Here is a 55,908-nt window from a genome sequence, read left to right on the forward strand (position 1 = left end):
CGGTGGGCTGCCAGATGAGGATCGACTTCTCCCGCAGTGTGCCCAGCACGGCCGGGATCTGCCGGGCCGGGAGGTGGGCATCGGCGCAGACCTGCCGGGCGGTCTCGGCGTCGAAGCTGCCGGCGAAGACCGACAGCCGGGCCCACAGCAGCCGCTCGGCGGGAGTGCACAGCTGGTGGCTCCAGCCGATCGCGGTGCGCAGGGCCTGGTGCCAGGGGGGTTCGGCGTCGGTGGCGACATCGTCGGTGTCGCCCAGGACGGCGAAGCGGTCCTCCAGCCGGGCGGTCAGTTCCCGTACCGGCAGATCGCGCAGGCGGGCCGCGGCCAGTTCGATCGCCAGGGGCAGTCCGTCCAGCCGCCGGCACAGCCGGACCAGCTCCGCGCGGTCGGCATCGGTGACCGTGAAACCGGGCACCGCCTCCGTGGCGCGCAGAGTCAGCAGGACCACCGCGTCCGCCGTGCCCGCCCGCGCATCGTCGGCCTCGGGCACCGGAAGCGGCTCGACCGTGAGCACCCGTTCGCCCACCACGTCCAGGGTGCGGCGGCTGGTGGCCAGGATCCGCAAGCCCGGCGCCGCCCTCAGCAGCACCTCGGCGGCGAACGCGCAGGCATCGGTCAGGTGCTCGCAGGTGTCCAGCACCAGCAGCAGGTCCCGCTCGGCCAGATACTCCGCCACCACATCGATCATCGGGCGGGTGGTCTGATCCGCCAGCGGCAGGGCTTCGGCGATGACGTGCGCCAGCAGCGCGCCCTCGCGCAGCGGCGAGAGCTCCACCAGCCACACCCCGTCCCGGAAACGGGACTGAAGCGCAGCGGCGGCATCCACCGCCACCCGGGTCTTCCCCACCCCGCCGACCCCGGTCAACGTCACCAGCCGCGCCGGCGCCGCACCCGGGGCACCCTCGAACATCCGGCCGATCTCCGCCGCCTCCGCCCGGCGATCGACCATCTCCGTCCGCGGCTCCGTCAGATTCCCCACCCGCCGCTCCTCCTCCGCCAAAACGAACTGACCTCCCGGCTCGACCTGCACTCACTCTGCACTCACTGCGGATGCTGGAGACCAGCCTTCACCCACATGCCACGCTCCGTAACCGGTGACGGAAAATGCCCGGAAGGACCACCACACGGACCCCAATGGATCGGATGATGTGTCTTCAGCAACGCTTGATGCCCCGATGGATACGCCAGGGGGCGGGGCGTTTCGTCCGTATGGGGGATGCCAGCTGCCGCTCCGCGCGGCATTCTGAGGCCGCGCGGCCGCGTGGAGGGTCAGGCGCTGCCGAAATCTCCATTCCTCAACGGCCGTCCCCACGGTCACTGCCCGGCAACGTCCTGCGCGGTCGCGTTGATGGACAACGGCTGCCCCCTCTGGCACTCACTCAGGAGATGGGTTATCCAGGCGCTGGGTGGGGCCACAGGCCTCTGTGGGCCCAGCCGGCCGTCCCAGCGGGCCACCGCGCGGGTCACGTCAACGGCAGCCGCGCCGGTTCGAAGATGTCACTCAGGTCCTGCTCGCCGCGTCTTTGGCGTACTCAGTCTTTGGCGTACTCAGGCGCTGCTAGCTGGGGCTCCGACTTGGGCTACGGCTCGATAAACGGCACGGCCACTGCGGCCAGCCTGGTCTGCAGGTTGATGTCGCTGGTGGCGACGAACCACGCAGACCCGGGGTGTTGGGACTGCAGCAGCAAAGTGGAGGCGACGAAGCGGTCGTCCGGCACGGCCAGGTCCAGCCAGTCAGGCAAAGCATCGGACTTGGGTTCGATGTGCTCGAAGACGACGTGGACGTCGCCGGCTACCTTTACGCCGCGGGTGACGTCGCCGTTGCTGCGCAGTCCTTTCAGGCGACGATCGGCCTTCTCAGCGGCCTCGCGCAGCGCCTCATTTCGCCCGGCGCGCTTGTGGTCGTCCAACTCGCGCAGCACCACCGGCAGCAAGTGCGCCACGGAGCGGGGCCCGACCTGGTCGGTGGAGAGGGCGAGGTCCGGATTGTCGATCAGGGCGTTGGTGTCGACGCCCAGGCGCACCGGCCAGGGGTCGGTAGGCAGCAGCTCGGTCAGTTGTCGCAGGCTCTGCGCCGACGCCTGCAACTGCTTCACGGCCTGCGGAATCTGCCGTGGGATGGAGTGGTCGCTCCAGATGCCTTTACGAACCAGCCAACGCTCCAGGTGCTCCAGGGCGTCTCCGAGCTTCTCCATCGTCTCGGGTCGGGTGCGGGAACAGCAGGCAGAAGCGCGGCGCCCAGTCCCGCAGGCGCCGCAGCAGCTCCATCCGGCGGACTTCCAGTGCCGGAGAGCTTGGACGCCAGCCCCGGTCCGCGGCACCGACGGTGTAGACAGAGTCGTACGGCCCGTTTGGGTTCACGTATTGGATCTCGGAATCATTCAGCACGGCGACGTAGTCGCTCTCCCACGCGTCCAGCTCCTCGATGAGGCGCTGGACGTACGACGGCGGCAAGGGCTTCTTCTGCGGCATCCACTGATGATGGCCCGCCCCACTGACATCGCGGCCTCTGTGTCGAGCGGCTACGGCGCGTCTTCCCAGGCGGCTGTGTGCGGTATCGGGGTGGGTCAGCCGAGCCAGGTGATGTCGATGACGTACAGGCGGCCGACAGGCCGGTTAATCCAGTAGGTGACGGTCAGCCGGCCGATCGCGGCGCCGCGCAGATCTTCGCCCTCGGGGTCGCTGCGGTCCCAGGCAGGCCGGCCCCGGGGGCCGCGGGAGGCGAGCTCCAGGACGTCACGGAGCATTACGCGAGCATGTCGGGCAGGCTGTCACGTTCAGCCTGGGCCTGGGGGAGAGCCGGGCCGGCCCGGCGTTGCGCACCGGCGGGGCCCGGCGTCCTCGTCGAATTCGAAGGGGACGCCGTCGGAGTCGTCCGTGCCGGAGGCGAGGAAGGCGTCGACGGCCGGGGCGGCTTTGCGGCGGGCCGGCCAGGTGCGGACGACGTCGTGCAGCGGGGTGAGGCTGTAGCTGTGCCGGGAGTCCTCCAGTGCGCCGGCCCAGTCCCGCTCGAACGCCGGCACCCAGCGGTCGGCGCGGCGGTCGGCGCGGATGTGCGCGAGCAGCTCGGCGGCGGCCGCGGGTGCGGGCGCCGGGACCGGCGTCGGGGCAGGCGTCGGGGCAGGCGCGTGCTGTGGCTGTGCGCTCATGGTGTCCTCCGGATGGGTCCCCACCAGCCACGGTACGCGGCCGCGGTGGGGCCGGGGAGGGTTCTCGGCGCCTTGGACTACCAGGGTTCGGGGCCGGGTTTGTCAGGGCGCATCAGGGCTTGGGCTGCGGCGAGGGTGTCGACGATGGCGACCAGCTTCCAGTGCTGCCCGTCCCACCGCAGGACTGCGCGCGGCGCATCGGGGTCGAGGTGGGTTGCGCGGGGCGGGCCGGGGATGAGGGTGCGGGCGCGCATGCGCCCGAGTTGGTAGGTGCGCTGCAGCAGGCGTCGGCCGAAGCGCGCGTCGCCCCCCTCACTCATCGTCGCCGTCCTGGTCCTGGTCGCCGCCAGGTCTTGGATGGACATTCCGCCGATGGCATCACGTTCCTCTTCGGTGAGTGCGCCGTTGTGTCCGGCATCTTCCCGCCCCATGCCGAGCAGTGTCCCGCCGGCTGGGGGCGGCGCCAAGCCTGGCTCGCGCCATAGGGCGCGGCCACGGGCGTGATAGGTGTAGAAAGCGCGCGTCCCCGGCAGCTCCAACGCCGGGACGCACGCTTTATGAGACACACTCAACCGCCTTTTCCCTTATCGGAAAGAGCCGTAATTACTTGAATCGCATGTCGATGTAGTCGATATCGGTAAGAGAGCAAGGGCGTGGACGCCTCCGCGAGCTGCGCCGGCCCGCAGCCGGCCGGGGCTGTGCGGGCACACTGAGGCGGTGCGCCTGAGCTCCGCCATCGCGGCGGCGGTGCGCTCCATGACAGTCTGCGTACGCTGCCCGACGACTGTCGCCCCGAGCACGGGGGAGCGCCGACCGGTTCCGGTGCCGGCACCCTGGCCTGGACAGCAACATGAGGACGAAGAAGAACGCCATGCCTCTCACCCACCACCTCCTCCACGAATGGGCCAAAACCATCCTCGCCCAGCTCAATGCGCCGGCCGGGCACACCCTCACCGTCACCGGCCCGGGATTCACCACCCACACCCACACCGACACCTGCCCCGGCACCGGCACCGGCACTGGGGCAGGGGCAGGGGCAGGGACGTGTGCGGGCGCAGCAGACGATGCCGGGGCGGTGGAGAAGGCCTGGGCGCTGGAGAAGGCCGGGACGCTGGAGGAGTTCCGCTCTACGCTGTCCCTCGCCCCGGACGACGACCGCACCGGCGTTGCGGGCGGCGCCGGTTGCGGCGGTGAGGGCGTCGGGTTGCTGGTGACGCTCGCTTTCGCCGACGGCTCTGCCGTTGGTGTCCACTTCCAGGAGGCGATGGATGAGGCCGAGGCCTTGACCTTGCTGGCCGACCAACTCCAGGACGCGGTACTGGAGGAGACCGGCGGCGCACCCCACCCACCCTGCCCCAACCACAGCCACGGCCATCCGGCCGTAGCCCGCACCGTGAACGGCGTTGCCGGCTGGACCTGCCCCGCCGGCGGCCCGACACGGTCCATCCTCCCCACCTCCTGACCACACCCCGCGGGCCGTGCCCCAGCATCCCGGGGGGGGCGAGGCACGGCCCGGGGCGGGGGCGCCGGTGAAGCCCGGACCCGTAATGCCACCGCGACTGCGGGAAGTCCCCAAGGAGCTGCACGTCCGGTTCCATCAGGAAGTCGCGCCCGGCCCAAGCGGTGTGACACACCACCAGCCCTGACGTCAGCGACCCAACGAATCCTCACCACACTCCCACAGCCGCCTTCCTTTCCAAGACGTGAGGGCGCGGACACGCCTTCGAATACCCGCCGCCCAGGCCTCCACCGCACGCCACCCACCCCACCCCAGGCCTGGCTGCAGCAGGCAAACCGGAGGCGCACCAGCCTCCCCCGGGGGACTGCACGGCACCGACCGGAACCAGCGGCCCCACGCCTCACGCCCGACCGACGTCATGGAAGCCGTTGACGGCAGGCGTTCCCGCCGGTTACCCGTGCCTGTCCGGTTCGGCGTCGGCGACGGCGCGGGATCCGCCGAGATCTCGGGGTGGGCGAGGACGTCGCCGCGGTGTACGACTCGGACCGGCCCCGGGCCATCACCGGATGCTGATCCGCCGGCGTAGCGAGGCCGTGTTGGACGTTCCGCAAGACCGCCGTCGCCATCACCGCGAAGTCCGCCGGACGCAAGGTCTTCGGCCTCGCCACCACGGACGTCCTGTCGCGCTTGACCTCGTGCGCGTCAGTCCGGCAGCCAGTGCAGCTCGTGCGCCAGGGTTTGGGCGACGGCACGGATGCGGCGGTGCAGCGGCGACGGCTCGCGTGGCAGGACCAGGTGGATCGTCAGGCGGGGCGCGCCTCGCAGCGGTCGCCAGGTGAGACCGGCCGGTTGTGCCGTGGCCGCGGCTTCTCCGGCCGGGGCGAGGGTGACCCCGTCGCGCAGGTCGCGCTGCGACAGGTCGAAAGAGACTGCGGGCGTGCGGAACCGGGGATGTGGCCGGGTGTCTCGGAACAGTGCGGACAGCTGATCGTGGATCACGGGGTTGGCCGCACGGTCCGGGAGTCGCAGCGGATACGCAGCCGCGTCGGCGATCTCGATCTCAGGGTGTTCGGCCAGCGGATGGTGCTGCGCCAGCTGGACCCCGATGCGCGCACGCCGCAGCAGGAACCGGCGCACGCCACCGCCCGGCTGTTCACCGCGGGTGATCCCGGCATCGATGCGGCCGTCGGCGACCGCGGGGGAGATCTCCGGTGTCGCCATCGGGACCGCGCCGACCTCGAGTCCGCTGTTGCCACGCATCAGCCTGTCCACCAGGGCCGGTACCGTCTCGGCCCCGGTGCTGAGGCTGTATCCGATGCGCAGCCTGCCCAGTTCACCGGCCGCCGCGCTCCGGGCAGTGTCCCATGCCCGGTCCAGCGCCGCCAGCGCGGGCGGCGCGGACTCCGCCAACGCCACACCGGCCGTGGTCAATACGACGCTACGCGTGTTGCGGACAAGCAGGGCCGTACCGAGTTCCGCCTCCAAGCGGCGCATCCGGGCGCTGAGTGCGGGCTGTGCGATACCGATCCGTGCGGCCGCGCGGGTGAAGTTCAACTCCTGTGCCAGCACCAGGAAGTACCGCAGGCTCACCGTATCCGGCGCCACATGCCCTCCCTGCCGATTGATAACGATCCGTTCTGATTCTATCCCGTACCGGTCTTTCCCCCGCCCGCAGAACAAGCCCTAACCTGCGCATACGACGATCCAACCGACCGCCGTGCCCGTCACCGGGACCGGTCGGTCCAAGTGTCAGTGTCAATGCGAAGCCGGACGCGTCCGGCCGAACACAGGAGGTCTCCATGGCCAAGGGCTACTGGGTCAGTGTCTACCCCGCCAATTCCGACCCTGAGCGGCTGACTTCCTACGACCAACTGGCCGGCCCGGCTGTCCAGGCCGGGGGCGGGCGCGTCCTGTCCCGCCTCCCCTCCCGCGGCGGCCGAGTCGTCGCCCACGAGGCCGGAATCACACAACGCGTCGTACTGATCGAATTCGACAGCTTTGAACAGGCCGTCGCGGCATACGAGAGCCAGACATACCAGAAGGCGCTGGCGGCCCTCCCCGACGGCCTCGAGCGCGACTTCCGCATCATCGAAGGCGTCGACTGACCGGCGGGGCCAGCCATCGCTGAGCATCCGCAAGCCGGCCGCCCAGCCACACCACAGGCACCACCCTCACCCAAAAGCCCAGGCATGGCGTCACACACCGCACACCGTCGAACAGCCCCCGGACCTGCCCGACAGGCCCCCGAGAGATCCCGCACAATGCGCCATCCCACAACGAAAACGCCGAATCCGGGACGCGGCGGGGAGGCCCCCATGGCGACCGATCAACCCGCTTCGACTGCCGCCCGCTCGGGTGGTGCCCCTGCCCGCCCCTCCGTCCGCGTCCATCGCGGCAGTCGGGCGGTACCTCACCAGCGCGGGCAGCGCGAAATCCTCCGCCCGGATTCACCGGATCCCGCCGAGACATGGGGGGATGCTCGCCGGCGAACCCGTGCCGACCGGACCCGCCCGCAGGGGCACGAAGCCCCTACCGTCCCCGTGGGACACGGATAGCAGACCGGTACCTCCTGCCACCGTCTACAGCATCAGCAACAACACCGTGCCCGCTGCCACCAGACAGACCACAAGCAGGAACACAGGCAGCTTCGCGCGGCCTGCGCGGCGGTATCGGGGGCCCGGTAGCAGGTGATCGACGATGTCGGGGTGAGCGTTGGCGACAGGAGGGCTCTCGCGGGCCCCCCAAGTCCAGTCTCCATCTGCGGCCGGCTGCCCCTCCTGCAGTCCCCCGTCGCTGTGCTTGCGCCAACGGAGGCCAGCGGCGTCGGTGAATTCGATGCGCACGGCCAGCTGCAGCATGTCCAAGGTGGAGCGGCTGGCTGTGGAGGGGAGCGAGATGCGACGTGTCTGCCCTGAGGAAACATCACCGCACTCGTCGCTCACCGGGATTTCCGCTATGCACACAAGCAGCTCGCGGATCGGTTGGCTGCTCAAATTCGCGACCGTCACCTGGGGCGTGATCCAGTCAGGGTGCAGAGAGGAAGCAACTGGGGCGACAGACAGATGCACCATCGCGGCCTGAGCCAGCGTCTCCTGCCGTTCCGCCGCCTTGGCGCGCTCCTCCGCGCGGCGCTCACGCGCCTCGACTTCCCGCTCCCGGCCGTCCAGCTGCTCCGCGCGCCGCACCTGGTGCCGGTGGGCGCGGTAGCTCACGAGCAGTGCGCCCAGGGCGATGACGGCGCCAACGATGGCACCCAGGTCTGCCAGCATGACGTCACTGTGCCCCACTGCGGCACCCACGTCACCCTCTAGGAACACCTCCCCCGTACGTCCCGGATAGAGGAGGTACAGCCCGATCTCCGTCACAGAGCCAGGGCCAGACGCCACCCAGGGACGGAACGGGCCGGCAAGGAAGCGCCAGAGGCCCACGCCGTGGCGAGGTGAAGCACGCTGCCCGATGCACTCCCGGGACCCGGGATGACGGTCGCCTCCGGCGGATCTGCCCCAGGCTCCCCTCCCGGGGCGTGATCCGCCGCAGACCGCACCCGATCGCCTGCACCGGCCGGCCACCGAGGCGTGGCCGGCGCGGGCAGCGGTGAGAGGTCAGGAGGTTGTCAGGAGGTCTTGAACGTCCAAATGTAAGGCTCGCCGTCGTCCTCGGCCGACCAGTGCACGGCCAGTTCCTTCGTGCCCTTGGGGACCATGTAGGTCTCGCACAGCACGTGGCTGGCGCCCTTCTTCCAGTTCTCGATGTCGGTGTCCGACTCACAGCCCGGCGCGTCGTCCGCGGCGCCGATCAGAATGGTGCCGCGCCGGCCGTCGGCGTAGATCTCGGCGTTGTCCCCGACGCTGGGGTAGGAGGCCACGACGCCGCCGCCCTTGTTCGTGTACTTCACATGCGCCACCGCGGGGACGAACCCCTTGGCCTTGGCCGGATCATCGACCATCTTCTTGGTGTCCGCCTCGGTGCCCACGTCCACCTTCTGCGCCAGGACGTCGTACGTGATCTTGCCGTCGTCCTCCTTGAACGAGCTGGTGGCGCTCTCGCCGGTCGCCATCTCCCTGCTCGCGGGCTTGTCCTCCTGCAGCTTGCTGGTGCTGCCCTTGGCCTCACCCTTGCCGCCCCCACCGCAAGCGGTCAGTGCCAGCGCCAGAACAGCCACGGGCGCGGCCGCACGCAGCCACGAAGTCTTCCGGTTCAGCATGTTCGATCTCCCCGTTGATAACGATCAGTTGGCATGATCATAACCAGATATCCCGTCGACGATCACCACGATCCACCGCGGTGACCTGCGCTTTGTCGCACTCCGGCCAGAAAACGGCATTCGACCGGTCGGCAGTCGGGGCGCTATCCCCGGATCACCCTTACGCCCGCAGAATTCAGATCGGTCGCCAGGTCCTTGTGCCGGGGTGCGCAGAGCTCGATCGCCTCCCCGGTGTGCAGATGCACGTCCAAGGAGCCATCGTCCAGCCACGGCGCAGGAACGGTGTGCACCGCACCGAGGATGTCGGTCAGAGCGATGTCCAGGGCTGTGCCATTTGGGCCGCGAAGATGAAGGGCCGAGGCGGTGAGCGCCGCCGCGCCGAACCGGACGGGGTTGCGGTCCCAGGTGGTGGGTTCGGTGTCCGTGTCGTGGGCGGCGTCCTCGAACAGACCGAAGCCCACCGCGTAAGGGGCGGCTCCAGCGGGAAGAGCGGGCGCTGCGGCGCGGGCTCCCGCGCGCATGGCGCGGCGTTGGCGCCAGCGTGGCACCAGAAAGCAGGGCGACAGCAGGATGAGGATGCCCAGCGCCAGAGCAGCGACAAAGCCGAGATTGGCCGCAATGCGCGGACGAAAGACGGAGGCCGTGCCGAGGAGGACAACGACCGGGCCGGCCATGACAGTGAGAAAGAGCGGGATCGGCACCCCGCCCTGCTGACCGGTTTTCGGCTCGGTGAGTTGCTTCCGGTAGATGCCACGGTTCCGCCTGCGAACCGCCTCGACATCGGTGCGGTTGTCCGCGGTGGTCATCAGGTACTCCTTGACGTGTCGAAGGTGGCCGGGGCGAGTCCGGGCGCACGGCCGGTCGGCCAGGTCCGGCTCGTGCACACCACTTGGGCCTGGAACTGGGGGTGGGCACCGTGCCGGCCCCGCACACGGAACGAGGCTGCCCTGCGGCTCCCTCTTGACGTGGCGCAACCGTGGGGCCCTGGAGCACCTGCATCAGCGAGCAGGCCACATAGACCGCGATCGCGGCCAAGACCCAGACGTAACCTCGCCCCAAGTTGGAGGTGTCGCCGTCCTGCGTGCAGCTGAGCCGCCGCTCCGGGTTGACCCAGCCGATTACCGCGAGGACGGCCGCAAGGAAAGAGCAGGATGATGAGGCCGAGCACCGGCTTCCCCATAGAACGAAGGCCCCATACTTACCATCCGTAGCACCAGGTCAGGGCGGCAGGGCGGCAGGGCTACCTCGGTCTTGTGGCACAGCGGTCAGCCACCGAGCTAACTGACTGGGTGTCGATTAGAGGTCGTGCAATGGCTCGATGTCTGCGGGGTGAGGTCACTGCGGATTGCTGGCAGCGTGCACGTATTCGTTCGCTGCGGTCCGCGGAGGGGGCATCTGCGCGCAGGGACGGGTTGTACTGATCCGAAACGCTTTGTGTTCGCGCTCGCTGACGGCGTGTGAGTGATCTGGTGGGAGATGCGCGGACCTGGTCACCGGACGCGCAAGAAGCTGTGCGTTTGCCAGCGATATCCGCGCTGGTGCAGGGCCGGGTCCGGTCAGAAGTTGCTCGCCCTGTTCAAGACGTCGGTCTGGGCCGGGGACAAGTGGTGGGCGAAGTGGCAGGCGGGTGGCCGGGACGCGCTGCTGTCCCGTCCGCGGGGCCGGCGTACGGGTGATCATCAGGTCCTGTCCGAGGCCGAGCAGGCGCGCGAGGGAACGCCCCTCCGGATCCGACTCAGACCAGTCCCCGCACTGCGCCCTCACGGGCGACCGCGTACAGCGTGACCCGCAGCAGCGTCCACACCCGCTCCGATACCCGCAGCGGCTGTTCATCCGCGAACTGCTCGCCGAGGGACTGGGGACGTGACCCGATCCGTCGCTGGTCGTCGTCGCTGTCCCACCGCTCGACCAGCGCGTTCAACGCCTCGTCTCGTACCTGGTCAGGACCACGCCGCCGGGAAACGTGCGTGTCTCCACCAGGTTCAGGTTCACCCAGCTGTCCAGCGCGGTGAAGAACGGTGTGCCGTTACCCACCAGGACCGGATGGGTGACGATCGCGTACTCGTCGATCAGCCCGGCCCGCATCGCCGCCCCGGCGAGCGTTGCACCACCGACCCTCATCGGCCCACCGTCCTCGGCCTTGAGCCGAGTGATCTCCTCGACCGCGTCGCCGGTGACCAGGCGAGTGTTCCAGTCGACCTTGTCGACCGTCGAGGAGAACACCACCTTCGGTGTGTCCCGCCAGTTCCGCGCGAACTCGATCTGCGCCGGTGTGGCGCCCGGCTGCTGGTCGCCGGTCGGCCAGTAGGCGCTCATGGTCTCCCACAGCTTGCGCCCATACAGCAACAGGCTGATCGCCCGCTCCTCGTCGAGCCACCACTGGAACAGCTCGTCGCTCGGCTCGCTCCAGCTGAGGTCGTCGCCGGGCGCGGCGATATAGCCGTCCAGGGACAGGTTCATGCCGTAGAGCAATCTCCGCACAGCGCCAGCCTTCCGTCAGTCGGTCTCGGAAGTCTAGACGGGCCCTGCCCCCGAATCCCGGACACGGGTTATGCGGCTGGTGTGGGCGTAGTGGGTGTGTGGTGGAGGGCGTTCTCGAAGGCGATCGGTGATCGTTGTCCGAGGCGGGAGTGTCAGCGTTGGGTGTTGTAGCGGTGGAGCCATCGGAAGGTGTCGAGACGGGCCTCGCGCTCGTTGGGCCGGCTCTCTCGCCCTTGCAGGGTCTCGCGCTTAAAGGTGGCGTTGAAAGACTCAGCCAGCGCGTTGTCCGCGCTGGATCCGACCGCGCTCATGCTTTGCTGGACGCCTGCTGACCTGCTGGCCTGCTGGCTTCGGTGAAGACTCGGCTGGTGTACTGGGCTCCGTGATCGGTGTGCATGATCGATCCGGCGTCCGGCGAGCGGCCCGCGACCGGACGCCGGGAGGCGCGAGGCCACACGACCATACGTCCAGCGAGGGTCACACCGGGGTGCAGGTGACATAGGTGAGTTCAGCGTCTCCTCCGTCTCACCGGAGTCACCTGACAACAGGTCCGGATCACTCCAACTTGCGGCACGCGCGCCGTCGAGCTGCAGCCTCTCGACCGCGTTGTTCTGCGCGTCCACGAGCGCCAGGATGACGGTATGCGCGCTGTCCTCAGTATTAGCTGGATCTCTGGAGTCCAAAATCCACTGCGTGAACTTCTCGCTCTTCTCCATGGCGCGCGTGAGCGTCAGAGTCCCGAAGAACCCCGAACCATTCAACGCAAGGAAGATTCCTTGGGCTAGGCCCTCCTCGCCCTCCCCGTCGCTCTGCTGACCGACTACGCCCTCCTCGGCGCCGGCGCCCTCGGCTGGACCGTGGCCTGCGCTTTGGCCCTCGCCTCGCGGGCGTTCACCGCCGTGGCCCGCTGGTCCGAGCGAGCTCCGCAGGGGACGTAGGTTCAGTCGGCCGTCCGCCGATTTAGCCGGGCGCAGCCCACGATGCCCAGCGGGAGTGCTCTCGGCCGGCTGGTCTGCTCGGTCTTCTGCCGGGCGTTCGAGCACGGCTTTGTTCCGCGTCATGTGCGTACCGGCTTCACTTCGACGCGGCGGTGCAGCAGGAGTCGCTGAATGCCCACTGCGAAGCGGCCGAGCAGGCATGCGATCCCTGCGCTGCCGACGGCGATGCTCCAGCCATGGCCGGGCGAGGTGTTGAAGTACAGCCATGCGCCCAGTCCCAGCAGCACGGCGCTCACCGCGGCCAGGACCGCGCCGATCAGCTCCAGTCGGCGGCTGCGCCCCGTGGACTGCGTCAGCGGCGACAGCGGCGGCCACCACATCCGCACGAACCACACTCCTGCCGCGAAGAAGCCGGCCCCCAGGACGGTGAAACCACTGAGCGGCTGGCTGACCATGAGCCCGACACCGGACGGGAGACACACCAGCACCCCCCAGCCCATCATGAACCGCACCTGGCCCTCGGACAGCATGCTCGGCGGTATGTACGCCACGCCTTGTTCTCCTTGCATAAGACGACGAGAGCCGAATGGCCTCGCAAACGTTGCCCTAAAGGCGATCACGTCGCCAACTCAGCAACCGGGCCGACCGTCACGGGTGCCGGGCGGGCACATGCTGGTGGGTGGCAGCGGCAGTGGCCTGGCCCGTACAACGAACGTTCCGGAGCGGCACGACCTGAATACGAGCACAGGTACCAGACGCGCGCGGCGCGCTTCGCGGGGTACCAGGCAGTGAATGTGTACCTCAGCGTCCGCGTATGGGAAAGATCTTTGCCACCTTCGAGCCCGCTTCCCACCTGGTCGACTACGGACCCTCCGGCTCGCGTTGGGGCGTAACAGCCGAGTGGGTTCGGCGGGCGTTCCTCGCGCTTGTGATGGTGTCTGCCGCATTCCTCGTGGCGGTCCTTGGTTCGCTGCTCGCCCTGTCGTGCGACAGCTGCTCGGGCGGGATCGGCAACTCCCGGTTCGTGCACGCCGTGATCGTGTTGGGCTGGGTGGGGTGCCGTTGACCGCGGTGGCCACGCTCATCGGACTCTTCGTGCCGCGGGGCGGGCCCAGGATCGCCGATTACGGTCTGGGGACCATGGCAGGGCTGCAGGTCCTCATGTGGCTCCTGGGACAGACCCCAGCCCGAGCGCCGGAGGAGACCTCGCTGCTGAGTGCGGGCCCCCTGCCCCGTACGCTCGTTCGTCCACGGACGATGAGAGATGGAGAGGAAGAGCATGGCGGGGGATGCGAACGGTCACGGGCTCGCGGCAGGAGCCAAGCGAGCGGCTCAGCTGTCCGGGCAGGTTCCGCCCCGACGCCGTACCGGCCCGGTGCACTGGCTCGTGTTCAACAGCGCGTGCGTGGCGATCTCGGTGACCATGATGTGGCTCGGGCCGGTGGTGCCTCTGCCGGGCGTGCTGAGCTTCATGGGTTTCTTGCTCTCCGTGCTGCTGATCCCCATGGCGCTCCTTTTGGTTCCGGTCTTCTGGCTGCGACGTGTCCCGCGGAAGAAGCGGAAGGTGGCCTGGGAACTCATCATCGTCCTCATCGCCGCGGTCGGGCTCGCGTTCCTCACCTACGGGGCAGGCGAGGAATGGGCGCTGCAGGAACGCGGTCGCTGGACCAAGGCCGTCGTGGTCAAGGTCGAGGACCGCAAGAGCGACAAGTGCACCCTGCGCACCAGCAACGGCCAGGACATCACCCCGCTGCTGGGAGAGAGCGACGGCTGTGATGCGGAAGTCGTTGAGCCGGGCGATGACCTGACCGTGCTGTATGACCCCAAGGGCGCGGCCGGCCCGGCGGATGAGATGCCCTCCGGCTCCTACGCAGGGGTCATCGTCGGCCTGGCCGCCCTGATCATCGCGGCCGGCACTTGTGGCTGCGTACGCATGAATCGGTGGGACAACGCGTACACCGGGGGCACTCCCTAGCCACTCCCCCGGTGCATCGACAAGACGATGCCCGGCTGGGCTGTGTAATCGGGCGTGCCCGAACAGCATCATTCAGGCAGCCCCGCAGTGCTCACGTCAGAGAGACTGGCAGTCGATGTCGCTGTGGCGCCCAGCGGTCTCGTCCTCCCGGGGCCCCGACACGCCTACGGCACATACGAGTGGTGGTCGGTGTGTTGGTGTCGGGACGTGGGCCAACCTCGTACGCAACCTGTCATTCAGTGTCTCCCGGTCGGCGCCCGTCACCGACGCGGGCATTCAAATCTTGCGGGCGGTTGGCGGAAGAAGCCCTGTCCGACTGACTTTCGGCCCGGTCGGTCAGCTGTCGAGCCGGTGAGCCAGTCCAAGCAGCTCCGGCAGCCGCAGGACCCGCTCGCCGAAACCCGGCAGCGGCACGTGCAGGGGTTCGGTCCAGCGGTCGGGAATCGCCCCGGCCCCGTAACAGGCGCCCGCAAGGCCGCCGGTGACCGCGGCGACGGTGTCCGTGTCGCCACCGAGATCGATCGCCGCGCGCACGGCTTCCTCATAGCCGGTCGTCGTCCGCAGTGCCCAGACGGCGGAGCCCAGGCACGGCCAGACGGCACCGTTGAACTCGGTGGCGTCAGCGGGGTGCCAGTCGGCCGCCAGCACGACCGCGTACCGTCGACGGTGGTCGGGGTCGACGAGCCCGACCACCGCGGGCAGGGCGGCCAGGGGGTCGGCGCCGTCCAGTGCGACACGGACAAGTTCGTGGAAGACGGCGGTGCCTTCCCAAGCTGCGCGGTCCCCGTGGGTGAGGGCGGCGATGCGGCGGGCGGCATCCATGGTCGCCTGCTGCCCCGCCCCCGCGAAGCAGACGGCCGCAGTAGTCGCCCGCATCAGGGCACCGTTGCCTGCGGCCCGCTGGCGGAAGCCCGCGCGTCGGGCATATGGGCGGTGGGACCGCCTACAGCCTCGCACACCTGCTTGATGTCTTCCGTCGGCCAGACGTAGTGGCTGGTGAGCCCGAGCAGCGGCTGTCGTGATCATCGAGCAGCACCAGTCAGTCCGCGTGCTGGGTGTGGCCGGTGTCGAGGAACGGGGCGTAGAGCACCGTGGCAATGTCCCTGCGGCGGATGTGGCGCCTCCTGCCAGAGAGGCCGCGGTAATGGTCCTCTTTCGCTGTCACGGTGACGTGAGGGACCAGCGCGACGGTCAGCTCGGCCTGGCCACCGAGCGCCCCGGCACCAGGCGGGCCCAGGTTCACTTCGCTCCCGAGTCCCCCACGCTTGCGACACCCACCGGCATCGGATTTCCGTACGCAGGACGCACTGGAGGCGCTGTTGCGGCGGGAGACTGCGGGCGCGGTTGAGGAGTGGGGCCGCCGGCGCCATACATTTCCGGTTATCAATCACCTGGTGGTTCGCATCAGTTCTCTCTTCTCCCTCACAGCGGGGCTGGGAAAGACTCAAGTGACACATCCGCCCCACCCACATCCGGTGCGGGAACACTTCTGTCCTGGGGGATTTCATGCGCATTGCACGACTGCGGTCCGCTGCCGTAGTGACCACAGCTCTGACCGGCCTGGCCGCGGGAACCCTTGCCACGGCTCCGGCCGCATCCGCCGCTCCGGGGGCCTGCGTGCAGCCGGAGACCAAGGACTTCTACATCAAGAGCAAGTGGGTCAACCAGCAGGTGGACCCCGACGACCCGGCCTTCGCGAAGTACTCGGTACGCATCGCCGCCTGCCCCGATCAAGCCCCCTCCGCCTGGAACATCACCGAGGCAGCGAAGGAGTTGTCGTTCGAGGGGACCCTGTTCAACAAGGACATCTACGGGGAGCTGAGGCACATCAGCACCACCGGCAACGAGCGGGTCATCGACCTCACCATGAAGCTCAAGCAGTGCGGCCCCCCGCATCAGGCCCTGGGCGGTCCCTGCGCAGACGAAGTCATCTTCGCCAAGCGCTTCGTCCTGACCAAGGTCGGCAACGAAGTACAGGTCAAGCAGAGCGACTTCCCCACCACTGGCTGGGGCAGCTCCGACAAGTACGTCACCGAACTCCCCCAGCAGTGATGCGCAACCGCTCCTACGCCACGACGTGACGTGTGCGCAGGTGTGCGTGCGGTACCTCGCCCCGGCATCCAGGGCGAGGTACCGCATACATCCAGCGGGACCGCACGCCATGATCCGGTGACCCAGTAGTCGGGCTGCCTGGCCGCGCGGCACCATGCGTCCCCTCCTGCCTCTAGCAGGCAGCGGTCCTACCTGCCCCCGTCTCCCCCAGCATTCAAGACAGCACGTGCGGTCCGCAGTTGGCGGAGCTTGGCGGTTTTCAGAGCGCTGAAGTAGTGGGCGTGCTGACGGAGGGCCTTCTCCTGCAGGGTCTTCTCCGCAGTGAACCAGGTCTGGGCGAAATCGGTGCGCTGCTTGCAGCGGACGTCGGCCTTGGCCGTGGCGATCTCCTCGTCCGAGGCGCCGGCTGAGGTGTCAGCTTTCTCCTCCGAGGAGCCGGCTGCGGCGTCTTCCTTCCACCAGCGGGCGTCGTTCAAGGCTGCTTCCGGGCTGGTGTAGGGGTGGTGCTCCTCGCGCATGCAGGTGCGCCAAGCCTGTTGGGCCTTCTTCACCGAGGGGGCCGACCGGGACTGTTTGAAGGCGGTGGCGTCCAGGGTGTCAAGTTTTCGCTCGTCGGCGTCCGTGCCGCGCAGGAGTTGGCGGTCCGCGGTGAGCGCGCATCCGTGATGTGAGTCAAGGGCCGCCTTGCGTGCCTGGGGGGACAGGGCCGCCTCGCGTTGCTCCTCGCGCTGGACCACCGCCGGGTAGGGACTCAGGACGTTCTGGGGAGCGTGGTAGCCGAAGCGGGCGGCTACGGCGGTTTCGATGACGCCGTAGCGGCGGCGGTTCTTCCACTCCACCGCCTTGGCAGGGCGGTCGATCACGGGCCATTCGCCGCCGAGGCGTCCCAGGCAGGTGCGGATCAGCCGGTCCCGGGCGGCGGAGAGGGTGTAGTACTCGGCGAGGGAGAGCTGGTAAGCGTCGAAGGGGAGCACCAGACGGCGGACCTGCTGCGTGGGCGCGGGAGGCGGCCGGCCCTCGTGGCTTGGCGCAGGAGCGGCCGGCAGCGCGCAGGCTCCCGCCAGCAGAAGGGGGAGGGCGAGTGCCGGGCGGCGGGTGTGTGGGAGGGGCATGGCTTCTTCCAGACGGTGGCCGTACGGGCCGCCGGCGGTGCGTCGGCGGCGGCCCGTACGAGCGGTGCTGCTAGCGGAACCGGATGGCGCTGGCCTTGTTGTCGAACCCGTTGTTGGTCAGGTCGCGGTCCTCGGAGTGCGGCTTGGCGTAGTAGGTACGGCCGGTGTAGCCCTTGCCGTCGTAGAGGACGACCTCGTGCCCGGTCTTGTTCTTCATGGAGCTGGCGCCGTTGTTGCAGGAGTTCTTGGCGCCGATCCAGTCGTTGTTCCGCAGGTCCTTGTCGCTCTTGGTGACCGAGCAGTGGCCGCCCTTGAAGTCATCGTGTCGGTAGAGGGTGAACTTCGCGGCCGCAAGCGGCGCGGGGGCGGTGGCGGCGGTCGGGGCGGTGGGGACCGCGGCGACGGCGGTGGCGGCCGGCGTGAGCAGGCCACCGGCGCACAGGGCGGCGATGCCGATCGCGGTGGCGGTCTTGCGCTTCATAACTGGGTCCTTACGTCTAGGTGATCTGACACGTCTGAGTGATCTGACACGTCCAGGTGATCTGACGGTGCCGGGCGGAGCTGCGCCGCCTCGGTGTCACCAACTTGACCGGGGCGGGCAGTTGTCCGAAAGCGCTGGTGGCAGGCGACAAACAAAGCGAACAATGTGATTGCCGGGGCTTGTGTGGCCCAGAGGGAAATCGCGCTGAGTGACCAACTGCGCTGGAGTGACTGAGGAGTGTGCGTGACGGGGGACAGTCAGAACGGATCGAGCAGGCCGCGCAGGGCACGGCTGGGCCGGCCGGAGAAGCCGGTGGATCCCGCGGCCGGGCCGGTGGAACAGCTGGCGTGGGAGCTGCGCCGCTTGCGGGAGGAGGCGGGGTCGCCGAGTTACCGGGCACTGGCACGGACGGCGCACTACTCCCCCAGCACGTTGGCGGAGGCGGCGAAGGGCGAGCGGCTGCCCTCGTTGGAGGTCCTGCTGGCGTACGCCCAAGCCTGCGGAGGGACGCGGGCGCACTGGGAGCGGCGCTGGCAGGCGGCTTCCGCCGCGGCACGGGAGCAGGCGGGCGGCGGCCGGGCCACGAGCGCCCCCTGCCCCTACCCCGGGCTGGCGGCGTTCGGACCGGAGGATGCGGAGGTGTTCTTCGGCCGCGACGCGCTGACCAAGGAATTGGCCCGCTGCGTGGAACGCGGGCCGCTGACGGTGGTCCTGGGCGCCTCGGGCAGTGGCAAGTCCTCGCTGATCCGGGCCGGGCTGCTCGCCGGTCTGGATCAGCGGTGGCAGACGGTACTGCTGACTCCCGGGGCACGGCCGCTGGAGGAGATGGCCGGCGCGGTGGCCCCTGTCATCGATGCCGACGCCGACCCCGACGCCTTGCGGGCACGGTTCGCCAAGGAGCCGGGCGCACTGGACCTGGCGTTGCGGACCTGGCTGGCCGGGCGGCCCGAGACCACCCGGGCCCTGCTCGTGGTCGACCAGTTCGAAGAGCTCTACACCTCGGGCGCGCCGGAGGAGGAGCGCAGGGCCTTCCTGGCCGCGCTGGCCGACCTCGTCCAGAGCGCCGGCGGCCGGGCACATCTACTCCTCGGGGTACGCGCCGACTTCTATCCGCACTGCCTTGCCCACCCCGCCTTCGCCGCGGCCGCGCGCACGGCCGCCCACCTGCCGGTGGGGCCGCCGACCCGGGAGGAGCTGGCGGAAATCATCACCGCCCCCGCAGCCCGCGCGGGGGTGAGTGTGGACGGCGACCTGCTGCAGGTGGTGCTCGGTGAGGCCGCCGACCAGCCCGGCGCCCTGCCCCTGGTCGCTCACGCGCTGCGCGAGGCATGGACCCGGCACCAGGGCGCCGCCCTGCGCCTGGCCGACTTCCAAGAGGCGGGCGGCATGCGCGGCGCTGTGGCCCAGACCTGCGAGCGGCTCTACGACGAGGCCACCGGCCCCCAGCGGCAGATCATGCGGCAGCTGTTCCTGCGCCTGACGGCGCTCGGCGAGGGCACCGAGGACACCCGCCGCCGGCTGGCCCGCAGCGAACTGGACGGCCTGGCAATACCGGGTGAGACCGAAGCGCTGCTGCAACGCCTGGCCGACCGGCGTGTCCTGGTACTCGCCGACGGCACGGTCGAGGTCGCCCACGAGGCAGTGATCCGTGCCTGGCCGCGCCTGGGCCGCTGGCTGGAGGAGGACCGCGCGTCCCTGCACACCCACCGCCGCCTGACCGCCGCAGCCGCTACGTGGCAGGAACTGCACCGCGAGAGCGCCGCCCTGTACCGGGGCACCCAGCTGGCCACCGCCCAAGCGTGGACGCAGCACCGGGACCACACCACCCTGAACACGCTCGAACGCGACTTCCTCGCCCACAGCGCCCGCGCCGAGCACCGCCGCACCCGGCGCGCCCGCTTCCTCACCACGACCCTGGCCACCCTCCTCGTCCTCGCCCTTCTCGCGGCCGTCACCGCCTACCGGCAACGCAACGACGCCCAGAGCCAACGCCGTGCCGCCCTCGCCGCCCAACACCAGGCCCAGTCCCGCCAGCTCGCCGGCCGCTCGGACACCCTCCTTGGTACCCGCCCCGACCTCGCCGCCCTGCTCGCCGTCCACGCCTACCGGACCAGTCCCACCGCCGAAGCCACCACCAGCCTCTACAAGGCAGCGAACCTCCCCCTGCGGCACCGCCTGGCCGCCACGGGCCCGGCCGCCGATGGCATCGACGGCGTCGCCGTGGCCTACAGCCCGGACGGCCGCACCCTGGCCACGGCCGGCTGGAGCGGCACGGTGCGCGTGTGGAACGCTGCCACCGGCCGGCTTCGCACCACCCTCACCGGCCACAAAGGCGACGTGACGTCCGTGGCGTTCAGTCCGGACGGGCACACCCTCCTGATCGGCGGCGCCGACGGTGCCATCTGGCGGGGAAACCTCCACACCGGCCGTGTGCGCGCCACCGCTCTCACCGCCCAAGAGGACGTGGGAACGGTGTTCTTCAGCCCCGACGGACGCACCGTGGCCACCGGCGACGGCTCGGGCACGGTGCACCTGTGGAACATCGAAACCGGCCGCCGGCAGGCCACCCTCACCGGCCACCAGGTCGCCTCGCTCGCCTTCAGCCCCGACGGGCACACCCTGGCCACCTCGGACTTCGACAACAGGGTACGACTGTGGGACGCCACCACCGGTACTACGCGCACCACCCTCGCCGATCGCCACGAAGACGTGGCCGCACTGGTCTTCAGCCCGGACGGGCGCACCCTGGCGACCGGCAGCAGCGAAGGCAGAGTGCGCCTGTGGAACGTACGCACCGGCCAAGCCCCTATCACCTTCACCAGGCCCCAACAAGGCGAGATCACCGCGCTGGCCTTCAGCCCTGGCGGAGACACCCTGGCCACCGGCGGCTACGGCCCGGTGCACCTGTGGGACACCCGCACCGGTCGCGCCCGCGCAACGCTGGTCGGGCACACCGGCCGCGTCGACTCACTCGCCTTCGGCCCTCACCGCCACACCCTGGCCGCCGGCGGCGGCACCACAGCCCGGCTCTGGGACACCCGCACCGGCCGCACCCTCCCCCGCCACCACCGGGAAGTCGGCGCGCTGGCGTTCAGCCCCGGCGGGCAGACCCTGGTCACCGGCAGCGCGGACGGCACGACGCGGCTGTCAGCTACGGCCACCGGCCGCACCCGCACCACCCTCACCGGCTCCAAAACCGAGGTGAACCTGGTGCACTTCAGCCGCGACGGCCGCACCCTGACCACCGCCGGCAGCAGCGAAGGAGACAGCCGAACCACCGTACACATCACCGACGCCAGAACTGGACGCGTCCGCCTGACGCGCACCGGGCCGGCCGACAGCTTTTTCTCCCCCTTGGCCATCACCCCCGACGGGCGCACCCTGGCCATCGCCGGTGGCGCGTTCGGCTCTCGGGTGCGCTTGTGGGACCCCCGCACCGGCCGGACGCGCATCATCCTCACCGGCCACCGCAGCGAGGTCACCACAGCGGCCTTCCATCCCACTCAGCACACCCTGGTCACCGGTGACCAGGACGGCACCCTTCGCCTGTGGAACACGCAGACCGGTCACACCCGCACAATCGCCACCGGCCACAGCGACGAAGCCGTGACCGCCGTGGCCTACAGCCCGGACGGGCACATCCTGGCCACCGCCGACCAATCAGGCGCCATCACCCTCCGCAACCCGGCCACCGGCCGCGCTCGCACCACTCTCACCGGCCACAAAGACAGCGTCGATGCCGCGGTCTTCACCCCCGACGGCCGCACCTTGGCCACCAGCAGCGCGGACGGCTCCCTTCGCCTGTGGGACACCCGCACCGGTCACACCCGCCAGACCCTCGCCGTCACCCCCCGCCCGCACGGCCCCCTGGCCTTCAGCCCCGACGGCCACACCCTGGCCGCCATCGACGGAAAAACCGTTCACCTCTGGACGGTGGACCTCCCGACCGCCGCGGCAGCAGTCCGCCACATCTGCACCGTCATCGGACGCGACCTCACATCACAAGAACGCGCCACCTACCTCCCCCACACACCGTCCAGCCCCATCTGCAAACGCTGAGACAGAAGCCCATAAACACAGAACCGGTCCACGAGCCCTAAAAAGGCTCCGTGGACCGGTCGCTGTCAGGCGCGGTCAGGCGCCGGTGAGGCTTGCTCAGGCGAGGGTGATGTTCTCCGCCTGGGGGCCCTTCTGGCCCTGGGTGACCTCGAAGGTCACGGCCTGGCCCTCCTGCAGCTCGCGGAAGCCGGTGGCGTTGATGTTGGAGTAGTGCGCAAAGACGTCCGGGCCCCCGCCGTCCTGCGCGATGAAACCGAAGCCCTTTTCAGAGTTGAACCACTTCACGGTTCCGCTGGCCATGCTTGTGCCTCTCCATCGTTGTCGGGTCCGCACCGCGCGGCCCGGAGGTGATCGCCCTGGTCCGGCACACACCAAGACGCCCGCGCCGGAGCACAGGCAGGACCACGACAGCTGACGCTGACGCTACATGCCGAAACGGCCCACCACCAGAGAGCGACGATCTTCAGCCACCCACCACCTCGGCCACTCACCCACGTACCACCCCGCCCGGCACCCCGACCACACGAAGTTGCAGCGCTTCCCTGAGAGGAAGGCGCCGCGAACTAGAACAGGGGAATCCCCCGTCAATACGGACAACACGTCTCACGCGACCAGCAAACGGCAATCGGCAACCGCAACCCGCAACCTCGCAGCAAGGCCGCTCAGGACAGAGACGTCGGCCTGCGCGGCGGCGGGACGGCGCGCAGTATCTCCCACAACGGCTGGGAGCCGGCCGCCCACACGGCCAGGGTGTGCCGGTCCACCACGTGCAGTCGCTGCTGCCGGGCGAACGTCACGGCCGGGGCGGTGACCCGACCGTTGGTCACGATCACCGCTACGTCGGCCCCGTGGACCTGGCGGGCAGTGCCATTGAGCACCTGCAGGTCCGGCGTACCGACCGCGGAGCCGGCCAGGCCCTTGCGCCGGTGCTTGCACTGGATCACCCAGCGCCGCCCGAAAGGATCGGTGGCTTTCACGTCCGCCCCCAGGTCACCCCCGCCGCCCACCCGGACCGCGTCCCGGCAGCCGTCCCGACGCATCAGATCCCGCACCGCCTCCTCGAACCGGCTGTGGTGCAGCGCATCCAGCTGCGGCATACCGAAGCGCAGCCCCTGTGCTCGCACCGCCTCCCACCTGGCTCTTTGCTGCTGCTGGTAGACCCACCCGCCGCCCGCCAGCGCCGCGAGAACGCCGCCGAGGATGAGGATCCACCAGTGGAGCAGCAGCCAGTCGACCACGGCCCCCAGCAGTACCACCGCTACGACCCCCGCCACGGCCAGCCCGGTCAGGTCGTTCTTGCGCCGCCGCCTGCCGGTCCGGGCGGGCCGCCGTCGCGCCGGTGGGCGCCTGGCCGTCATCGCCGGTTCTCCGTGTGGGTGTTCACCGGCTGGCCTGGGAAATGCCGGAGGCCAGCTGGGTCAGCCCGTCCAGGATCCCCTGCCCCACGGCGGTCGGAGCAAGGACGATTCCCAAGGCGAGGACGATGGCGACGGTCAGCTTCTCATCGAACCGGCTCCGCGCCTCCGTGCGGCGCCGCAGCCGCACGATGACGATGACGGCCAGCAGCACCGCCACATTGATCGTCAGCACTTGAATCCCCCTCAAGCCTCTCCAGCACCTGCCGCGTCACGCGCCGACGGCAGCACTACGACCTCTGGTGTAACGCGGCATGGACGAGGAGGGGGCCGCTTCCCGTCACTATGGCAAAAAGCCTCCCCTGGCTCGATCACTTCCAGCCGGACGCAGCGTCGTATGGCTGCTCCACCCGCTCCCATCTGTGGCAGAACACGGCCGCCCGCGACTGCCGCTGCGTCCGGCGCGAACCGCGGCCGAGCGAGGTACTTGGCACTCACAAAGCTGCTCGGTGAAACCGGCCGCGGCGGTGTCTCGGCGGCGGCTCAGGCGCCGCCTCAGCAGAACGCCCGGAACTCCTTGAAGTCCGGCGTCGGGCGCGGCTCGGGCAGCCGGTAGGCGCAGGTACGAGGCCGGCCACTGGCCGGGTCGGTCGTCCCGCCCGTCAGAGCGTCCGGCACCGGGCGCCACCCCAGATTGGTCTCGAAGTGCGCCGCGGCGGCCCCGACCGAGGGCCAACAGACATCGTCGAGCATCACCAGACCGCCGGGCCGGACGATCTCGCCCAGGAACACGAGGTCGACGAAGACGTTGTGGAAGTGGTGGCTGCCGTCGACGAACGCCGCGTCCGCGGCGAAGCCCGCATCGACCAATCGAGGAAGGAACCGCTGTGACGGCTCGGTCACCAGCTCAGCGACGTCGTCCAGACCGGCGTCGCGCAGCAGCTCCCACCCCACGCCGTCGTACGCCGTGTGCTGGAACGGGTCGATCACCACGTGCCGTGGGGTCCGCGAACCGGCGCGCAGCAGCGCCTCGCCGATCGCCAGCGCCGAGCGGGCATAGGCCAGCCCGACCTCGACGACCGTGCCAACGTGCTCTTCCACCAAGAGGTCACGTACCCGATCGCAGTCGAGCTGCGGCAACGTGACGGTAGCGAAGTCCGGAGCGCCGCGTGGCGTTCGCGGTGGTCCGTGTTCATCGAGATCACGGCGTACGGCAGCCACCGCCGCCAGCCAATCGTCCTCGACTCCGCCCGGGTATGCGTTCGAGTTCATCAGTGCACGCTCCTTCGTCCGCTGCTCGATATTCCATGGCCTGCTCCCGCCCCCACCTGTACCTCATCCCGGCGCCACAGCTCGTCCAAGCCCGAAGCGGGTGGCGACGTGGTCGGCCAGGTCGGAGACGGGAACGGACCCGTCGATCACGACGGTATCGAGACCGTGGGCAACGGCCTGCCTCCGGACTTCCTCGTCCCAGAGAGCATCGCGGAGCAGACGTTTCGCCACTGCGCTTGCCGGCTGCTCGGTGCCCCAGGTGGCCCGGGCACGAGCGGGGTCCGCGTAACGGGCTGCGAGCGCGTTCTCCCTGAATTCGGCGGTGGGCAGAAGGAAGGCGGCCTGGCCTGGTCGTCGCAGCAGCGGTGCCAGGTGGTCAGGCAGAATGCCGAAGTAGTCGACCAGGATGATGCGGTCGTCGGACATGGCGAGGAGGTCGTCGACGACGAAGCCGACCATCTCGCCGTGCAGGCTTGGCATGGCCTGGAACACCTGGTCCGGGGTGCGGCCGTGCCACATGGCCCCGGGCGGCAGGCCCCGCAGGCCGGCTAGGTGCGGGTGGCGTTGTGGAGTGCACCGCTCCAGCCAGCTGTGCTCTGCGCGATCCCCCCGGTAAACCGCCACCTCATACCGGTCGGCCAGTGCTTGAGTCAGCGTGCTTTTGCCGGCACCCGTGCCACCGGCGATCCAGCGCACGTGCGCGAGTCGGTCTTTGAGGACGCGAGCAGTCCCGGCATCCGAGAAGACGGAGGTCATGCCCATATGGTCAGGGTTTCGGCAAAGAAATTGCAGTCTTGTTATCGAGCCTCAGCGGCATGAATATGGGAGAGAGGGCCGCTGTCCGCCGACCCTTTTCTTCCCGGTGACATCTCTACGTGTGAGCTCCTCTCGGCTCCTCTCTCTGCCCCCTCGGAACGTCTTGTGGCGCAACAACTCGAGTTCGTCCGCGCGCCGATGGTCTTGGGGACGGCCGAGGGAGCGCCGCATACGGATCAGATCGTCCAGGTCGGCGTAGCGAAGCGGATGGCAAAGCCCGACGGTTCATGTGCGCTCATCGCCGGGCCAAGCAGGGGGCAATATCCATGTCGCCCCAGGGCAGGGCGGGTGTGCACAGATCGCCGCCGGCGCCGGTCACCCGATAGGCCACCTGAGGCCGGGGTCGTTCGAGATCGGGCAGATCCGTGCAGCCCGTGGCCGTCAGGGCTTCGCGCAGGGCATGCGCCTGCGCGGTGTGCCGTCCCACAGCAGGTCAAGGTCGCCGGTCAGCTCCGATAAGCCGTGCATGATCCCGGCGACCTGACCGATGACCACCGCATGCTGCCCGGAGCCTGGCGCGTGCTTGGGAGTACATGGAGGGCTGAGGAAGCGGAGCCCGGCCGGTGCGGCTTGGGCGCAGCAGAGGGCGGTACCTCGTACGCGACGAAGGAAGAGGCCGCCGCTCATGCCGGAGCGTCGCCGGCGCGGCCCTGGTCGAAGGCCTGCTCATAGTGGTGGTCGCCCGCCGCCGCGCGGGCAGCGCGTTCGCATTCTTCGCGCATCGCGCCGAGTTCCGGCATGCCGCGTTGCGGATGGCCGGTGGAACGCCAGAACGCCTCGCCCGTGCCGGAGACGAACGCCGCCTCTTCACCCCTCTCCTGCGCGGCCAAGGCAGCGGCGAGCAGATCCAGGCCCAGCGCCACGCCGAAGCTGTCGCCGAGACCCCGCTTGCCGACCAGCATCGCTCGGGCGTGGTCGGCCGCCTCCCCGGGCTCGTCCTTGAGCAGGGCGATGAGGGCCAGTTGGAAACTCAGGTAGGCGCGGGTCCAGAGCTCGCCTTCCTCCACGCAGCGTTGCCGCAAGGAATGGGCCAGGACCTGTTCGAGATAGGTGTGCGCGATTTGCCCACACCCCCCCATCCCCGTGATCGTGGTCAGCCTCCCGACCCTGACCAGGTCCCGTACAAGGGCCAACTCCTTGTCACGGCCGACGAAACTGCTGTGCTCCTCGGGCAGGAATCCGCGCATCCGCACAGTCTGCCCCCCCCCACGCCTCCCCACCCCCACGCACCACCTCCCACCCACAGCCCGGCCACGGTCCAACAACGGCCGACGCACGCCTACGGCGACGACCACGGCTTCACCGCCGCCTCCACCCCACCCTGTGTCCCCACCGCCCCCATGTTCCCTGCACACCAGACCACCCCGAATTTCCCTCCAAAGAGCTACGCCCACGTCCAGCCCCAAGCCCCCAGCCTCGCACCATCCACCGAACCACGGACCGGGGCGGACAAGGACGATCACCCCGCGGGAGTTCAGTACTGCGAGGTGAGGACCTCGGCCAGCTGCCGCGGATCTTCCGGACCCAGGTGAGGGGCACGTACGGAACACACATCGAAGCGATTTCCGGGTGTCGCCGCATCCGCTTCGGCGATCATGCGGTCCTGCAGGGCGAGAGGGATCGCCCGGTCTTGGGTGTAGCGGACGTAGGAGCGCGGGAGCCGACCCCAGGACGCCCGGTGGCCGCGGGCGTCGTCGGTGGAGACCGCGGCCGCCTCATCCGGCTCGAAGGTATTCAATACCGCCAGGAAGCCCGCGTCACTGTAGTCGGCGGCCAGCGCTGCCTTGGCCGCGGCGAGGAAATCAGGATCGGCCGAGCGCCAGTTGGTACGGCTGATGCCCCAGCCCTCGGGCACCTTCACACTGGGAATGCCGGGCAGCAGCGTAGAGGCGCCCTCGGGCGTCAGGTAACAGTCCAGAACGCTGCGCAGTCGGACGCAGCAGAACGCCGAGAGGTACACCAGGCGGTCGATCAGTTCGGGCACCCGGTTGGCCACCTGGGTGATCGTGGCGCCGCCCATGCTGTGCCCCACGAGGATGACGGGACCGTTGCGGGCCGCGCGGCGGACCACGCGGACGACGCGCCGGGCGTTGTCGGCCAGCGTCGTGGCGCACAACACCGCCGACGGCGCGGCGGCGAACGCCGCCAGGTCCTGCGGCGCCTGATAGGAGAGCGGGAAGTTGCCGTCCGGACCGTGACCGGGCAGGTCAACCGGCATCGCGCGATGGCCGTCTGCGGCCAGGGCGGTGACCAGAGGAGCGAACGAGGCGGCGTTGCCGTTCGCGCCGTGCACCAGCACGAACGTCGGCTGCCCCCGGTCGCCTCCACCGGCTGCGGCGGAAGTGGTACGGGCGCCCACCGCCCAAGCCTCCGAGGAGCCCGAGGCACCCAAGGAGCCCGATGCACCCGCCGCCAGAGCCCCCGCCCCACCCGCGCCGGCCAGCGCTGCCGCTCGCAGCACAGCGCGCCGACCGGGCCGGTGGGCGAAGCTCCGACGCTTGAGCCAGTCCACTCGATGCGGGCTGTTCGCAGGCTCAGACACCGGCCCGCCTCCGTACCCCGTACCGAGCCGCCGCGCAGAGGAGCAGGACGAGACCGGCAGCCCCGAGCGCAATATCGGTCCACTGCGGCAACCCGGCCGCACGCAGCAGACCCGCCACCCCGAAGCTGGTACCCCACCGGGCTTCGGTTACGGCCGACCCAAAACCCTGCACCGACAACAGCCCGCCTAACGCCCAAAGTGCGCTCTGGAAGGCGGAGTTCGCTCGCCTATCCGACATGCATTCATCCCCCTGACGGTGACTGATCACCAACCGATACAACCGTATCGGCAACGTACCACAAGACCGATACACATGTATCGACTAGACTCCCTGCATGCCACACGCGCACCACGACAGCCGACGCCGCCAGATCGCCCGCGCGGTCTTCGACCTGATCAGCGAGCGCGGCATGGAAGGCGCCACCCTGCGCGAGGCCGCCACCCGAGCCGGCGTCTCCCTGGGCGCCGTCCAACGCTGCTTCTCCACCAAGGAGGAGATGGTCGTATTCGTCATGGACCACATGAACCGCCAGGTCAGCCAGCGCATACGCGCCGCGCTGCCGGACCCCGCCGACCCCGACGCGGCCATGGAAACGCTTGAGCACACCCTCGCCGGAATCCTGGCCCTCGACGCACCGAGCCAAGCCGAAACCCGAGTCTGGCTGGCCTTCACCGCTCAGGCGGTCCACCACCCCCAACTGGCCGCCCTCCACCGCGAGCAGTACGCCGCCCTGACCGATCTCCTCACCCTCCTCCTCCGCACCGCCCACGACCGCGGCCAGGCCCGCCCCGACCTCGACATCGACGCCGAAGCGGACGCACTGCTCACTCTCACCGACGGACTCAACGTCCAGCTGCTCCTCGGACACCACACTCCCCATACCGCCCGCACCGCGCTCACCAGGCGAATCAACACCCTCCGGCCCCACTGACAAAGGAACGGGCGACTCGCATTACCGCTCGGGAGTGTGGACCAGCGACCGAAAGCATGTGATCCGGACGCGCTGTCGCGTTGCGCCTCAGCGTGTGCCGGCTGCCTTGAGGAGTTTCAGCGCGCCGGTCAGGAGGGTGACCCAGGTGCCGGGCGAGATGCGAGACGACGGTGTGAACTCTTGAATGCGCTGGTGGGCGATGGTCTGCGGCTCGGTGTACTTGAGGATGCCGTCAGCTCGGTGACGGCGGCCGAACCCGGAGTCGCCCAAGCCGCCCATCGGCGCGTCGTTACTCCCCCCAGGCGGCGGCGAAGACCTCATTACGGTGCAGGCGTGCAGGCGTGCGGGCGTGCAGGCGTGCAGGCGTGCAGCGAAGGTCTGGCCACGTGCTCCGTCCCGGCTCCAGAGGCGGGCACCCATGCAGGCAGGGCACGGGCCGGTGGGTTGCTGAATACCGCCCCCGCGCGGCGATCAAGCCGCCCGGCTGGCGGCCGCACCTTCTCGCGACAGGGACAGCCAAGCGCGGTAGCGGCGCAGCGCCCGACGCTCCTGGAGTTGCTCGCACAGCAGGGCGCGCGCGGGGTGGGTACCGGGCTGGGGCTGGTTTCCGCGGGCGATGCGGCGCAGTTGGTGACGTACCTGTGCCATGCCGGCGGCCGAAGCCAGCGCCTTGTTGGACCAGGTCACCGGCCGCAGTGGCCGGTCGGCCTCGTGGCTCTGCCGCCACCGGTCGGGCAGGTCGGGGGTGACTGCGAGGGCGGTTCCGACCCCGATGAGCGCCACGCCGCTGTCGAGGACCTCCTCGGCGGTGGCGCGCCGGGTGATGCCGCCGGTGAGCATCAGTGGCAGCGGGCTCGTCTTGACCAGATCCTCGGCCAGGTCCAGGAAGTACGCTTCGCGGGCCCGGGTACGCGCGTCGGCGGGGCGGCCGGACATGGCAGGGCTTTCGTAGCTGCCGCCGGACAGCTCGACCAGATCCACGCCCAGCGGTGCGAGCATCTCGATCACCTGGCGTGCTTCGTCCGCATCGAATCCACCGCGCTGGAAGTCGGCGGAGTTGAGCTTGACCGCGACCGCGAACGACGGGGAGACACTGGCACGAACGGCGCGGACGACCTCCAGCAGCATGCGGGCCCGGTTCTCCAGCGAGCCGCCCCACGCGTCGGTGCGCTTGTTGACCAGCGGGGACAGGAACTGCGAGAGAAGGTAGCCGTGCGCGGCGTGGATCTCCACACCGTCGAAGCCGGCCTCCTCGGCGCGGCGCGCCGTGACCGCGAAACGGGCCACGGTCGCCTCTATCTGCTCAGTCGTCATGGCGACGGGGCGCCCGAAACGGCTGCTGAGCCGACCCAGGTCGACGCCGACGTCGGACGGGCCCCACACCACACCGGGCATGTCGGACTGCACCTGGCGACCGGGGTGGTTGATCTGCATCCACATCGCCGCACCGTTGGCCTTACCCGCAGCGGCCCACTCGGTGAACGGCTCCAGCGGCGCAGCATCGTCGAGCACTACACCGGCGGGTCCGGTCAGCGCCTCGGCGTGCACCATGACGTTGCCGGTGATCAGCAGTCCGGTGCCGCCGGCCGCCCAGCGCCGGTACAGCGACAGCAGCTCCTGGCCGGGCAGCTGCCCCTCACCGGCCATGTTTTCCTCCATCGCCGCCTTTGCGATCCGGTTGCCCAGCACCTGCCCGGAACGCAGGGACAACGGCGAGAACAGCTCGCTGGTCATCCGAATTCTCTCTTTCGCCTCGATCAATTAGGATGTTTACATCGCTCACATTAGCCAGGCAATGTAAGCGGTGTAAACATGAAGGAGTGTGACCTGTGCCGCAAGCGAGTGGCTCGTACCATCACGGCGATCTGCGCGCCGCCTGCCTGCGTGCCGCGCGGGAACTACTGGAGGAGGACGGCAGCGCCGGTCTGTCGCTGCGGGCGGTCGCGCGGCGCGCGGGCGTGTCACCGACGGCCCCCTACCGCCACTTCACCGACCGCGACGCCCTTGTCTCCGCGGTCGCCGCCGAGGGGTACCGCGAACTCGCCGAGCACCTGGCCGGCGCCCACCCCTCCCCCACCACCCCCGACGATCTCGCTGCGATCGCCATTGCCTACGTACGGTTCGCGCTCGAGCACCCGGCAATGTTCCGCGTGATGTTCGCGGAACCCTGTGACCCGAACAACGAGGAACGGGTCAACGCGACCGCCGCCATCTCGGAATACGTCCACAGCATCGTCCAGCGTGCCTTCCCCGGTGCCGACCCGGACGCCTTGTCGACGACGGTATGGGCCCTCGTCCACGGCCTGGCCTTCCTGCATCTCGACGGCAAGCTCGACACCTCCACCCCCGAGGTGGTCGCCGAGCAGGTCCGCGCCGCCGTCCTCGCCGCGTTTGCCGTCTCCCCTGCAATGTCGCAGACAGATGGCACACCGTCCCGGCGGACGAGGGCGTAGCAGTCACCGCAGCATCGGTGCCGGGGCCGGCGCGGGCGCACTCGCGAGTACGCCGGCCATGACCGCGGCCCGCCACCGGGGCGTGTTCACCCCGCGGCATAAGGAAGAGAGATCTTTCCCTTGCTCCGCGTGCGTAACAACATGCTTGCCTCACCTCGTAGTTGATCGGTGATCAATGCGTCAGAAACGCGACGCATCGGCGATCAACGTCCCGTTTACGATCCCTCAACGCGCACCCACGCGAGAGCGATCGATGGTGAGGGTGAGGCGGAGAAGGATCCCGTGGGCAACGCCGCGAGCGGTTGGCGTGGGCACCGAGGGGACAGTGGCGTAGGTACCGGCATACGCGGTACCTACGCCACGCGCCCGCGTCTCAGGGCCAGTACTCAGTGGAAGGCCAGGGTCGGCTCCCCCGGTCGGCGGATCCTCAAAGGGGCTTGTCCGGACCAGATTTGTCCACATGCGAATCCCTGTAGCAGCCACGACCACAGCAGTAGCTCTTGCTCTCTGCCTGACCATTGGGCCGGAAGCCACCGCCTCTACAGCCCCCACCGCCGCTCCCTCCGATGCACTCCGCTCGGCTGCTCACGAGGGCCTGCGGTTCGAGTTGCCCGCGCCGACGGGCCGGCACCCAGTGGGAAGCACCGAACTCCACCTCATCGACCACGACCGACGCGATCCCTGGGTCGAAGGCAGAGACCGGGAGCTGATGGTCAGCATCTGGTATCCGGCGCGTTCGGTGAGGGGATGTCCGCACCGGCCGTACATGCCGCCCGGTGTCGCGCGCTGGGTGGACAAATCCGGCTCGTTCGGGCTTGCCCAACCCGGCGAGGTGGAATGGGGCGCCATCCGGACGGAGGCATGCCCGGGAGCGCCGGCCGACACGCGCAGCCGACGGCCGATCGTGCTGTACTCGCCGGGCCTGCAGAGCCTCCGATCGCTCGGCACCTCGACCGCGATGGAACTGGCGAGCCGTGGCTACGTCGTCGTCACCATGGACCACACCTATGAGGCCCCGGCGGTGGAATTCCCCGGCGGTCGGACCGAGCTCCAAGAGCCGATGTCCGGAGTCGAGGATCTCAAGAGGATGGTGGATACGCGGGTACGCGACACTCGTTTCGTTCTTGACCAGCTCGCTGTGCTGCACAGCGGCGGCAACCCGGACGCCGAGGGGCGCCCTTTGCCCGAGGGGTTGGCCCGGATACTCGACCTGCAGCGGGTCGGTATGTATGGCCATTCGGGCGGTGGCGCCACCGCGGCCGAGGCCATGCGCGTGGACCGCCGTATCGATGCGGGCATCAACTTGGACGGCACGCTGCAGTACAGCAGCACCGAATTCCTTCCCGTGGCACGGGAAGGGCTGGACCGCCCGTTCCTGCTCATGGGCAAGGAGAGTCAGACACACCTGAACAAGCCGTCCTGGCAGTCGTTCTGGAACCACTCAACGGGCTGGAAGCGGGACCTGAGCCTGCAGCGGGCCAGCCACTTCAGTTACACGGATGCTCAGTCCTTCGTCCCTGCTTTGGACGTGCACCTGGACATCCCGGCAGAGATACGCGAGCAGTACATCGGCACCGTGGCCCCCACACGCAGCACCGCCGCCCAGCGCGCCTACATCACCGCGTTCTTCGACCAACACCTAAGGGGCCGCCCCCAGCACCTGCTGGACGGGCCTTCACCCTCCTACCCGGAGGTCGCCTTCATTCCATAGGAACCGCTGCAGAGACCGCGCCCGCGCAGCCCGCGCCTGCGCCCGCCGCCGGGCAGCGCTCGCAGCGAGTCGTACCATGTCGACCACCGCGCGCTGCCCTGCGCGGGAAACAGGACCTCTTCCTTGTGCACAGGAAGAGGTGCCGATCGCTGGGTACGGATGCCCGTGGGATCTGGCCTGCGGTGATGCGCACCATTGCCCGGAGAGGGTGGTACCTACCGCGGTACTGATCGCGATACCCACCGCGGTACGGGCTTCGGGACGCATCGCGGTACCGACCGCGGTGCCACCTCCGGCAACCGCTGTCCACAGCCGTCGGCCCCGAATCGGTACATCGCCCAGCTCGCCTGGCCCTTTTGTCCGCGGGATCGGCCGGACTGCGGGCCGTAGGCGATGCTGAGAATCGTGCCACCGGGTTGCCGTCAACTGACATGACTGTGCCCGCCTTTCGTGGCAGTGGTTCTGACGAAGTGTTGAAGCCATGCTCTCTTCGCCGCGATCAGCCCGGGGAAGCGCCCGCACCGACCACTCGAACGGATAATCGATGCCACGTAAACCCCTCCACTCGGAAGGGACCGGATCTCGCGCCCCACGTACCTCTCCGCATGCGAGATCATGCGGCATGCGCCCGGATGGCTGGTACCTCACCTCAGAAGTCGACGAATTCCTCGCCCGAGCGGGCGGCTTCCTGCGCTCGCGGCCCGGCCTGCACGTCATGCAGCTGACATGGGCCGAGCGAGTGCGAAAGCGTGGAGCGGAGTCGTTCGCCACCGAAGCGCCGGTCGACGCCCCCGTCTTCGGCCTGCTGGAGCAAGCAGGCGAGGTCTGCGCCACCTTCTACCGCCTATCGCCCCGTGCGCTGGGCCTCTCCCCGCTCACGCCCGAGGAGGCCGACTCCCTCGCCGCTCATCTGGCCGCGCTCGGCCACTCCCTCTCCCGCGTCAGCGCCGACCACGACACAGCGACCGCATTCGCCGAGGCCTGGCAGCGGCACACCGGCGCGACGCCGAAGCTCCGCGACACACGGCTCCGCCTGTACCGCCTCGACACGCTCACTCCACCGGAGCCGATGCCGGCGGGCCGGGGCCGTGTCCTGGGCGAGCAGGACCTTGACGAAGTGATGTTCTGGTGCGGTGAGTTCGCCAAGGCCGTCGGGGAGGTGGTCTCCCTCGACGCCGGCTCCTGGGCCGAGACGCGCTTCGCCGACAAGCGCTACACGCTTTGGGAGACCCCTGACGGCACTCCCGTCTCCATCGCGGGCATGAACCCATTGATCGGCGGCCAGGTGCAGGTGGACATCGTCTACACCCCGGCCCACCTGCGCGGTCGCCGCTATGCGGGGGCCGTGACGGCGGAGGTGAGCCGGGCCGCCGTGGCCGCCGGCGCGAGCGACGTCGTCCTGTTCGCGGACCTGTCCAACCCCGCCAGCAACGCCCTCTACCAGCGCCTCGGCTATCGCACACTCAACGACTGGGCGGTGTACGACTTCTCGACCAGCTAGTGGAAGCGGTCCCTCGGCCCCGGCCCCTGCCCCCGGCCCTGCTCAAGCCCAGCGCTTCACGAAATCGATCGCCGCCGAGTTGACCTCCGCGGGGTGCGAGGCGCTCAGGAAGTGCTGCCCGCCTTCGATGACTTCCAGACGCGCCTCGGGGGAACGGGTGAACATCCGGATCTCCTCCTGGGCGTTCGCCACGGAGTACACCTGGTCCGCGGTGCCGTGCAGCCACAGAATGGGGCTGCGGACCTCGTCCAGCCTGCCGTGGAGCCCGTCGCGGTCCCGCAGGTTCACCGTGCTGAGGCGCAGACGGTGACGGCCGGCGTCACCGGCGTAGTTCGCACGGTAGATGGTGAGCCAGAACTCGCGTTCCTCGGCCGAGACGCCGCCCATGGCCGTGTCGAAGACCCCGTCCACGACCTCGTCCGGCACGACCCAGTCCTCGCCGACCGGCTCGGCGAGGGCGTCGACGAGCGGCGTGTTGAATTCGACTCCGTCCCAGCAGCCCAGGTCGCGGCTGCGCGGGCTCTCGAAGTCCATCGACGTACCGAGCGTGATGAGCCCCTTCACCGTGTCCGGGGCGAGCAGCGCCATACGGGCCGCCACCCAGCCGCCCTGCGAGGTCCCCAGCACGAAGGCCTCGGGAATCCCGAGGGCCGCGAGCGCCTGCAGGTTGGCGATTGCGCTGTCCCAGTAGGTGAAGTGAGGGTACGAGGCCCTCGTACGGCCGTGCCCGTAGGGTTCCAGGGCAAGCAGGTTGACCGCGGACGCAAGCGCCTGGTCGGCGAACTGCGGCCGGTACAGCTCGGCCGAGGTGGTGTACGAATTGATCAGTACCAGCGTCGGGAGCGCGGGATCGTACGGCCTGCCGAAGGTGTACCCGACGGTCGACCCGCCGAGGTGCGGGATCTCGACGGTCTGCTCGGTCTCACTCACGGATCGCTCCTCCATCTCTACACGGAAAACATTGGGCACGGCCCCCTGCTCTCAGCCGAACACGACCCCACCCCGGTGCATTCCCCCACTCCGGCCCATCCCGGCTCAGCGGCGGCCTCCACCACCACCCGGGATTCGGCCGCTGTCCCCTGAGGTCGCGCACCCGGGGCAGGGTCCGCCCCCCTGCTGGACATACCGGTGCTCGTTCGCGAGGTCGGCCACCTGAGCCATCGAGGGGTCCTCGGTGGAAGCGCCGAACCCGTAGCGGGCGTAGAAGGCGAGCAGGTTGGCGTCGGCACGCTCCACCGCCTGCTGTGTTCTGTCGTACGCCACCGAAGCCAGGTCCCTGACATCGATGCGGATGAGCCTGTCCCCGTCGGGTGGGTCCTGGCCGACCCTCTCGCCCCACCGGAGAAACATCTTCTTCACCGGGCCGTCCTCCACGAGCCCGCCCAAGTACTCCTTGACGATCTGCACGGTCTCGTTGTCACCCAGGTCGACGAGGTCGAAGGTACGGGTGATCGCCAGAGAGGCGAGTTCGGCGAATCGGTCGGCCTGTGTCTCCCGTTCCGCGGAGCGCTGTTGGCTCTCGTCGAGCTGCGTGACCTGATCCGCGACGTTCTCGCCCTCCGGCGGCTCGGGTTGCGGCGGGACCGGATCGTCGACGTCGAGCGTGGCTGCCTGGAACCGGCCGACCTGCCGCGCGGTCGCCAGAGCCGTCTCGTTCACGGGCTCTCCGGAACGCGAAGGAGCAACCCGGTCCACAGCCACCACCACGTCCCTCATTCGGGCAGCGACCCGCGGATGAGTGGCGACGTACCGGTGGATCTCCTTGTAGGCGTCCGCGGCACCCTCAGCGTACTGCTGGCGTTGCGCCTCGAACGCGTACCTCTGGGCCACCGGCTTCTTCCATGTCCCCTCGGACACCGGAGCCAGTACGACGGCGAACAGCAGCGCGACCATGATTCCGACGTTGAGCCCGCCGAGAGACCGCCGGCCGAAGTTGAGGAGGGCGCCCAGCGGCAACCGGGCTTCGCCGAAGCGAGCCGGGCACAGTCGCTGCAGCCGCTGCCTGATCTGCGCCACACGGTCGGGCCAGCGCAACACGGCGTAGCTGCCGAGAGCCAGCACGGTGTAGGCCAGCAGCCAGTACAGCCAGTGCACCTCGGTCAGCCCCTGAATGCGTTCCAGCACACCGCGTACCACCGCGACTTGAGCCGGTGAGAACGACAGCACGTTGGCCAGCCACACCACGAGCAGTGCAAGCACCAGGCCGAGTTGCAGGGAGAGGACGAGGTCGGCCGCCGCCTGCACTGTCAGCCGCGTCGAGTCCTTCATCTTCCGCCAACCGCGCCAGGACAGCCAGCACGCCAGCGGGAAGAACAGCCCGGCGGCCGGGCCCGTGGTCAGCACGTCGCCGCTGACGAGTTGCTGGGCGGCGAGGGCGAACAGCGCCGCTCCGGGCAGATCGGGAAGGTGGCGCACTGCCCAGCGCTCGGATTCGCTGCACCGCTTCACCGCGAGCAGCAGAGTCCAGCCGCCGAAGAAGAGCAGTGTCACCAACGGGATCAGCTGGGAAGGAAACTCTCGGAGCAGGAAGAAACCGAGCGTCAGCGCCAGGCCGCCGACACCGAGTACGAGGGCGGCTGCCGCGACGTACCGGCGATGCCGTGTGCAGCGGACCAGCACTCCGAGGAACATCTTGCCCGCCACCGGCGGCGCAGCCGCGAGTGCCAGCCCGAAAACCGCGCCGACGACTCCACCCAACACTGCTGCGAGGACGGCCAGCAGGAGGTCCCCCACCCCCTCGACCTCGTTCCGCGTGCCCAATCGCCACGCCGCCCAGGCCGCCAGCCCGACCGTGACGTACAGTCCCACGAGCGCGGTGGTGTCGCTCACATCCTCGTCATTGCGGGCAGTCGAATCCGGTGCGACCGGTGCGGCCGGTGCGGCCGGTGCGGCCGGTGCCCCGAGGTCGTGCAGCCGGCGCGCAACATCCAGGAAGACCTCAGCGTTGGGCATGTGGTAGAGAGATTTTGCGTAGAGCGGCGGAAAGGCGTTCCCTCGCGGGGCCACGACGAGACCGCCCTCGCCCATGAGCGCAATCGGACCGACATCCTCCCAGGAAGTGAAATCTTCCCGGCCGCGGCCGTACCTGCGCCGTACGGCCAACCCGTCCTGACGCAGCACGAGATCCCCGAAGGCAACTTCACCGCCACTCTGGATCGTCGCGACAGCCGATCGCCCCTGAGCCTCCCGGACCCCCTGCCGGATCGCGGAACCCCACTCCGCCTCCTCAGGGAACCGGGCACCCCTGATCACCGTCCGGGTACGCACTCCCCGGATCCTCTCCCCGGACAGCAACGGCGGGCGGTCCACCGCTCCTATCGTGATGACCTTCCCCTCAGGATTGGCCAGCTTGTAGCGGTTCCAGCCATCGATGAAGAGCAGTGTCGACGACCACGGATAGACCACCTCCGAGCCGTCCGCCGTGACCGCGACCAGACCACGCTCATAGAGCTGGATTTCCCTTGCTTGCTTCCGGTACCACAGCACCCGTAGAGCGAACAGCGCCAGCGCCACCAGGCCGGCCATCACCGCGACCGTGGCAGGGCGCGCCGGGCCGAGGAGCTCACCGAGCACAAACACCAGCAGGAGCACCAGAGCTGTCAAAGGCAGCAGGGCCAGTAGCTGGAGCGCCTTTCTGGCAGGCCCCAGGCGCGGCGGGCAGTAGGTACGGCGATGTTTCCCAAGCTCCGGGTGCTCCGCACTCCCCTGTGCACTCACCAGCCCACCCACCCCAGCGCACGATCAGCACAACACAACAAGCAAAAGAGTCATGTTGACCTCTGCGGCACGGTAGCAGCCCGGGCACCGCCTCCGCCCCTCTCCTCCCTCCAACCCCAGCAGTAAACAGACGTCAGTTCCGAGGTCAGGGCATCAAGACGGCCCCTGCGATCTGCTGGGCGGTCTGAGCGGGTGTGAGATGCGTGGTGTCGACGACCTCGGCCTCGGCGTGCAGCCACGTGCGAGCCGCCTCGGCGTAGGGCTCGAGGTACTTGAGACGGAACGGGGAGGGGCCGAGAACAGTGTCCCCCTCGATGCGCCCGCGGAGGGTGTCCTGGTCGGCGTGGAGAACGAAGTGCCGTACTGGGATGGCATGGTGGGCGAGGCCCGTGCTGATCTCGCGCCAGTACTGCTCGACCAGGACCGTCATGGGCATCACCAGAGTGCCGCCGGTGTAGTCGAGTACGCGGTGGGCGGTCTCGACGACGAGTGGCCGCCACGGAGGCCAGTGCTGAAAGTTGTCCGTCGCGGGCAGCCCCGGCGTGATGTCCATAAGCGTCTCGCCGACCTTCTCGGCGTCGAACACCCGTGACTCCGGGATGAGTTGCTGCACGAGCGCACTGGTGGTCGTCTTGCCTGCGCCGTGAGTGCCGTTGAGCCATACGATCATGAGACCTGACGCTAGCGCTGCACGGGTCCACAGGAACGTGCATAGCGGTAATCCAGTACAGCTTCGGCGTATCGACGGCCTTCTGCCTGGACGGTGGGTTTCCCGGCCCGCGCGAGGGCTGCCTGGTGCCACTCGCGCGGGGGCCGCTTCTCAGGCCGTTACCGTCTCCCGGAGCGCTGCGAGGCCGTCGCTGTAGATGCCGTGGAAGAGGGCTACTGCCTCGTCGTCGCTGACTCCGGCCGGGGTGAAGCTCCCCGACCACTCCACCCGCGATCCGGCGCCGCCGGGAAGCTCGTGCACCGTGAGGGTGGAGAGGTAGTCGGTGACGGGGAAGGGGGCTTGCTGGATGGAGTAGGAGTAGGTGCGCGCGGCATCGTCGAAGGCCCGGAGGCGTTCGACGATCGTCCCGCCGTCCTCGTTGGTGAGGCTGCGGACGCGTCCGCCTTCGCTGAGTTCGCTGGTACGGATGTAGGGCAGCCAGTCGGGGAGGGAGTCGAAGCCGCCGATGAGCTGCCAGGTGCGGTCTGCGGACCACGGCACTTCGATCGATGTGGTCATGGTGGCCATCTGTATCTCCTGCAGTGGTGAGTCGGGCGTGGTGGTGGGCCTGCGTGCGGTGGTGGGTCTGCGTGGTGGGGTCAGGCGGACGGTACGGGGGCGTCCGGCTGGATCAGCCGCTCGGTGCGCAGGTCCGCCCAGAAGGCCGCCGGTACGGTCTCGTTGAGTGCCGTTACGTCTTCGGCGATGCGGCTGGGGCGAGTGGCGCCGGGGATGGCGGCCGCGGTGGCCGGGTGGGCCAGGGCGAACTGCAGCGCTGCGGCCTTGATGCTCACACCGTGCCGGGCGGCGAGCGCCTTGATGCGCTCGACCTTCTCGATGATGGCGGGCGGCGCCTGCTGGTACTCGAAGTGCTGTCCGCCGGCCAGGATGCCGGAGCTGTAGGGCCCGCCGACGACGATGTCGACGTTCTGCTCGGTGGCGGCCGGCAGCAGCCGCTGCAGGGCGCGCTCGTGGTCCAGCAGGGTGTACCGGCCGGCCAGGAGGAAGGCATCGGGCTGGGGCTCGTCCAGGTCGAGGGTGAGTTCCAGCGGCTCGACGCGGTTGACGCCGAGGCCCCAGGCCTTGATCACACCCTCCTCGCGGAGCTTTTGCAGGACGCGGAAGGCGCCGGTGCGGGCGGACTCGTAGGCGGCCACCCACTCGTCGCCGTAGAAGTCCTGGGCGACGTCGTGCACCCAGACGATGTCCAGGCGGTCGGTTCCCAGGCGCTTGAGGCTGTCCTCGATGGAGCGCTTCGTGGCGTCGGCGGAGTAGTCGTTGAGGATCTTGTTCGGGCGGCCGTGCTCGAAGATGCCGCCCTTCTCGCCGAGGTCGCGGTGGGCCGGATCCTCGACCTCATCGAGGATGACCCGGCCGACCTTGGTGCTCAGGACGTACTCGTCGCGAGGCTTGCCGGCCAGCACCTCTCCGAGCCGGATCTCCGAGAGCCCGGCGCCGTAGAAGGGGGCGGTGTCGTAGTAGCGGATGCCCTGGTCCCAGGCGGCCTGGACGGTCGCGGCGGCCTCCTCGTCGGGGATGGCGCGGAACATGTTGCCCAGCGGCGCGGTCCCGAAGCCGAGCCGTCCCGGCAGCATTGAGCTGATACCCATGAAACTGATTCCCCTCTGTCACTCGGAGTGACGCCAGGTCGGAGACGCGCCGGGTACCGGATATGCACCCGTCTGCGCACTCATTTCTCTTACCTGTTCGACGGTATGGTCGATGCTTGAGACTGTCCAAGACATGCTTGGACATACTTGAGCCCCCAGAGGTCTTAAGAGACAGAGGCCCTACGCGTGGCCGTACGAAAGGTCTTCCATGCTGGATCTACGTCAGCTCCGGTACTTCGTGGCCGTCGCCGAGACGGAGCACGTGGGCCGGGCCGCCGAGAAGCTGCACATTTCCCAGTCGCCACTCAGCCGGCAGATCGCCCAGCTGGAGAAGGATCTGGGCCTGCTGCTCTTCGAGCGCAGCCAGCAGCGCATCCGGCTCACCGCCGACGGCCGGACCTTCCTCTCCGAGACCCAGGCCCTGCTGCGGCACGCGGACCGGCTGGAGAATCTGGGCCGCCGGCTCGGCCGCGGCGAAGAAGGCGGCCTGTGCGTGGGCTACCTCGGCGACGCCATGCACTCCGGCGCGTTGCCCCGGGCGCTGCGGGACCTGCACGAAGCGCGCCCCGGCATCCATGTGGCGCTCTACAACCTGCCGCCCGCCGAGCAGTTCGAGGGCCTACGGCAGCGCAGCCTGGACATCGCGCTCGTCCCCGAGCCGCCGCCCCGGGACGACCCCGATCTGCGCGGCGCACTGCTGCTGGAGGACCCGCTGCTGCTGGCGGTACCGGAACAACATCCGCTCGCCGCACGTACGGAGGTCCGCCCGGAGGATCTGGACGGCCAGCCGTGGGTGGCGGTCGAGGACAGCCAGGACCCTGCCTGGCGCGACGCCTTCATGGCCTCCTGCGCGGCATCCGGCTTCCGGCCCGACATCCGGTTCGAGGCCACGGAACCACTCACCGCCACCGGACTCGTCGCCTCCGGCCTCGGCCTGGCCCTCGTACAGCGGAGCATGGTCCGGGCCGCCCAGGACGTGGTCGTACGGGAGCTGCCGTGGCTCGATGAGACGGTGCGGCTGTGGGCGGCCTGGCACCGGGTCGACCTGCGGCCGGTGGTCGCCGCGTTCCGGTCGATCGTCCTCGCGCCGGTAACGGAGGGCGCCGAGGGGTGAGGCGTGATCGGCGCGAGGGGGGGGTGCGCCGGCCCCGACACCCCTCTCGACCAGTCTCGACCAGCCCCAGCCCGACGCACCACGCCAGTGTGATCCAGGTAACGGACAGGTTCAGACAGGTACGCCTAGGCTGTGGACATGTCCGAACAGGCACGCAAGCATCAGCGCGTAGCGCGCATCCTGAGCCGGGAGATCCGGGCCGGTGCCCGGCGGCCCGGCAGCCGGTTGCCCGGGGAGCACGCACTGACCCGGCAGTTCTCCGTCAGCCGGGCCACCGTGCGCGAGGCACTGCGCCTCCTCGCCGAGGACGGGCTGATCACCACCCACCCCGGGGTCGGGTCGATCGTCACTTTCGAGGGCAGTGTGCTGGACCACCGGCACGGTTGGTCCCAGGCGCTGACCGAGCACGGTACGGCCGTGGAAACCACCGTGCTGAACCTGGAGATCGTCCAGGACGCGGACCTCGCCGCCGAACTGGCTCTGGAGCGACGTGAGTTCCTTGCCGTGGACCGCGTCCGCACCCTCGCGGACGGCACCCGCATCTCGCTGGAGCGGAGCCGAGTGCCGTTCCAGGACGAGCTGGCGGAGGTGCCGGCACGCGGCCTGGTCGACGGCTCGCTGACCGCTACGCTCGCCTCGGTCGGGATGGTGGTGGCGTCGGGAGAACAGCGTGCGACCGCCGTACCGCTGAACGACATCGACGCGGTACTGCTGATGCGCACGGCCGGTACCTCCTTCCTCCGTGTGACACGCATCGGCCGCTCCCCCGCGGGCGCGCCGATCGAGCATGTGGTCAGCCTGCTGGATCCGGAACGGTTCGAGCTGCGCACCCACTTCGGAGAGCCGGGCTCGCTCTGACACCGGCGCTGACATCACCGCACCTCCACCCCCGACTCCCCCACCAGCGCTGCCGTTACGAGCTGACGTACGAGTCCCGTACGAGGTTCAAGCCGCACGCCGCCGGGCACTGACAGACACCAGAAAGCACCACACATGAACGACCCCCACGCCCCCCAGGCCCTCCACGTCCCCCACGCCCCCCATACCGATCGCGCGCTCGGTGCCCTCTACGGTCTCGCCCTGGGCGACGCCCTGGGCATGCCGACCCAGATCATGTCGCGCACGGCCATCACTGCCCGTTTCGGCAAGGTCACCGGCTTCGAGGCCGGCCCGCCGGACAATCCCGTCGCCGCCGGTCTTCCCGCGGGCAGTGTCACCGACGACACCGACCAGGCCCTCATCGTCGGCCGGCTGCTGGCCGAGGGCCGGGGCCGCATCGACCCCACTCAGCTGGCCACCGCGCTGCTGGCGTGGGAGGCCGAGATGAAGGCCAAGGGCTCCCTGGACCTGCTGGGCCCGTCCACCAAGGCCGCGCTGGACGCCGTGACCCGTGGCGTACCGGTCACCGAGACCGGCCGGACCGGCACCACCAACGGCGCCGCCATGCGCGTCACCCCGGTGGGCATCGCCTTCCCTCACGACCCGCTGGAGACCTTCCTCGACCGCGTCGTGGAGTCCTGTCAGGTCACCCATGACACCAACATCGGCATCGCCGGAGCGGCGGCCGTCGCCGCAGCGGTCAGCGCCGCCGTGGCCGGCAGCGGCCTCACCGCCGCGCTGGACGCCGCGCAGACCGCGGCCGTCGCGGGGGCGCGACGCGGCCACTGGTCCGCCGGCGCCGACATCGCCACCCGTATCCGCTGGGCACGCGAGCTGGTCGCCGGGGCCACGGCCGAGGACGCCGTGGACACCATCAGCGACCTGGTGGGCACCAGCGTCGCCTCCCAGGAGTCGGTCCCCGCGGCATTCGCGGTGCTCGCACTGGCCGGTGACGACCCCTGGCAGGCCTGTCTGCTGGCCGCCAATCTCGGCGGCGACTGCGACACCATCGGCGCCATCGCGGGCGCCATCTCCGGTGCCGTCGCGGGCCTGAGTGCCCTCCCCCCGGAGGCCGTCGCCACCCTCCGTTCCGTCAACACCCTCGATCTGGAGCCACTCGCCGCCGACCTGCTCGCGCTGCGGACACACTGAGCCCCGCTCCTGGGATTCCCCTCCCCGGGAGGCCCGCCGCGGCCCGCCTCCCCTCTCGCCTCGTAAGGAGGTTCCGTCATGGCCGACTCGACGACGAGCGATCGTGCCGGTGACCACGCCGATGACCGCACTGGTGCCCATGTCGGCGAACATGTCGGTGACCGCGTCAGTGACCACGTCGGTGACCGCGTCGGTGCCGTGGAGACCCGCGGGATCGAGCCCGTACCCGACTCGGAGCGGCACGGTCACGCCGGGCAGATGTTCTGGACGTGGTTCGCCGCGAACATCTCCCTCCTCGGCCTGCCGCTCGGTGCCACGCTCGTGGCCTTCCGCGGGCTGAACATCTGGCAGGCCGTACTGGTCGCCGTCATCGGCGCCTTCGGCTCCTTCGCGTTGGTGGGTGCGTTGAGCATCGCCGGCAAGCGCGGCGGCGCACCGGCCCTGACGCTGTCCAGGGCCGTCTTCGGCCGACGGGGCAACGCCGGGCCCACCCTGGTGACGTGGATCAGCCGGGTCGGCTGGGAGACGGTGAACACCACCACCGCCGCCTACGCGCTGCTCTCCCTGCTCACGATCGTATTCGGCGTACGCCACAACACCGTGCTGACGCTGGTGTGCCTGCTGGTCTTCATCGCCTGCACCCTGCTCATCAGCGGGCTGGGCCACGCCACGATCATGTGGATCAACAAGTGGGCCAGCTACCTCTTCGGCCTGCTCAACCTGGTTGTCATGGCCTTCCTGGCCGCCACCGTGGACTGGGCGAAGGTGGCGCACGCGCCGGCCGCGCCGCTCAGCGCCGTCATCGCGGGTATCGGCATCATCGCGGCGGGCACCGGTATCGGCTGGGCCAACGCGGGTGCCGACTACGCCCGTTACCTCCCGCGCGCCATCCCCGGCAGGCGTCTGGTCCTCGCCTCTGCGTGGGGTGCCGGCATCCCCCTGGTACTGCTGATCTCCCTCGGCTCGCTGCTCTCGGCCGGCGACACCTCCCTCGCCGCCGCCTCCGACCCGGTCTCCGCCATCGACGCGATGCTGCCGTCGTGGATGTCGGTGCCGTACCTGATCGCGGCGTTCGGCGGGCTGCTGCTCTCCAATCACCTCTCGGTGTACTCCGCGGGCCTGACCCTGGTCACCCTGGGAGTGCGTGCCAAGCGTACGGTCGCCGTCGGCCTAGACGTGGTCATCACCTTCGTGGGCGGCATCTACTTCATGCTGATCGCCAAGGACTTCTACGGGCCGTTCACCACCTTCCTGACCATCCTCGCCGTCCCCATCACGGCCTGGGTCGGTGTCTTCGCCGTCGACATGCTGCGCCGCCGGAGCTACGACCCCGATGCCCTGATGGTCGCCGGACGCGCCGGGCGGTACTGGTACAACGGCGGCTTCGCCTGGTCGGCCGTTGTGTCCTGGGCGCTGGCGATCGTCGTCGGGCTGCTGCTCACCGAGGCCAGGACCAGTGACACCGACATCTGGTTCTCCGGTCCGCTCTCCCACAGCTGGCTGGGCAACAACGGTCTGGGCTGGGTGGTGACCTTCATCGTAGGCGCCGCCTGCTACGCCCTTCTGCGGCCCTTCGACAAGGCGGTGACCGCCGAGACCCAACACACCGAGCAGAACACCGACACCACGACGTCGAGGACCACCGTATGAACACCCGCCTCTTCCTCGCCGGCAACGTCATCATCGACCTCGTGATGCGCGTGCCGCAGCTGCCCCCGCGCGGCGGCGACGTCCTCGCCTCCGACACCACGCAGCGCGTGGGCGGCGGCCTCAACGTCCTCACTGCCGCCCGCCGAATGGGCCTGCCCGCGGTGTACGCGGGCATCCACGGCACCGGGCCCTTCGGCGACCGGGTACGCGCCGCTCTCCAGGCCGAACGCATCGACGTGGCGCTCCCGCCCCGCACCGACGCCGACACCGGATTCTGCGTCGCCCTCGTCGACGACGGCGGCGAACGCACCTTCGCCACCGCCCCCGGCGCGGAAGGCGCCCTCACCCCCGACGACACGGCGCGGATGGCGGCCGCCCTGCGCCCCGGCGACATCGTGCAACTCTCCGGCTACGGACTGGCCTACCCCGGTACCGCCGCGGCGCTCGCCGACTTCGCCGCCGCCCTCCCGGACGATGTCGTACTGTGCCTGGACCCCGGCCCGTTGGTCGCCGACATCGACGCCGAGCGCCTGCGGCGCGTCCTGGCCCGCTGCGACTGGCTCAGCTGCAACCGCCGCGAGGCCCGGCTGCTGTCGGACCTCGATGACGCCGCAGCGGCCGACGCGCTGACCGGGCGGATCAAGCCCGGTGGCGGTGTCCTCGTACGCGGCGACGCCGACGGCTGCTGGCTGGCCACCGGCACGAGCCCCGCCGTCCACGTACCCGGCCGTCCCGTACGCGTCGTCGACAGCAACGGCGCCGGCGACGCCCACACCGGCGCCTTCCTCGCACTCCTCGGCCAGGGCATCACACCGCTGGAAGCCGCCCGGGCAGCCAACGCAGCAGCCGCCCTCGCCGTCACCCGCCCCGGCCCGGCCACCAGCCCCACCAGCGCAGAACTGGCCACCGCACTCGGCCCCACGGACCCCCTCCACCGGACACTGACGGCGGACTGACACCTGCCCTCCCCTGTCCCTCCCCCCTGTCCCACGGCGAATCCGGCGCGCAGACACGCATCGCTGTCGCGTGAGAACGACAGTGTGAAAACGAGTGTGGGAACGAGAGCGTGAAAAACCAGACTCCGGAGGCTCCCATGACCCACCCCGAGCCGGTGATCGCCGTCCCGAGGCCGAGCTGAACGAGCTGCGCTCACGACTGCGCCACACCCTCCCAGTACGGAGGCAACGCCGCCGACGCGTTCACCGTCATCGTCCCGTCGCTGCCGGGATTCACCTTCTCATCGCAGCAGCCCTCGCTCGCGAAGCCACTGCGGACACACGAGATCTGGCACCGCCTCGTGCACGACGAACTCCGCTTCGGGCGCTACGTCGCGCACGGCGGTGACCTGGGAGCCGGCATCACCTCCCGCCTCGGCGAAGCGCACCCCGAGGCCGTGCTGGGCATCCATCCGATGGCGGTGGCCAGTCCCCTCGCCTGCGACGCGGCCGGTGTCACCCCTGAAGAGCGGGCCTACCTCGCCTCCGTCGCGGCATGGTCCGCGGAGGAAGGCGGATACCTCCACCAGCAGAGCACCCGCCCTCTCACGCTGAGCTATGGCCTGGCCGACTCTCCGACCGGGCTGCTCGCCTGGCTCGTCGAGAAGTACCGTGCGGGGAGCGACCGCGGCGGTGACCTGTCGTCCCGGTTCAGCGACGACTTCCTCCTCACGCAGGCATCGCTCTACTGGTTCACCCACACCATCTCGACCTCCTTCCGGCCCTACTACGAATACGCCCACGGCCTGACGAGGCGGTTCGAGCGGGTGAACGTGCCCACGGCCCTCGCCCTGTTCCCGGCCGACCTCGCCCAGCCGCCCCGTAGTTGGGCCGAGCGCACGTACAACATCACGCGATACACCCGCATGCCCCGCGGCGGCCACTTCGCCGCCCACGAAGAACCCGAACTCCTCGCGCACGACCTCACCCAGTTCTTCCGCGCTCACCGGTGAGCGGGCGGCAGGGCCAGTACGCCAAGGGCACATAGGCATCCCCTATAGCCCGTGCTGACTTTTGGTCTTTGTCTCTCGTCCTTTTCTCTACGTACCGTGAAACAGCTCGATGCGGCGCGGCGCTCACCGCGATTTCTCTGAAGGTTTGCGCACTGCGCACGTCGAGCCTTATTCCGTCGGGCGGGCAATTACGTAATTGAGGGGAACGGTGGCATGACCACTATCGAGAGCGGGTCGGGAACGCGCGAACTGGCGGGAAAGCGGGCCCTGGTCACGGGTGGTTCTCGCGGAATCGGAGCGGCCGTTGTGCGGCAGCTCCTGGAAGCGGGCGCCGAGGTGCTCACGACTGCCAGGTCGGCGACGAACACGGTGCCTGAGGGGGCCGCTTTCGTGGCGGCCGACGTGCGGACACGGGCCGGAGCGGAGGCCCTCACCGCGGCTGTGCAGGAGCGGCTCGGTGGGGTGGACATCCTGGTGCACAACGCGGGCGGGGCGGGGCCGTACAAGGGGGCTTTGACCATCCCCGAGGAGGAGTGGCAGAACGCGCTGGACTTGAACTTCCTGGCGTCGGTGCGGCTGGACGCGCTGCTGGCACCGGGGATGCGGGAACGGCGCTCGGGGGTGATCGTGCACGTCTCCTCGGCCGCGGTCCCGACCGTGGCACCGCCGTTCCTGCACTACGTGTCGGCGAAGGCGGCGCTGGAGGCATACAGCCGGGGACTGGCCTCGGAGCTGGCCCCGTTCGGAATCCGGGTCAACACCGTGTCTCCTGGCAGAACGGCCACCCCCGGCGGTGAGCAGACGCGGGAGCAGTGGGCGCGTCTGGACTCGGGGCCGGGCCAGGACACCACCACTCCCCCGCTGGGGCGCGATGGCCGGCCCGACGACATCGCCCACGCCGTACTGTTCCTCATGTCCGACCGGGCGGGATGGCTGACCGGGAGCAATATCGTTGTGGACGGTGGCGAATTCCCCAGGGGCTGATGCCGGCGGACGTCGATGGACGCTGGTGGACGCCGGCGGCATTTCCGGAATGCCAGTGTCGACGTCAATGACAATCCAGCGGCCACCCAATTGCTTTTCTGCCGTCAGGACGCCGGTGAGGAGGGAGTGGGCTCGGGCCAGGTCTCCTGACGGAGGAATTCAAGCAGGGCTGTCTCCGCCGGGCCCGCGCTGCTCCGGACCACGGCGATGACGGGCTGGGACACGGTCGGGAGCACCGGGCGTACGAGGTGCTCGTCGCGGTGGGGCACCGCGGAGGCCGGGACGAGCGTCACTCCCAGGCCGTGGACCGCCCAGCGCACAGCCGTCGCCGTCTGGGACACCCGGGCTGCCGTGGCGGGGGCCAGCTCATTGTCCCGCAGGACCTCCAACAGCACGCCGTCCAGCGCGCTGTCGCGGTCGAACCTCACCCACGACTCCCCCTCCAGTTCGCGCAGCTCGACCCGGTCTGCGGCGAGCTGCGGGTGGCCGGCGCCCAGTACCACTACGAACTCCTCGTCGCCGAGGTGGTGGGCGTCGGCGGGGGTCCGCTCGCATGCCGCCATCAGGGCAAGGTCCACCACGCCCCGGCGGCACAGCCGTTCCAGCTCGGCGGAGCTCGGCTCCTCGAACACCGTGACCTCTACCCGCGGAAAGCGACGACGCAGCGCGCTCAACGCGCCCGGCAGCTGCCGCGTACCGAAACCCATCTGCACCGCGACCGTCAGCTCACCCACCAGCTCATCGGCACCGGCCCGCGCCGTCGCCCTCGCCCGCCGCGCCGCACTCACCGCGGCCTCCGCCTCCCGCAGGAACGCGCGGCCGACCACGGTGGGCACCAGTCCGGTGGGCGTGCGGGCGAACAGATCGACGCCGAGTTCCCGCTCCAGGCCGCGGATCTGCTGGGACATCGACGGTTGGGCGACGTGCAGCCGCTCCGCCGCCGCGGTGACCGAGCCCTCCTCGGCGACAGCCAGTGCGTACTCGAACTGACGAAGGCTCATCGGCTCTTGTTCCTTTCCTGCGGTGGACCGCGGCCCCGCAGCCCCCATTGTCGTCGCTGACGTCGCTGACGTCGCTGACGTCCCTGACGCTGCTTACGCCGTTGTCCCTGTTGTCGTCACGGCCAGTAACTCCGTTCCGCCGACGGAGATTCCCGTGGACGCGGCCACGCTCATTAAGCGGCTGCCCACCGCGTCGAACGGTTGTACTCTCGGCCCTCATGAGCTGGCTGCCTGACGATTTCGTCCATCCGACGCACGTGCCCGTACCCCACACCGCGCTTCACCTGCGGCCGATCCGGGAGGCGGACACCGCGCTCGACTACCCCGCCGTGATGGACTCCCGTGAGCGCCTCTGGGAGGTCTTCGGCCCGGCCTGGAGCTGGCCGCAGGAGACGATGACCTATGAAGAGGACCGCATCGACCTGCTGCGGCACGAGAAGGAAATAGCCGCGCACCAGTCGTTCAACTACGCGCTGCTGGACGAGGAGGAGACGGCGATTTTCGGCTGTGTCTACGTGGACCCGCCCGAGCGCACCGGCTCCGACGCAGAGATCTCCTGGTGGGTGGTGGACGACCTCGTGGGCAGCGAGGTGGAACGCGCCCTCGACGCGCTGGTGCCGCAGTGGATCGCCACCGCCTGGCCCTTCCAGCACCCCCGTTGCCTGGGCCGCGACATCACCTGGCAGGACTGGCTCGCGCTACCGCGCGCCTCGTGACACCGCCCGGTGCCTCGCAGCACTCCTCCTCTGGGCCGAGGGGGGAGACCATGTGGGGCCGAGAGAGCCAACAGGCAAGCCCTAGTCGATGCGCACCACATACTTGCCGCGTACGCCGCCTGCCTCCAGTGAGCGATGGGCGTCGGCGATTTCCGCCAGTGGGAAGACGGTGTCGACGATCGGGCGGAGCGTGCCCTTTTCGACGTATGACGTGAGTTCCGTGAAGAGGTCGGTCTTGGGATTACCGCTGAAGAAGCGCACGCGGCTGCGGCCATGTACGGCGCTGGCCAGGACGTAGCCGAGGGAGGCGGCGATCCTGTCGGTGTCGAAGGCGATGGCCACCATGCGCCCGCCCGGGGCGAGCAGCCTGCGGTGGGCGGGGAGGTCCTTGCCGACGGTGTCCAGGACCACGTCGTAGCGGCCCAGGTCGGCCGGTGTGGTGGCGCGGTAGTCCAACGCCTCGTCGGCACCCAGTTCGCGGACCAGGGAAAGATTGTCCGCGCGGGCGAGCCCCGTGACATGCGCTCCCATCGCCTTGCCCAGCTGCACTGCCACATTGCCCACTCCACCGGCCGCCCCGCGCACCAGGAGACGCTCGCCGGCGCGCAGCCGTGCTTTGTCCCGTAGGGCGGTGATGGCCGTGGTGCCCACGGGCATCGCGACGGCATCGACGGGGTCGAGCCCCCTGGGGCTTCGGGAGAGTTGCTCCGGTCGGACTACGACGTACTCCGCCGCACTGCCGAAGCCGGAGGAGCGCGCCATGATGCCCCAGACCTGATCCCCTACGGTGAGCCCGGCGACGGGAGAGGGCAGCTCCGCTATCTCTCCGGCGAAGTCCAGGCCCGTGCGCAGCGGGAACTTTCTGCCGGTGACCGGCTTGAACCGGCCGGCGCGCGCGTGCACCTCACCGCCGTTGATGCTCGTCGCACCGACCTTCACCAGCACCTCACCGTGCCCGGGCACGGGCTTGGGCACCTCGCCCACGTACAGCACCTCGGGGCCGCCGAAGCGGTCGTACAGCGCGGCTCGCATCATCTCGGTCACTCGCACGCCTCGCGCATCTCATACACCTCGTACACCTTGTACACCTCGTCGTCATCGCCTCTACGATCGACCGTACGGTGGTAAGTGGATGCCATCGTCCACTTGCGTCGGAGGTGAGAGAGATCGACGCGAAATCCTCTCGGTTGCGTGCGGACGCGGAGCGCAACCGGCAGCGGATCGTCGACGCCGCTCGCGAGGCCTTCGCCCGGCACGGAGTCGAGGTGCCGATGGCGGCCATCGCGCGCAAGGCCGGGGTGGGCGTCGCCACGCTCTACCGCCGCTTCCCCACCCGCGACGAGCTGGTCAGGGAGATCTTCGCCGACCAGCTGCAGGCGTGTACGGCGGCCCTGGAGGAGGCGCTGGACGACCCCGACCCTTGGCGCGGCTTCTGCCACGTGATCGAGAAGGTGTGCGCTCTGCAGGCGGCCGAGCGCGGCTTCACGGAGGCATTTCTCAACGCCTTCCCGGACGCGGCCGCGGACCACTCCCGGCGGCGGCTGCAGGGCGAGCGCGGCTTCGCGGCCCTGGTCCGCAGGGCGCAGAGCGCGGGGGCGCTGCGCAAGGACTTCCATCCCTCGGATCTGACAGTGGTACTGCTCGCCAACAGCGCACTCGCCGCTACACCCGACCCCGCGCCGGCCTCACGGCGCCTGGTCGGCTATCTGCTCGACTCCTTTCGCGCCGATGCCGCTCACACGCCGCTGTCGCCACCGACCGGCCTCGGCCTCGGGCATCTGCTGCGTACCGGGCACCACACCGGGCGGGACAGCAATGAATGACAGCGATGACATATGTACTGCACAAGACGTGATCCAAGGCCCTACTGGGGCGACTGTCGATCCTCCTAGACTCCACACCATGGCGAAAGCACAAAAAATCGGACCGGACGACTCCTGGGAAGGCGTCGTCACCCATACGTCCCGGGGCATGCTCGACGGCTCGAACATGTACCACTTCGTCGAGGTCAGCCTTGCCGACGGCGAGTCCATAAAGGTCCGGATCAGCCGTCGGCTCTGGAAGTCGATCGCGGTCGGCGATCGGATCGTCAAGCGACCTGGTGCCGACCCGGCCAAGGGGTAACCGACCGGCCCGGCACCTGACGATGCGTTGAATGGGCCAACGGGACGCCCTGGCCGCCCTGGCCCCTACAGTGGCTGACGACGTGTCACTCAGACGTCACTGAAGTCGCGGAAGACACGGAAGTCCGCGTGCAGCCGCCGCCCGTGGTCGACCGTGCGGGCCGGGCCGGTGAGGCGGACCCGGGCTGTCAGGCGGGGATCCGTGCTGGAGGCGCTGAGGCGCAGTTCCAGGTCGCCGGGCTCGACGATGCGGTGTCCGTCGCGGCCGGTGAAGGACGCCAGGTCGGCGGGGACGGTCGCGCGTACCTCCGCCGCCTCGCCCGGGGCGAGATCGAGACGTACGTACCCGATGAGGCGCTGTACGGGCTGGACGATGGAGGCGACGGGGTCGTGCAGGTAGAGCTGGACGACCTCGGTGCCCGTGCGCGTACCGGTGTTGCGTACGGTGCAGGCCACCTCGAACTCGCCGTCCGTGCCGGTCTCCTCGTCGGCGATGACGAGCCCGGACCAGTCGAAGGTGGTGTACGTCAGTCCGTGGCCGAAGCCGAAGGCGGGGGTGGGGTCGATGTTGGAGACCTCGGTGGAGTGGCCGAGGCGGGCCGCGAGGTAGGTGGAGGGCTGTGCGTCCGGGAGCCGGGGCACGCTGACGGGGAGCCGGCCGGCCGGGGCGACGCGGCCGCTGAGGACGGAGGCGAGGGCCGTCGTGCCCTCCTCGCCGGGGAAGAACGTCTGGACGATGGCGGCGGCCTCGGTCGCCGCACGGCCCAGGGCGTAAGGCCGGCCGGCGAGCAGGGTCAGGACGAGGGGGGTGCCGGTGTCCAGCAGCGTGTCGAGCAGCTGCTGCTGCACTCCGGGCAGGGCCAGGGAGCCGGCGTCGCAGCCCTCGCCGCTGCTGCCACGGCCGAAGAGCCCGGCCCGGTCGCCGAGCGCGGCGATCACCAGGTCGGCACCGCGGGCCAGCTCGGCGGCCGCGGCGAAATCGTCAGTTGCGACGCCATCGGTAGTGGTGCCGTCGGTTGTGACGCCATCGGTAGGGGTGCCGTCGGTAGTGGCGCCGTCGATGTCGCATCCGGCGGCGGTGACGATCTCGCTGTCGGGGAATTCGGCGGCCAGTGCGTCGTGCAGCGTGGGGAGCTCGATACCCGTGGGTACATGCGGGTGCTGGCTGCCGACGTGGACGGGGAAGGAGTAGCAGCCGAGTACAGCGGTGGGGGTGGCGGCGTTGGGACCGATGAGTGCGATGCGCGCCGGGGTGCGGTCGTCCGCCAGGGGAAGTGTGCCGTCGTTGCGGAGGAGGACGATGGCCTGCTCGGCGACGCGGCGGGCCAGCGCGCGGTTGGCGGCCGGATCGAGGTCGACCCTGCCACGCAGGTCATCCAGGTCAGTCGGATCAGCCAGATCAGCCGCGACACGCACGTCGGCCGCCCCATGCGAGTCAGCCGTAGGACGCACGTCAGCCGTACTGCGCACATCAGCCGTTCCCCGCGGACCGCCCCTCTCCGCGCCCACGCCGCCGAGCGACACCGGTGTCGGATCCCAGTCGGCATCGAGCAGCCCCAGCTGGGCCTTCTGTCTGAGTACTCGGCGTACAGCCCGGTCCACGACCGCCTCGGACACCAGGCCCTCGGCCAGTGCCGCGCGCAGCGGCGCGCCGAACGCCTTCACGGTGGGGAGTTCCACGTCGACACCCGCCGTGAGCGCCGCGACGGCGGCTTCCCCCAGCGTGCCGGCAACCCCGTGCAGGGTCTGGAGGAAGGCGATGCCGAAGTAGTCGGCGACGACCGTTCCCTCGAAGCCCCAGGCGTCCCGGAGCAGGCCGGTGAGCAGCCGTTCGTCGGCCGCCGAGGGGATGCCGTCGGTGTCGGTGTAGGCGTGCATCACCGAGCGGACGCCGCTTTCGCGTACGGCCATCTCGAACGGCGGCAGGATGACATCGGCGCGTTCTCGGACGCCCATGCTCACGGGGGCCAGGTTGCGTCCCGCGCGGGAGGCGGAGTATCCGGCGAAGTGCTTGAGGGTGGCGACGACGCCCGCGCCCTCCAGGCCGCGTACGTAGGCGGTGCCGATGGTGCCGACGAGGTAGGGGTCCTCGCCGATGGTTTCCTCGACCCGCCCCCAGCGGGCGTCGCGCACGACGTCCAGCACGGGGGCGAGTCCCTGGTGGACGCCGACGGCACGCAGGTCACGACCGATCGCCGTGGCCATCTCGTGGATGAGCCGGGGATTGAAGGTGGCACCCCAGGAGAGGGGTACGGGGTAGGCGGTCGCGCCCCAGGCGGCGAAGCCGGCGAGGCACTCCTCATGCGCGAGTGCCGGGATGCCGAAGCGATTGGCGGCGGCGATCCTGCGTTGGGTGCGCAGCAGTGACAGCGCGCCGAGCGCGGGGTCGACGGGGGTGGTGCCGAAGGGCCGGGTCAGCTGGCCGAGGCCGTACGGCAGCAGGTCGTCGAGGGGTACCGGCTCCTCCATGTCGTGCTGGTGCGGCGCGACTTCGGCGCCCTCGGCGGAGGCGCCGACCCACACCCCGAAGAGCTGGGCGGTCTTCTCTTCCAGTGTCATCTCGGCGAGCAGGGCATCGGCCCGCTCCCCCGGATCGCGAGCCGCGTCCCGCCACAACGGGACGCCGGCCGCTTCGGTGTGTTCGGCGTGTTCAGTGCGTCCAGTGCCCTCGGTCCCTTCGGTGCGTTCAGCGCCCTCGGTGCGTTCGGAGTCTGCGGTGCCTTCGGAGTCTTCGGTGTGTGCGATCTGTGCGGTCTGTGCTGACACGTGGCCGGTCACTTTCCTCCGACGCCCATCAGGCCCTGGACCAGGGCGCGGCGGGCGAACAGATAGACGAGCAGGATGGGGAGCATGGACAGGACGACCGCGGCGAGCAGGCCCGGGATGTCGACCCCGTGCTCGGTCTGGAAGTCGTAGAGGCCCATGGTGATGACCTTGGTGTCGGCGGACTGCGTGAGCACCAGAGGGAAGAGGAATCCGTTCCATGCCTGCAGGGCGGAGAAGACGATGATCGTGGAGAGGCCGCTGCGGGAGAGCGGCAGGACGAGCTGGAAGAAGACGCGCCGGGAGGAGGCGCCGTCCACCGTCATCGCCTCGTACAGCTCCGGTGTGATGTCGCGCATCACACCACTGAGGATCAGGGCGCACACCGGCATGGCGAAGGCGGCGGTCGGGAGGATGACGCCGAGCAGGTTGTCGTAGAGCCCGGCCTCGCTCATGACGTAGAACATGGGCACGATGACGGCCTGGGAGGGGATGGCGAGGCCGAGCAGGAACAGCCGGAAGACCGTGTGCGTCGTCCTGCTGCGGCTGCGCACGATCGCGTAGGACAGTGGCGGTACGAGGAGCACGACGATGCCCACGACGCACACGGTGACGAGGGCGGTGTTGAGGAAGTACTGTCCGAATCCGCTGTGGAAGTCCTTGACGTAGTTGTCGAGCGTGAAGGCCTTCGGCAGGGCCAGCGGTCCGTTCGCACCGTAGTCGGCGCGCGACTGGAACGTGGCGACGAGCATCGCGTACAGCGGCAGTCCGACCAGGAAGAGCCAGATCAGGGAGCCGAAGCCGGCGAGGTAGTTGGGGCGGCGCTTGGTCACAGGCCCTCCATCGTGCTGCGCATCCTGTCGTAGCCCGAGAGGCGCACCACGATCAGTGAGATGACCGTGGCGACCAGGACGAGCAGCACGCCGATCGCCGAGGCCGTCCCGTAGTCGAAGTTCTTGAAGGCCTTTTGGTACATGTAGTAGGCGCTGATGGTGGTGTCGGTGCCGGGGCCGCCCTGGGTGAGGATGAGGACGGTGTCGAAGGTCGTGA

General features: G+C 69.5%; 55 protein-coding genes and 2 pseudogenes (1 of these 57 only partly in view). 21 read left to right on the plus strand and 36 right to left on the minus strand.

What is annotated here, in order from left to right; all coding sequences use genetic code 11:
- The 6 genes from ABZ840_RS00005 to ABZ840_RS00030 form a co-directional block, all read right to left on the minus strand.
- A partial coding sequence (locus ABZ840_RS00005; RefSeq protein WP_361550660.1) for an AAA family ATPase occupies positions 1 to 979 on the minus strand: 979 nt, incomplete at its 3' end.
- Between the two features lie 601 nt (positions 980 to 1,580).
- Positions 1,581 to 2,195, minus strand: coding sequence for a PIN domain-containing protein (locus tag ABZ840_RS00010; protein WP_361550663.1), 615 nt, complete (start codon positions 2,193 to 2,195; stop codon positions 1,581 to 1,583).
- Entirely contained in the window at positions 2,143 to 2,472 is a 330-nt protein-coding gene (locus tag ABZ840_RS00015) for a hypothetical protein (RefSeq protein ID WP_361550666.1), read from the minus strand. Before ABZ840_RS00015 ends, ABZ840_RS00010 begins: the two co-directional genes overlap by 53 nt.
- Before the next feature lie 95 nt (positions 2,473 to 2,567).
- Positions 2,568 to 2,747: a hypothetical protein gene (locus ABZ840_RS00020; RefSeq protein WP_361550669.1), complete on the minus strand. Its 180-nt coding sequence runs from the start codon at positions 2,745 to 2,747 to the stop codon at positions 2,568 to 2,570.
- A gap of 30 nt (positions 2,748 to 2,777) precedes the next feature.
- The gene (locus ABZ840_RS00025; protein ID WP_361550672.1) at positions 2,778 to 3,149 is read right to left on the minus strand and encodes a DUF6247 family protein; all 372 of its coding nucleotides are present in this window, start codon (positions 3,147 to 3,149) and stop codon (positions 2,778 to 2,780) included.
- 77 nt (positions 3,150 to 3,226) lie between these two features.
- Entirely contained in the window at positions 3,227 to 3,514 is a 288-nt protein-coding gene (locus ABZ840_RS00030) for a DUF6087 family protein (protein ID WP_361550675.1), read from the minus strand.
- A gap of 485 nt (positions 3,515 to 3,999) precedes the next feature.
- On the opposite strand from ABZ840_RS00030, the gene ABZ840_RS00035 reads away from it, so the two are divergent.
- Positions 4,000 to 4,611, plus strand: coding sequence for a hypothetical protein (locus tag ABZ840_RS00035; RefSeq protein ID WP_361550678.1), 612 nt, complete (start codon positions 4,000 to 4,002; stop codon positions 4,609 to 4,611).
- 699 nt (positions 4,612 to 5,310) lie between these two features.
- Here the strand turns inward: ABZ840_RS00035 and ABZ840_RS00040 are convergent.
- Entirely contained in the window at positions 5,311 to 6,213 is a 903-nt protein-coding gene (locus ABZ840_RS00040) for a LysR family transcriptional regulator (RefSeq protein ID WP_361550681.1), read from the minus strand.
- Positions 6,214 to 6,407: 194 nt separating this feature from the next.
- Here ABZ840_RS00040 and ABZ840_RS00045 point away from each other — a divergent pair, with 194 nt between their 5' ends.
- A complete protein-coding gene (locus tag ABZ840_RS00045; protein WP_361550684.1) occupies positions 6,408 to 6,713 on the plus strand; it encodes a DUF1330 domain-containing protein in 306 nt (101 codons plus the stop codon).
- A gap of 474 nt (positions 6,714 to 7,187) precedes the next feature.
- Here ABZ840_RS00045 and ABZ840_RS00050 read toward each other — a convergent pair whose 3' ends face one another.
- The 3 genes from ABZ840_RS00050 to ABZ840_RS00060 form a co-directional block, all read right to left on the minus strand.
- Positions 7,188 to 7,877, minus strand: a complete 690-nt coding sequence (locus tag ABZ840_RS00050) for a hypothetical protein (RefSeq protein WP_361550686.1) — start codon at positions 7,875 to 7,877, stop codon at positions 7,188 to 7,190.
- Positions 7,878 to 8,221: 344 nt separating this feature from the next.
- The gene (locus ABZ840_RS00055) at positions 8,222 to 8,812 is read right to left on the minus strand and encodes a hypothetical protein (RefSeq protein WP_361550689.1); all 591 of its coding nucleotides are present in this window, start codon (positions 8,810 to 8,812) and stop codon (positions 8,222 to 8,224) included.
- 143 nt (positions 8,813 to 8,955) lie between these two features.
- Positions 8,956 to 9,618, minus strand: a complete 663-nt coding sequence (locus ABZ840_RS00060) for a hypothetical protein (protein WP_361550692.1) — start codon at positions 9,616 to 9,618, stop codon at positions 8,956 to 8,958.
- 711 nt (positions 9,619 to 10,329) lie between these two features.
- Between ABZ840_RS00060 and ABZ840_RS00065 the strand changes: the two are divergent.
- Positions 10,330 to 10,519 (plus strand): annotated as a pseudogene (locus ABZ840_RS00065) (helix-turn-helix domain-containing protein); the annotation flags it as partial.
- 28 nt (positions 10,520 to 10,547) lie between these two features.
- Here the strand turns inward: ABZ840_RS00065 and ABZ840_RS00070 are convergent.
- The 4 genes from ABZ840_RS00070 to ABZ840_RS00085 form a co-directional block, all read right to left on the minus strand.
- Positions 10,548 to 10,733 carry a hypothetical protein gene (locus tag ABZ840_RS00070; RefSeq protein WP_361552428.1) on the minus strand — a complete coding sequence of 62 codons (186 nt, stop codon included), beginning with the start codon at positions 10,731 to 10,733 and terminating at the stop codon, positions 10,548 to 10,550.
- A complete protein-coding gene (locus ABZ840_RS00075; protein ID WP_361550695.1) occupies positions 10,730 to 11,293 on the minus strand; it encodes a dihydrofolate reductase family protein in 564 nt (187 codons plus the stop codon). Before ABZ840_RS00075 ends, ABZ840_RS00070 begins: the two co-directional genes overlap by 4 nt.
- A gap of 152 nt (positions 11,294 to 11,445) precedes the next feature.
- Entirely contained in the window at positions 11,446 to 12,009 is a 564-nt protein-coding gene (locus ABZ840_RS00080; protein ID WP_361550698.1) for an integrase core domain-containing protein, read from the minus strand.
- A 341-nt stretch (positions 12,010 to 12,350) separates the two neighbouring features.
- Positions 12,351 to 12,782 carry a hypothetical protein gene (locus ABZ840_RS00085; RefSeq protein WP_361550701.1) on the minus strand — a complete coding sequence of 144 codons (432 nt, stop codon included), beginning with the start codon at positions 12,780 to 12,782 and terminating at the stop codon, positions 12,351 to 12,353.
- A gap of 263 nt (positions 12,783 to 13,045) precedes the next feature.
- Between ABZ840_RS00085 and ABZ840_RS00090 the strand changes: the two genes are divergently transcribed.
- Positions 13,046 to 13,297, plus strand: a complete 252-nt coding sequence (locus ABZ840_RS00090) for a hypothetical protein (RefSeq protein ID WP_361550704.1) — start codon at positions 13,046 to 13,048, stop codon at positions 13,295 to 13,297.
- A 213-nt stretch (positions 13,298 to 13,510) separates the two neighbouring features.
- On the plus strand, positions 13,511 to 14,206 hold the full coding sequence (locus ABZ840_RS00095) for a hypothetical protein (protein ID WP_361550707.1): 696 nt from the start codon (positions 13,511 to 13,513) through the stop codon (positions 14,204 to 14,206).
- 336 nt (positions 14,207 to 14,542) lie between these two features.
- Here ABZ840_RS00095 and ABZ840_RS00100 read toward each other — a convergent pair whose 3' ends face one another.
- Positions 14,543 to 15,232 (minus strand): ADP-ribosylglycohydrolase family protein, encoded by a 690-nt coding sequence (locus ABZ840_RS00100; RefSeq protein WP_361550710.1) that lies wholly within the window; start codon positions 15,230 to 15,232, stop codon positions 14,543 to 14,545.
- A gap of 513 nt (positions 15,233 to 15,745) precedes the next feature.
- Between ABZ840_RS00100 and ABZ840_RS00105 the strand changes: the two genes are divergently transcribed.
- Positions 15,746 to 16,258 (plus strand): hypothetical protein, encoded by a 513-nt coding sequence (locus ABZ840_RS00105; protein WP_361550713.1) that lies wholly within the window; start codon positions 15,746 to 15,748, stop codon positions 16,256 to 16,258.
- 188 nt (positions 16,259 to 16,446) lie between these two features.
- Here ABZ840_RS00105 and ABZ840_RS00110 read toward each other — a convergent pair whose 3' ends face one another.
- The gene (locus tag ABZ840_RS00110; protein ID WP_361550716.1) at positions 16,447 to 17,370 is read right to left on the minus strand and encodes a hypothetical protein; all 924 of its coding nucleotides are present in this window, start codon (positions 17,368 to 17,370) and stop codon (positions 16,447 to 16,449) included.
- Positions 17,371 to 17,440: 70 nt separating this feature from the next.
- Positions 17,441 to 17,851 carry a peptidase inhibitor family I36 protein gene (locus ABZ840_RS00115; RefSeq protein WP_361550719.1) on the minus strand — a complete coding sequence of 137 codons (411 nt, stop codon included), beginning with the start codon at positions 17,849 to 17,851 and terminating at the stop codon, positions 17,441 to 17,443.
- Between the two features lie 243 nt (positions 17,852 to 18,094).
- On the opposite strand from ABZ840_RS00115, the gene ABZ840_RS00120 reads away from it, so the two are divergent.
- Positions 18,095 to 21,910, plus strand: coding sequence for a helix-turn-helix domain-containing protein (locus ABZ840_RS00120; protein WP_361550721.1), 3,816 nt, complete (start codon positions 18,095 to 18,097; stop codon positions 21,908 to 21,910).
- A gap of 96 nt (positions 21,911 to 22,006) precedes the next feature.
- On the opposite strand, the gene ABZ840_RS00125 is transcribed toward ABZ840_RS00120, so the two are convergent.
- The 7 genes from ABZ840_RS00125 to ABZ840_RS00155 all read right to left on the minus strand — a co-directional run bounded on the left by ABZ840_RS00125 (position 22,007) and on the right by ABZ840_RS00155 (position 27,712).
- On the minus strand, positions 22,007 to 22,210 hold the full coding sequence (locus ABZ840_RS00125) for a cold-shock protein (protein ID WP_361550724.1): 204 nt from the start codon (positions 22,208 to 22,210) through the stop codon (positions 22,007 to 22,009).
- 362 nt (positions 22,211 to 22,572) lie between these two features.
- Entirely contained in the window at positions 22,573 to 23,268 is a 696-nt protein-coding gene (locus ABZ840_RS00130) for a restriction endonuclease (protein WP_361550727.1), read from the minus strand.
- A gap of 22 nt (positions 23,269 to 23,290) precedes the next feature.
- A complete protein-coding gene (locus ABZ840_RS00135; RefSeq protein ID WP_361550730.1) occupies positions 23,291 to 23,500 on the minus strand; it encodes a hypothetical protein in 210 nt (69 codons plus the stop codon).
- A gap of 320 nt (positions 23,501 to 23,820) precedes the next feature.
- A complete protein-coding gene (locus ABZ840_RS00140) occupies positions 23,821 to 24,366 on the minus strand; it encodes a class I SAM-dependent methyltransferase (RefSeq protein WP_361550733.1) in 546 nt (181 codons plus the stop codon).
- Positions 24,367 to 24,600: 234 nt separating this feature from the next.
- Positions 24,601 to 25,293 (minus strand): hypothetical protein, encoded by a 693-nt coding sequence (locus ABZ840_RS00145; protein ID WP_361550736.1) that lies wholly within the window; start codon positions 25,291 to 25,293, stop codon positions 24,601 to 24,603.
- Between the two features lie 683 nt (positions 25,294 to 25,976).
- Positions 25,977 to 26,540 (minus strand): hypothetical protein, encoded by a 564-nt coding sequence (locus tag ABZ840_RS00150; protein ID WP_361550738.1) that lies wholly within the window; start codon positions 26,538 to 26,540, stop codon positions 25,977 to 25,979.
- Between the two features lie 287 nt (positions 26,541 to 26,827).
- A complete protein-coding gene (locus ABZ840_RS00155) occupies positions 26,828 to 27,712 on the minus strand; it encodes an alpha/beta fold hydrolase (protein WP_361550741.1) in 885 nt (294 codons plus the stop codon).
- 518 nt (positions 27,713 to 28,230) lie between these two features.
- Between ABZ840_RS00155 and ABZ840_RS00160 the strand changes: the two genes are divergently transcribed.
- The gene (locus ABZ840_RS00160; RefSeq protein ID WP_361550743.1) at positions 28,231 to 28,827 is read left to right on the plus strand and encodes a TetR/AcrR family transcriptional regulator; all 597 of its coding nucleotides are present in this window, start codon (positions 28,231 to 28,233) and stop codon (positions 28,825 to 28,827) included.
- Between the two features lie 87 nt (positions 28,828 to 28,914).
- Here ABZ840_RS00160 and gabD2 read toward each other — a convergent pair.
- Positions 28,915 to 29,247 (minus strand): annotated as a pseudogene (gene gabD2 / locus ABZ840_RS00165) (succinic semialdehyde dehydrogenase); the annotation flags it as partial.
- 51 nt (positions 29,248 to 29,298) lie between these two features.
- Entirely contained in the window at positions 29,299 to 30,561 is a 1,263-nt protein-coding gene (locus ABZ840_RS00170) for an NADH:flavin oxidoreductase/NADH oxidase family protein (RefSeq protein WP_361550746.1), read from the minus strand.
- A gap of 95 nt (positions 30,562 to 30,656) precedes the next feature.
- On the opposite strand from ABZ840_RS00170, the gene ABZ840_RS00175 reads away from it, so the two are divergent.
- The 3 genes from ABZ840_RS00175 (at position 30,657) to ABZ840_RS00185 (ending at position 34,492) form a co-directional block, all read left to right on the plus strand.
- Positions 30,657 to 31,280 (plus strand): TetR/AcrR family transcriptional regulator, encoded by a 624-nt coding sequence (locus ABZ840_RS00175; protein WP_361550749.1) that lies wholly within the window; start codon positions 30,657 to 30,659, stop codon positions 31,278 to 31,280.
- Between the two features lie 460 nt (positions 31,281 to 31,740).
- Positions 31,741 to 32,991 carry a lipase gene (locus ABZ840_RS00180; protein ID WP_361550752.1) on the plus strand — a complete coding sequence of 417 codons (1,251 nt, stop codon included), beginning with the start codon at positions 31,741 to 31,743 and terminating at the stop codon, positions 32,989 to 32,991.
- Between the two features lie 622 nt (positions 32,992 to 33,613).
- Positions 33,614 to 34,492, plus strand: coding sequence for a GNAT family N-acetyltransferase (locus ABZ840_RS00185; protein WP_361550755.1), 879 nt, complete (start codon positions 33,614 to 33,616; stop codon positions 34,490 to 34,492).
- A gap of 42 nt (positions 34,493 to 34,534) precedes the next feature.
- Here ABZ840_RS00185 and ABZ840_RS00190 read toward each other — a convergent pair whose 3' ends face one another.
- From ABZ840_RS00190 to ABZ840_RS00210, 5 genes are all read right to left on the minus strand, one after another.
- Entirely contained in the window at positions 34,535 to 35,422 is an 888-nt protein-coding gene (locus tag ABZ840_RS00190) for an alpha/beta hydrolase (RefSeq protein ID WP_361550758.1), read from the minus strand.
- A gap of 105 nt (positions 35,423 to 35,527) precedes the next feature.
- On the minus strand, positions 35,528 to 38,083 hold the full coding sequence (locus tag ABZ840_RS00195) for a hypothetical protein (protein ID WP_361550761.1): 2,556 nt from the start codon (positions 38,081 to 38,083) through the stop codon (positions 35,528 to 35,530).
- A gap of 271 nt (positions 38,084 to 38,354) precedes the next feature.
- Positions 38,355 to 38,879, minus strand: a complete 525-nt coding sequence (locus ABZ840_RS00200) for an ATP-binding protein (protein WP_361550764.1) — start codon at positions 38,877 to 38,879, stop codon at positions 38,355 to 38,357.
- 150 nt (positions 38,880 to 39,029) lie between these two features.
- A complete protein-coding gene (locus ABZ840_RS00205; protein ID WP_361550767.1) occupies positions 39,030 to 39,446 on the minus strand; it encodes an SRPBCC family protein in 417 nt (138 codons plus the stop codon).
- A 71-nt stretch (positions 39,447 to 39,517) separates the two neighbouring features.
- Positions 39,518 to 40,528 carry an aldo/keto reductase gene (locus ABZ840_RS00210; RefSeq protein WP_361550770.1) on the minus strand — a complete coding sequence of 337 codons (1,011 nt, stop codon included), beginning with the start codon at positions 40,526 to 40,528 and terminating at the stop codon, positions 39,518 to 39,520.
- Positions 40,529 to 40,736: 208 nt separating this feature from the next.
- Between ABZ840_RS00210 and ABZ840_RS00215 the strand changes: the two genes are divergently transcribed.
- The 7 genes from ABZ840_RS00215 (at position 40,737) to ABZ840_RS00245 (ending at position 48,255) form a co-directional block, all read left to right on the plus strand.
- A complete protein-coding gene (locus ABZ840_RS00215; protein ID WP_361550773.1) occupies positions 40,737 to 41,642 on the plus strand; it encodes a LysR substrate-binding domain-containing protein in 906 nt (301 codons plus the stop codon).
- A 138-nt stretch (positions 41,643 to 41,780) separates the two neighbouring features.
- Positions 41,781 to 42,500, plus strand: coding sequence for a GntR family transcriptional regulator (locus ABZ840_RS00220; protein ID WP_361550776.1), 720 nt, complete (start codon positions 41,781 to 41,783; stop codon positions 42,498 to 42,500).
- A 135-nt stretch (positions 42,501 to 42,635) separates the two neighbouring features.
- Positions 42,636 to 43,673, plus strand: coding sequence for an ADP-ribosylglycohydrolase family protein (locus ABZ840_RS00225; protein ID WP_361550778.1), 1,038 nt, complete (start codon positions 42,636 to 42,638; stop codon positions 43,671 to 43,673).
- Between the two features lie 78 nt (positions 43,674 to 43,751).
- Positions 43,752 to 45,323 carry a cytosine permease gene (locus ABZ840_RS00230; RefSeq protein WP_361550781.1) on the plus strand — a complete coding sequence of 524 codons (1,572 nt, stop codon included), beginning with the start codon at positions 43,752 to 43,754 and terminating at the stop codon, positions 45,321 to 45,323.
- Entirely contained in the window at positions 45,320 to 46,279 is a 960-nt protein-coding gene (locus tag ABZ840_RS00235; RefSeq protein ID WP_361550784.1) for a PfkB family carbohydrate kinase, read from the plus strand. Before ABZ840_RS00230 ends, ABZ840_RS00235 begins: the two co-directional genes overlap by 4 nt.
- Positions 46,280 to 46,620: 341 nt before the next feature.
- On the plus strand, positions 46,621 to 47,271 hold the full coding sequence (locus tag ABZ840_RS00240; protein ID WP_361550787.1) for an alpha/beta hydrolase: 651 nt from the start codon (positions 46,621 to 46,623) through the stop codon (positions 47,269 to 47,271).
- 213 nt (positions 47,272 to 47,484) lie between these two features.
- Positions 47,485 to 48,255, plus strand: coding sequence for an SDR family oxidoreductase (locus tag ABZ840_RS00245; protein WP_361550790.1), 771 nt, complete (start codon positions 47,485 to 47,487; stop codon positions 48,253 to 48,255).
- Positions 48,256 to 48,359: 104 nt separating this feature from the next.
- On the opposite strand, the gene ABZ840_RS00250 is transcribed toward ABZ840_RS00245, so the two are convergent.
- Positions 48,360 to 49,256 carry a LysR family transcriptional regulator gene (locus ABZ840_RS00250; protein WP_361550793.1) on the minus strand — a complete coding sequence of 299 codons (897 nt, stop codon included), beginning with the start codon at positions 49,254 to 49,256 and terminating at the stop codon, positions 48,360 to 48,362.
- 218 nt (positions 49,257 to 49,474) lie between these two features.
- Between ABZ840_RS00250 and ABZ840_RS00255 the strand changes: the two genes are divergently transcribed.
- The gene (locus tag ABZ840_RS00255; protein ID WP_361550796.1) at positions 49,475 to 49,972 is read left to right on the plus strand and encodes an N-acetyltransferase; all 498 of its coding nucleotides are present in this window, start codon (positions 49,475 to 49,477) and stop codon (positions 49,970 to 49,972) included.
- A gap of 81 nt (positions 49,973 to 50,053) precedes the next feature.
- On the opposite strand, the gene ABZ840_RS00260 is transcribed toward ABZ840_RS00255, so the two are convergent.
- Positions 50,054 to 51,004, minus strand: a complete 951-nt coding sequence (locus ABZ840_RS00260; protein ID WP_361552266.1) for an NAD(P)-dependent alcohol dehydrogenase — start codon at positions 51,002 to 51,004, stop codon at positions 50,054 to 50,056.
- A 155-nt stretch (positions 51,005 to 51,159) separates the two neighbouring features.
- On the opposite strand from ABZ840_RS00260, the gene ABZ840_RS00265 reads away from it, so the two are divergent.
- Together ABZ840_RS00265 and ABZ840_RS00270 are read left to right on the plus strand one after the other, a co-directional pair.
- Complete coding sequence (locus ABZ840_RS00265; RefSeq protein WP_361550799.1) at positions 51,160 to 51,795, plus strand: helix-turn-helix domain-containing protein; 636 nt, start codon at positions 51,160 to 51,162, stop codon at positions 51,793 to 51,795.
- Between the two features lie 79 nt (positions 51,796 to 51,874).
- Complete coding sequence (locus ABZ840_RS00270; protein ID WP_361550802.1) at positions 51,875 to 52,096, plus strand: hypothetical protein; 222 nt, start codon at positions 51,875 to 51,877, stop codon at positions 52,094 to 52,096.
- A gap of 89 nt (positions 52,097 to 52,185) precedes the next feature.
- Here ABZ840_RS00270 and ABZ840_RS00275 read toward each other — a convergent pair whose 3' ends face one another.
- From ABZ840_RS00275 to ABZ840_RS00285, 3 genes are all read right to left on the minus strand, one after another.
- Positions 52,186 to 54,654, minus strand: coding sequence for a glycoside hydrolase family 3 N-terminal domain-containing protein (locus ABZ840_RS00275; protein WP_361552269.1), 2,469 nt, complete (start codon positions 54,652 to 54,654; stop codon positions 52,186 to 52,188).
- A 215-nt stretch (positions 54,655 to 54,869) separates the two neighbouring features.
- Positions 54,870 to 55,691, minus strand: a complete 822-nt coding sequence (locus ABZ840_RS00280; RefSeq protein ID WP_361550805.1) for a carbohydrate ABC transporter permease — start codon at positions 55,689 to 55,691, stop codon at positions 54,870 to 54,872.
- On the minus strand, positions 55,688 to 55,908 hold the end of the coding sequence (locus tag ABZ840_RS00285) for a sugar ABC transporter permease (RefSeq protein ID WP_361550808.1). It continues 673 nt past the right edge of the window; only the last 221 of its 894 coding nucleotides appear in the window; its start codon lies off the right edge, out of view — the gene reads right to left on this strand; the stop codon is at positions 55,688 to 55,690. The genes ABZ840_RS00280 and ABZ840_RS00285 overlap by 4 nt, the downstream gene beginning before the upstream one ends.

This window comes from Streptomyces sp. NPDC047117, assembly GCF_040643545.1.
Classification (GTDB): domain Bacteria; phylum Actinomycetota; class Actinomycetes; order Streptomycetales; family Streptomycetaceae; genus Streptomyces.

Excerpts from the sequence above, each read along its gene's own strand:
- ABZ840_RS00010 (WP_361550663.1), bottom strand. The coding sequence starts at position 2,195 with ATGGAGAAGCTCGGAGACGCCCTGGAGCACCTGGAGCGTTGGCTGGTT.
- ABZ840_RS00015 (WP_361550666.1), bottom strand. The coding sequence starts at position 2,472 with ATGCCGCAGAAGAAGCCCTTGCCGCCGTCGTACGTCCAGCGCCTCATC.
- ABZ840_RS00020 (WP_361550669.1), bottom strand. The coding sequence starts at position 2,747 with ATGCTCCGTGACGTCCTGGAGCTCGCCTCCCGCGGCCCCCGGGGCCGG.
- ABZ840_RS00025 (WP_361550672.1), bottom strand. The coding sequence starts at position 3,149 with ATGAGCGCACAGCCACAGCACGCGCCTGCCCCGACGCCTGCCCCGACG.
- ABZ840_RS00030 (WP_361550675.1), bottom strand. The coding sequence starts at position 3,514 with ATGTCCATCCAAGACCTGGCGGCGACCAGGACCAGGACGGCGACGATG.
- ABZ840_RS00035 (WP_361550678.1), top strand. The coding sequence starts at position 4,000 with ATGAGGACGAAGAAGAACGCCATGCCTCTCACCCACCACCTCCTCCAC.
- ABZ840_RS00045 (WP_361550684.1), top strand. The coding sequence starts at position 6,408 with ATGGCCAAGGGCTACTGGGTCAGTGTCTACCCCGCCAATTCCGACCCT.
- ABZ840_RS00050 (WP_361550686.1), bottom strand. The coding sequence starts at position 7,877 with ATGCTGGCAGACCTGGGTGCCATCGTTGGCGCCGTCATCGCCCTGGGC.
- ABZ840_RS00055 (WP_361550689.1), bottom strand. The coding sequence starts at position 8,812 with ATGCTGAACCGGAAGACTTCGTGGCTGCGTGCGGCCGCGCCCGTGGCT.
- ABZ840_RS00060 (WP_361550692.1), bottom strand. The coding sequence starts at position 9,618 with ATGACCACCGCGGACAACCGCACCGATGTCGAGGCGGTTCGCAGGCGG.
- ABZ840_RS00080 (WP_361550698.1), bottom strand. The coding sequence starts at position 12,009 with ATGGAGAAGAGCGAGAAGTTCACGCAGTGGATTTTGGACTCCAGAGAT.
- ABZ840_RS00090 (WP_361550704.1), top strand. The coding sequence starts at position 13,046 with ATGGGAAAGATCTTTGCCACCTTCGAGCCCGCTTCCCACCTGGTCGAC.
- ABZ840_RS00095 (WP_361550707.1), top strand. The coding sequence starts at position 13,511 with ATGGCGGGGGATGCGAACGGTCACGGGCTCGCGGCAGGAGCCAAGCGA.
- ABZ840_RS00100 (WP_361550710.1), bottom strand. The coding sequence starts at position 15,232 with ATGATCACGACAGCCGCTGCTCGGGCTCACCAGCCACTACGTCTGGCC.
- ABZ840_RS00110 (WP_361550716.1), bottom strand. The coding sequence starts at position 17,370 with ATGCCCCTCCCACACACCCGCCGCCCGGCACTCGCCCTCCCCCTTCTG.
- ABZ840_RS00115 (WP_361550719.1), bottom strand. The coding sequence starts at position 17,851 with ATGAAGCGCAAGACCGCCACCGCGATCGGCATCGCCGCCCTGTGCGCC.
- ABZ840_RS00125 (WP_361550724.1), bottom strand. The coding sequence starts at position 22,210 with ATGGCCAGCGGAACCGTGAAGTGGTTCAACTCTGAAAAGGGCTTCGGT.
- ABZ840_RS00130 (WP_361550727.1), bottom strand. The coding sequence starts at position 23,268 with ATGACGGCCAGGCGCCCACCGGCGCGACGGCGGCCCGCCCGGACCGGC.
- ABZ840_RS00145 (WP_361550736.1), bottom strand. The coding sequence starts at position 25,293 with ATGACCTCCGTCTTCTCGGATGCCGGGACTGCTCGCGTCCTCAAAGAC.
- ABZ840_RS00150 (WP_361550738.1), bottom strand. The coding sequence starts at position 26,540 with ATGCGCGGATTCCTGCCCGAGGAGCACAGCAGTTTCGTCGGCCGTGAC.
- ABZ840_RS00160 (WP_361550743.1), top strand. The coding sequence starts at position 28,231 with ATGCCACACGCGCACCACGACAGCCGACGCCGCCAGATCGCCCGCGCG.
- ABZ840_RS00170 (WP_361550746.1), bottom strand. The coding sequence starts at position 30,561 with ATGACCAGCGAGCTGTTCTCGCCGTTGTCCCTGCGTTCCGGGCAGGTG.
- ABZ840_RS00180 (WP_361550752.1), top strand. The coding sequence starts at position 31,741 with ATGCGAATCCCTGTAGCAGCCACGACCACAGCAGTAGCTCTTGCTCTC.
- ABZ840_RS00185 (WP_361550755.1), top strand. The coding sequence starts at position 33,614 with ATGCGCCCGGATGGCTGGTACCTCACCTCAGAAGTCGACGAATTCCTC.
- ABZ840_RS00200 (WP_361550764.1), bottom strand. The coding sequence starts at position 38,879 with ATGATCGTATGGCTCAACGGCACTCACGGCGCAGGCAAGACGACCACC.
- ABZ840_RS00205 (WP_361550767.1), bottom strand. The coding sequence starts at position 39,446 with ATGGCCACCATGACCACATCGATCGAAGTGCCGTGGTCCGCAGACCGC.
- ABZ840_RS00210 (WP_361550770.1), bottom strand. The coding sequence starts at position 40,528 with ATGGGTATCAGCTCAATGCTGCCGGGACGGCTCGGCTTCGGGACCGCG.
- ABZ840_RS00215 (WP_361550773.1), top strand. The coding sequence starts at position 40,737 with ATGCTGGATCTACGTCAGCTCCGGTACTTCGTGGCCGTCGCCGAGACG.
- ABZ840_RS00220 (WP_361550776.1), top strand. The coding sequence starts at position 41,781 with ATGTCCGAACAGGCACGCAAGCATCAGCGCGTAGCGCGCATCCTGAGC.
- ABZ840_RS00225 (WP_361550778.1), top strand. The coding sequence starts at position 42,636 with ATGAACGACCCCCACGCCCCCCAGGCCCTCCACGTCCCCCACGCCCCC.
- ABZ840_RS00230 (WP_361550781.1), top strand. The coding sequence starts at position 43,752 with ATGGCCGACTCGACGACGAGCGATCGTGCCGGTGACCACGCCGATGAC.
- ABZ840_RS00235 (WP_361550784.1), top strand. The coding sequence starts at position 45,320 with ATGAACACCCGCCTCTTCCTCGCCGGCAACGTCATCATCGACCTCGTG.
- ABZ840_RS00245 (WP_361550790.1), top strand. The coding sequence starts at position 47,485 with ATGACCACTATCGAGAGCGGGTCGGGAACGCGCGAACTGGCGGGAAAG.
- ABZ840_RS00250 (WP_361550793.1), bottom strand. The coding sequence starts at position 49,256 with ATGAGCCTTCGTCAGTTCGAGTACGCACTGGCTGTCGCCGAGGAGGGC.
- ABZ840_RS00255 (WP_361550796.1), top strand. The coding sequence starts at position 49,475 with ATGAGCTGGCTGCCTGACGATTTCGTCCATCCGACGCACGTGCCCGTA.
- ABZ840_RS00260 (WP_361552266.1), bottom strand. The coding sequence starts at position 51,004 with ATGCGAGCCGCGCTGTACGACCGCTTCGGCGGCCCCGAGGTGCTGTAC.
- ABZ840_RS00270 (WP_361550802.1), top strand. The coding sequence starts at position 51,875 with ATGGCGAAAGCACAAAAAATCGGACCGGACGACTCCTGGGAAGGCGTC.
- ABZ840_RS00275 (WP_361552269.1), bottom strand. The coding sequence starts at position 54,654 with ATGACACTGGAAGAGAAGACCGCCCAGCTCTTCGGGGTGTGGGTCGGC.